Origin of the sequence: Dyella silvatica (assembly GCF_026283955.1) — a bacterium.
In the GTDB taxonomy this organism is placed as follows: domain Bacteria; phylum Pseudomonadota; class Gammaproteobacteria; order Xanthomonadales; family Rhodanobacteraceae; genus Dyella_C; species Dyella_C silvatica.
In genome coordinates this window covers 1-57,671 of record NZ_JAPDPE010000004.1, presented here as the reverse complement: position 1 = coordinate 57,671, position 57,671 = coordinate 1, and the positions used below count along the sequence as shown (strand labels likewise).

The following is a 57,671-nucleotide window of genomic DNA, read 5'->3' as shown; positions in this document are numbered from 1 at the left end:
GCAGCACGGCCACCGCCGCGTGCAGCACCATGAACAAGCTAGCCTGCTCATGGCGGGCCAGCTCAGCCAGGCGCGCATAGGTATGGCAGTCCAGACTGAAATCGACATGTCCGCCGCGGAAGCTGGCCTGGATCGGGCGCGGCCGATCCGTCGGCAGGCTGAGTTGCTCGGGAAGGCCGGCCAGGGCTTGCTTCCAGTAACTGATTTGCGTGCTGAACGCGCTATCCGGATCGGACTCGTGACCCAGCCATTGACGTTGCCACAGCGCATAGTCGGCGTACTGCACGGGCAGTGGCGCCCATGCGGGTGTCTGGCCTTGAAGCCGCGCGGTGTAAGCCGTGCTCAGGTCGCGCGACAGCGGCGCCAGCGAGCCGTCGTCGGTGGCAATGTGATGCACCAGCAGCAACAGCACATGCTGTGATGGGCTGATCGTAAACAGCCAGGCGCGTATCGGTATTTCGTAGGCCAGGTCAAAACAGTAGGCGGCGGCCTGGCTGAGTTTGCGGCCCAGCTCGGCTTCGCTGCTGGAAAACCGTTCGAGCTGGAGTTGGCTGGCATCGTCGGCGAGAACGATTTGCTCGGCATCGCCCTCGCTGCCCTCGTCGCCGAAAACCGTGCGCAGGCTTTCATGACGCCGGACCAGATCATTCAAGGCCGCCTGCAATGCGGCCTTGTCGAGATGCCCTTCCAGGCGCAGGGCCAGCGGTATGTTGTAGGTCGCGCTGGGGCCCTCGAATTGATGCAGAAACCATAGCCGCTGTTGTGCAAAAGACAAGGCCGTATGCGCCGTGCGCGGCATCCGAGCCAAGGCCAGTCGAGCGCTGTGGCCGTAATCCAGCTGCGCGGCAAGCGCGGCCACCGTCGGCGCTTCGAACAGCGTGCGGATGGGCAGCTCGATGCCCAGCGTCGAACGGATGCGACTGACCAGGCGGGTCGCCAACAAGGAGTGACCACCCAGATCGAAGAAGCTGTCGTCGATGCCGACCGAAGGCTGCCCGAGCACCTGGGCGAACAGCCCGGCGAGCATGTCCTCTTGCGGTGTACCCGGGGCGCGGTATGGGGTGGACGAGAAGTTGGGCGCCGGCAGGGCATTGCGATCGAGCTTGCCGCTGGCGGTCAGCGGCAATGCGTCCAGCACCATCAGCGCGGCAGGCAGCATATAGGCGGGCAGGTGTTCGGATAGGCTGCGTCGCAGTGCCGCTGCATCCACGCTTTGCCCGTGGGCGGGCACGACATAGCCGATCAGTTGTTTCTGCCCGGCATGATCGTCGCGTGCGATGACCACGGCCTGGGCCACCGCGGCCTGCTGGCTCAGGCAGGCTTCGATTTCGCCCAGTTCGATGCGGAAGCCACGGATCTTCACCTGATGATCGACGCGGCCCAGGTAGTCGAGCTGGCCATCGCTGCGCCAACGCACCAGATCGCCGGTGCGATACATCCGCTGGCCGGCCGCGAAGGGATGCGCGACGAAGCGTTCGGCAGTCAGCGCCGGGCGATGCAGATAACCGCGTGTTACACCCTCGCCAGCGAGGTAAAGCTCACCGGCGACACCGCTCGGCAAGGGCTGCAATTGCGCATCCAGCACCAAGGCCTGGGTATTGCTGAGGGGGCGGCCAATCGGCGGGCATGCTTCGCTGCCGCTCTCGGCGATGCCGGCCAGTGCATAGACCGTGGTCTCGGTCGGGCCATAGATATTCGCCAAGCGGGTGCTGGGGGCACGTGCGCGTATCGTCTTGAACAAGGCCGGGGGCAACGCCTCACCGGCGAACACGATGGTATCGGCGGCGATATCCAGCGACGACTGATCCAGCAGGCAGGAGAAAACCGACGGTACGCCGCTGACCAGGCTGCCGGCCCAGGAGTCGCGCTCATTCAAGGCCAGCGCATTGCGTAGCAGTTCGATCCGGCCACCAACCACCAGCGGAGCGAAGATCTCAAATACTGAGACGTCGAAGTTCAACGAGGTGGTGGCGAGCACCCGTGACAGTCCGCGCAGTCCGATATCGGTGGCCGCCCAGCTCATGAAGTCGGTAAGGTTTTGCTGGGTAACCACCACGCCTTTGGGCTTGCCGGTGGAGCCCGAGGTGTAAATCACATAGGCCGGATGTTGCGCCAGCAAGGGGCGCACACGTTGCGCTTGGGTCGGTGCGTCGCCGCTGGCGGACGCCGATGTCGCACGCAGCTCTTCGCTGTCGATCAACAGCGGCGGAATGCTGCTTGGCAAGGCGGCAATGGTTGAGCTGTCGGCGATGATCCGGACCGGCCGGGCATCGTCGATCATCATGATCAAGCGCTCGCTGGGATAGTCCGGGTCCAGCGGCAGATAAGCCGCGCCAGCCTTGAGCACCGCCAGCAGCGCGACCATCATCTCGTGCTTGCGCGGCAAGGCGATGGCGACGATATCTTCGGCGCCGATGCCGTCCTGGATCAAACAATGAGCCAGCTGATTGGCGCGCCGGTCGAGCTGCCGATAGCTGAGTTCATCGCCGTCGCACAGCACGGCGATGGCTTCGGGTGTGCGGGCAACTTGTTGTTCGAACAGCTGCGACAGGGTCAGCGCCGGTACGGCACGTACCGGGCCGTTGCCATCAGGCAGCGATGGTGGTTGCTCAGGCTGATCGAGCAGTGCGGTCGCTGCGCCGGAGATGTCATTGCGATCGTCCGGCAGTGGGAGCGCAGGCATGATCCCGGCGGCAACGGCGACGGGTTGCTCAAACCGCGAATGCTGTGGCTTGGCGATGGGTCTGGGCAGATCAGTGATGGCGATATGGCCGTGATGGCCAGGCAGGCGCGCCGCTTCGTCGCGCCTGCTAATCAGGCGTACCGGGCGCGCATCCTCAAGCATGAAAGCCAGGCGGTCGGACGGATAATCCGGGTCCAGCGGCAGGTAGGCGGCGCCCGCCTTGAGCACCGCCAGTACGGCTATCACCAAGTCCATCGAACGCGGCAAGGCAATGGCGACAATCTGCTCCGGCCCGATGCCGTCCTGGATCAACCGGTGAGCCAACTGATTGGCGCGGCGGTTAAGCTGTCGATAGCTGAGCTCGCTGTCTTCGCATACCAGTGCGATGGCCTCGGGCGTCTGGCTGGCCTGATCTTCGAACTGCTGCACCACGGTGGCATCGGCGACCGGTGCGGCAGCGGGGTTCCATTCGCTAAGCAAGGTCAGCCGTTCGGCCGGCGTCAACAGGCTGATCTGACCCAGCGGCCGGGCGGCTTCCTCGGCGAAAGCTTCGAACCAATGCAACAGCCGCTGGGCGAATGATTCGATCGCGCTGCGCTCGAACAGGTCGGGCCGGTAACCCAATTGCAGATGCAGCTGCTTGCCGGGAACCGCCCACAAACCCAGCGGATAATGCGAGCGCGCACCGCCCTGGCCGCCGTTGAATTCGACCTGCAGCCCTTCTTCACGTGTTGCCACGGCCTCGGGGTCGAACGGGTAGTTTTCGAACACGATATGGCTGTCGAACAATTCGCCGAGTCCGGCGATCTGCTGAATCTCGATCAATCCGATGTGGTTGTGTTCGAGCAGGCGTACTTGCTGCTCTTGCACCCGCGTGACCAGGGCGGGCAGCGTTTCGCCGGGCGTCCATTGCAAGCGCAGGGGCAGCGCGTTGATCATCAAGCCGACCATTTGTTCGGCGGCGTGCAATTCGGCGGGGCGCTCGGCCACGATGATGCCGAACACCACATCGTTGCGTCCGGTCAGGCTGCCCAGACCCAGGCCCCAAATGGTTTGCACCAAGGTGTTCAAGGTGACGCCGAGACGGCGCACTTTCTGCTGGATGGCGGCGGTCAACGCCTCGGGCAAAGTCAGCGTCAGCGCCTCTTGCATGGCACCGATGGCGGATGCGCCCGGGGCCACCCGGGTCGGCTCTTCCAGCCCGGCAAAGTGTTGCGCCCATGCAGCCTGTGCGGCGCCGCGGTCTTGTTGCTTGATCCAGGCCAGGTAATCACGGAACGGAGTTACCGGCCGCAGAGAGCTGGCGTCGCCTTGCGTCTTGTACAGCTCCAGCAAATCGCCGAGCAGGATCAGCCATGTCCAACCGTCGATCAGTACATGGTGGTTGGTGCAGACAAAGACATGCCGTTGCGCCTCCATGCGTACCAGGGTGAAACGCATCAAGGGCGGCTGCGCCGGATCGAAACGGCGTGCGTGATCGTCGCTGAGGATGCCTTGCAGTTCGCGCTCGCGCTGCTCTTGCGCCAGTGCCGACAAGTCGAGGTATTGCCACGGCAAGGTGACCTCGTGCGGAATGATCTGCACCGGCTGGTCGAGGCCTTCGTGGACAAAGCCCGCACGCAGGTTCGCGTGACGCTGGAACACCCCGTGCGCAGCCGTGTGCAACCGTGCCGGGTCCAGTGCTCCATGCAACTGCAGCACACGCTGCACGATGTAGCTGCCGGTATCCTGTTCGTCGTATAGCGCACGGAACAAAAAGCCTTGCTGCATCGGTGACAGCGGCAGGATGTCGGCGATCGCGGGGTAGCGCGCTTCCAGCTGTTCGATCTGCGTTTGAGTCAACGCGACCAGCGGCACGTCCGAAGGCGTGAGGCCACCCGCGTTGGGCTGTTTCGCGCAGTTGGCCAATGCTTCCAGGGCGCGGAACCAGGTTTGCGCCAGCTCGCGCATATCGGTTTCGGAAAACAACTCGCCAGCCCACGACCAGTGCGCGGTCAGTTCGGCACCCTGGCTGCGGTCGTAGGTAATCGCATTCAGCGAGATGGCATAAGGCAGTGGCCGCTCCAGGTCGGTGCCGCTGTTGAGGCCACCGGTCGCGATAGCGGTTTCATCGCTGCGATGTTCCGAGGCACTGAAACGGCCCAGGTAGTTGAAGCCGATCTGCGCCGGCGCCGCGCTGGCCAGGATCTTGGCCGAGGCCGGATTGAGGTAACGCAGCAAGCCGTAACCCATGCCGTTGTCAGGCAACTGGCGCAGTTGTTCCTTGATGCGTTTAAGCGCGCGGCTCAGCAGCTGGCCGCTGCCAATGGCTTGCTCCAGGTTATGCGTGCCTGCATCCAGGCTTACCGGCACATGGGTAGCGAACCAGCCGACACTGCGCGACAGATCGATACCGTCAAAAATATCCTCGCGGCCGTGGCCTTCCACATCCACGCGCACCGCCGATTCGCTGCCGCGCCCGCGCTGATGACGCCAATGCGCCAACGCCAGGGTAAAGGCGGTCAGCAAGACATCGTTGATGCGCACATGGAAGGCTGCCGGTACGCGGGTCAGCAGTTCCGCCGTGATGGCCGAGGGTAAGGTCACGCTGTAGCTGGCCGCTGTTCTGACGGTATCGCGCGTGGTATCCAGGCGGCGCGGCGATAGTAGTGGGTCCGCGCGTTCGACGATGGCCTGCCACAAGGGCAGCTCGGCCCAGCGGGTTGGCGTCGACGCTTCGGCGGCCAGCCGCTGCGCCCAGCGTCGATACGAGGTGCTGGCCGCATCGAGTACCAGACGCTGGCCGGAAAGGCTGGCCTCACAAGCGCTCAGCAGATCCGGCGCCAGGATGCGCCAGGAGACACCGTCCACCACCAAGTGATGCAGCATCAGCAGCAACAGGCCAGGGGTGCCCACGGCGCGTTCGAAGAACACCGCTTGCACGACGCGACCGGCTTCCGGGTCCAGGCGTGTTTGGGCGAGATCGCGCTCGGCATCGATACGCTGGCGCAGTTCGTCGAGGCTTAGGGCGGAGACGTCGATGGCCTTGATGCCATCGGCGGCGCGGAAGGCCTCGCGAGGCTGGATATCGATCATTGCCCCCGCTTGATCGGCCTGTTCGGCAGCGCGCTGCAATCGCAGTCGCAGCACATCGTGATGTTCGACCAGCGCTTGCAATGCCGTGGCCAGCTGAGCCGCATCGAGGCCAGCTGGCAGTGCCAGCAACATCGACTGATTGAAGCGCTGGATCGGGCCGCCGGTATCGAGCAGGCGGTGCATCACTGGGGTCAGCGGTGCCATGCCGATGGCGACATCGTCGCTGACCGTTGCCGTTACCAGCGGCTGGATCATCGCGGCCAGGGCAGCGACGTTTTGATGCAGGAAGATATCTTTGGGCTTGAGCAGCAAGCCGGCCTTGCGCGCGCGGCTGACTAGCTGGATCGAGCTGATGCTGTCGCCGCCGAGGTCGAAGAAGCTGTCGTCGATGCCGACCGCGTCCAGCCGCAACACCTGCGCGAACAAGCCGGCAAGGACTTCCTCCTGCGGTGTGCGCGGGGCGCGCCGATCCGCCGAGGAAAAATCCGGCGCCGGCAGCGCCTTGCGATCCAGCTTGCCGTTGGGCGTCAACGGCAGCGCCGCCAGCACGACGATGGCGCTGGGCACCATGTAATCGGGCAGCTGTTCGGCCAGTTCGCGACGCAGCGCGGCCGGGTCCAGGGTGTGCCCGGCGGCGGCGACGGCATAGCCGACCAGCTGCTTCTGGCCCGGATGATCCTCGCGGGCGATGATCACGGCATGCTCGACCGCCGGCCGCTGTTGCAGGCGCGCCTCGACCTCGCCCAGTTCGATGCGGAAGCCACGGATCTTGACCTGATGATCGATGCGTCCGAGGTAATCGATCACCCCGCTGGGCAACCAGCGCACCAGATCGCCGGTGCGATACATGCGGCTACCCGGCTCACCGAACGGGTTGGCGACAAAGCGCTCGGCGGTCAGCTCGGGCCGCTGCCGATAGCCACGGGCCAAGCCGGCACCGGCGATATACAACTCGCCGGGCACGCCCTCCGGTACCGGCTGCAAGGACGCATCCAGCACATACAGCTGGGCGTTCCAGATCGGACGGCCAATCGGAATGCTGTGCGCGGTGCTGACGTCGTCGGTGATCTCAAAGGTGGCGCAGCCGACGGTGGTCTCGGTGGGGCCAAAGTGATTGATTAACCGCACGTCGGGAAAGCGCTGCTGCCAGAAGGCGATATCGGCCGGGACCATCGCCTCGCCACCGGTCATCAGCGTCTGCGTCGGGCTGGCCGCCAGACTGCTTTGCAGGTTTTGATTGATCAGCTTCAGATGCGAAGGCGTAACCTTGACCAGGGTGTACGGCACGGCCTCACCGGGACCGTTGCCCAGTCGCTCGACCTCGTCGCCGGCCGGCAAGGCGGTCAGCGGCTGGCCGGCGATCAAGGCACCGAAGACGGTGGTGATGCCGGCATCGAAGCTGATCGAGAAGACCGTGGGCGAACCGCCCTGAGATAGTTCGGGGTGCTGGTAATAAGCCTGCCGATCCCAGCGCAGATAATTGGCGATGGCGTGGTGCGCGATGACCACGCCCTTGGGGCGTCCGGTGGAGCCGGAGGTGTAGATGAGATAGGCCGGGTGCGCCGGCTGCAGCGGCTGCAGCCGTTCGGCCTGGGTGGGATTTGTCGAGGGCATCGCGGCAAGCGCTGTCTGCACCTCGGCGGCATCCAGCAGGCAGCGCGTCAGCGACGACGGCAAGCTATGGGCCTGTTCGGCAAAGCTGAGGGCAACAGCCGGCTGGGCGTCCTCGATCATCAAGGCCAGGCGCTCGGCCGGATAATCCGGGTCCAGCGGCAGATAGGCGGCACCGGCCTTGAGCACGGCGAGCAAGGCGACAATAAGTTCCAGCGAGCGCGGCAAGGCGATGGCGACGATGTGCTCGGGGCCGATGCCTTGCTGGATCAGGTAATGGGCAAGCCGGTTGGCTTGTTCGTGCAAGGCCTGATAACTAAGCGACTGGCCTTCGAAGATCAGCGCGGTGGACGGCGACGCGGCATGCGCTTCGAACAGTTCCGGCAGGGTCGCGGCGGGCAGCGGCTGGGCGGTGTCGTTCCAGTGGTACAGCAGGCGGGTGCGCTCGTCAGGGCGCAGCACGCTGACCTGGCCGACGGTGTGATCCAGATCGTCGGCCAGGGTTTCGAACAGACCTTGCAGACGCTCAGCGATGAGCTCGACGGCGGCGCGGTCGAAGGCATCGGGGCGATAGCCCAGGCGCAGTTCCAGCGAGGCACGCGGAATCGCGCACAGGCCCAGCGGGTAATGGGTGCGGTCGCCGCCTTCGCGGCCGACATAGTCAACCTGCAGCTCATCGGCCGAGCGTGCATCGGGCGAGATCTCGCTGATCGGCGCGTTCTCGAAAACCACATGGGTATCGAACAGCTCACCCAGGCCGGCGATGCGCTGAATATCGCTGAGGCTTAGATGCTGATGCTCGATCAGGCTGGCTTGCTGCTCTTGCAACAGCCGCAGCAGTTGCAGCAGCGTTTGCGCCGGGCGCAACTGCAGGCGCATGGGCTGCGTATTAAGCAGCATGCCGACCATGTTTTCCACGCCGGCCAATTCGGCTGGCCGGCCTGAAACGGTGACGCCAAAGACTACATCGCTACGGCCGCTTAGGCGGCCAATCAATAGACCCCAGGCCGCCTGCACCAGGGTGTTGACGGTAAGCCGGTGGCGGCGGGCCTGGCGGGTCAATGCCTCGGTCAGGGTTTCCGACAGATGCAGGCTAAAGGTCGCGGTAGGTGGCGCGGTAGCCGGCAGATGACTGACCAGGCGACTGGGATCTTCCAGGCCTTCGAGATAATCGCGCCAGGCGTTGCGCGAGGTCTCCGGATCTTGTTGCTTGACCCAGGCCAGGTAATCCCGATAGGGCGTGACTGGTGCCAGCGCCGAGGCGTCGCCGCGGCTTTTTTGCAGGGCAAACAGCTCTTTCAGCAGAATCGGGATCGACCAGCCATCGAGCAGGATGTGATGGTGGGTAAAGACCAGCCGGTGGCGACCGGCATCCAGCCGAATCAGGATAAAACGCAGCAGCGGCGGACGCGCCGGGTTGAAACGTTGCTGGTTGTCTTTATCGAGCACGTTTTGCAGCTCGCGCTGCTGCGCGGCCTGGTCCAGCGCGGACAGATCGACGAACTGCCACGGCACCGTGATGTCGCGTGGAATGATTTGCCGTGGTTGCTCAAGCCCTTCGTGCACGAATGCCGCGCGCAGATTGGGGTGCCGTTGCAACAGCGCGTGTATGGCCGCCTGCAGCGCTTCCGGCTCCAGTGGTCCGGTCAGCTCGAACACCAACTGGATCTGATAAGCATCGGCGGCTTGCTCGTCATACAGCGCGTGAAACAGTAAACCCTGCTGCAGTGGTGCCAACGGCAGAATTTCGGCAATTTTCGACATGATTTTCTCTTTCAATAATTCGATGGAATGCTTGTTCGAATGAGCAACCTAAAATCACATTTGCGAAAACATCGATTCCAAAAGCTCGATCTCCGACTGCGGAAGCGCTTCCGCCAAGGGGTGATCCGACGAGGTCGAGCCGCCCACGCCAGGCTGTTCGGCATACGCGACCAGGGCGTGCAGCGCATCGAACCAAAGCTGGCCGAGCTGACGGATCTCGGTCTCGCTGAACAACGCCTGCGCCCACGACCAGCTGGCGCTCAGCACAGGGCCGTGTTCGCGCTCATGAGTGATGGCGTTGAGGGTGATGGCATGGGGCAGCGGCAACTGCGGATCGGTGCTGCCACCGAGATCGTCGGCCTCGGCCAGCGGCATCCAGGCGTGTGTACTGGATGCGTCGAAGCGTCCCAGGTAGTTGAAGCACAGCTGCGCCGAAGGCAAGCCTGCCAGGGTCTTGGCGGTACTGGGATTAAGCTGTTGCAGCAAGCCGAAACCGATGCCGTTGTCGGGCAGGGCACGCAGTTGCTCCTTGATGCTTTTAAGAGCCTGACCCAGATCGGCATGGCCGGCCATCGCCTGCGCCAGATCGATGGCGCCAGGGTCCAACCACAGCGGAAAGACGCTGGTGAACCAGCCGACAGTGCGCGACAGATCGAGCCCCTCGGCGATGTCTTCGCGGCCATGGCCTTTCAGATCCAGCCGCACGCCCAGCGAACTGGTCTGGCCGCGCTGTTGACGCCAGGCGGCGACCGCCAGGGCGAAGCCGGTCAGCAATACATCGTTGATGTGGGCATGAAACAGCGCCGGGACGCGCGTCAATAACGCGCTGGTAAGACTGCTGGGCAAACTCAGGCTGAGCTGTGCGCTGGTGGCTACGGTATCGAGCGCGGCGCTCAGCGGGCGCGACGACAGCAGGGGGTCGGGCTGTTGCAGGATTTGCAGCCACGACGGCAACTCGGCCAGTCGCCGTGCGCTGCTGGCTTCATGTTGAAGACGCTGTGCCCAATGCCGGAACGAGGTGCCGACCGGATCGAGCTGGACGGCTTGTCCGGCCCGTATCGCCTGCCAGGCAGAGACCAGGTCAGGCAGCAGGATGCGCCATGACACGCCGTCCACCACCAGGTGATGCAGGATCAGCAATAGACGTCCGGCGTGCCGGCGCCCGGCATCGAACCAGACCGCTTGCAGCATCACCCCATCGGCCGGTGCGAGGCGTTGATCGGCGGCGTGGCCGGCCGCGGCGATGCACGACGCTAGGGCGGTGGCATCCAGGCCGTCGATATCGATGCGCTGCAGGCACGAGGTGGTGCTGAGGCTGCCTGCGGGCGGTATATGCAGCTGCCATGCCGAGTCGGGGGCGTTGCGTTGTACCTGCAGGCGCAGGATGTCGTGATGATCGAGCAGTGCCTGCAGCGCATCGCTCAGCTGCTCGGCGCTCAGCTCGGCCGGTACCTGTAGTAGTCGATGCTTGCCGCTGGAGGCGTTAGCCGCAACCGCCTGCGATGGCAGCCAGCGCTGCATCGCCGGTGTGGCCGGCAAGCTGCCGATGGCGACATCGTTGGCGCGGCTCCACGAGCTATCGGCCATGACGGCGACGCTGGCCAAAGCCTCGACGCTTTGACGTTCGAAGACTTGTCGCGGGGTGATGGTCAAACCCGCTTTGCGCGCGCGGGTGACCAATTGGATCGAGTGGATGCTGTCGCCGCCGAGGTCGAAGAAATTGTCGTCGATGCCGACCCGTTCCAGCCCCAATACATCGGCGAACAGGCTGGCAAGCATTTCTTCTTGCGGGGTGCGTGGCGCGCGATAACCGACAGCGACGAAATCCGGCGCGGGTAGTGCCTTGCGGTCGAGCTTGCCGTTGGTAGTCAGCGGCAAGGCATCGAGCATGACCAGGGCGGCAGGCACCATATGCTCGGGCAGGTGTTCGGACAGCGTGCGCCGTAGCGTGGCGGCGTCCAGGGTCTGTCCAGTGGCGGCGACCAGATAACCGACCAGTTGCTTATGCCCGGGCTGATCTTCGCGAACGATGACCGTGGCCTGAGCCACCGACGGCTGCTGCATCAGGCAAGCTTCGATCTCGCCCAGCTCGATGCGGAAGCCACGAATCTTGACCTGGCTGTCGGCGCGGCCGACAAAGTCCAGCTCGCCCTGCGGCAACCAGCGCGCGACGTCGCTGGTGCGATACATGCGGCGACCGTGCGGATCGAACGGATTGGCGATAAAGCGCTCGGCGCTCAGCGCCGGACGGTTTAAATAACCACGGGCCAGACCCTCACCGGCGATATACAACTCGCCGGCCACGCCAACCGGCAACGGCTGCAGTGCCGCGTCCAGTACATAAGCCTGCAGATCGGGAATGTGTTTGCCGATCAGGCTATTGCTGCGAGCGGCAATCCGTTCACGGTCCAAAGCGACAAACGTCACATGCACCGTGGTCTCGGTGATGCCGTACATATTCACCAGTCGCGGACTGTCTTCGGCATGTCGCTCGTACCAGTCATGCAGGCGCGCCAGTTCCAGCGCTTCGCCACCGAAGATCACCCAGCGCAACGACAATTGCTGACCCAGCTGCGGTTGCTCCCTATCAGCCTGCATCAATTGATAAAACGCCGACGGCGTCTGGTTGAGTACGGTGACGCGTTGTTCGACCAACAGCTTGAGGAAGTCGGCCGGCGAGCGGCTGGTGAGATACGGCACCACCACCAGACGACCGCCATGCAACAACGGCCCCCATAGTTCCCACACGGAGAAATCGAAAGCGTAGGAATGAAACAGCGTCCAGACATCGTTCGCGCCAAAGTGGAACCAGTCCTGGGTACTGGCCATCAGGCGGGTGACATTCTGGTGTGGAATGACCACGCCCTTGGGCTTGCCGGTGGAGCCGGAGGTGTAAATGACATAGGCCGGATGCCGGCTATGCAGCGGCTGCACGCGGTCGCGGTCGGTCGGATTACTCACGGGGCAAGCGGCGATGGCTTCGCGAACCGCGACCTCATCCAGCCATAGCGCGGTGCTCGGCGGCAAGTGGGCGGCCAGCTCGCGCAGGGTCAGCATGCGTAGCGGCTTGGCGTCCTCGACCATAAAGCTGAGGCGGTCGATCGGATAGTCGGGGTCCAGCGGCAAATACGCCGCACCGGCCTTGAGCACGGCCAGCAGGGCGATCACCATCTCGAGCGAACGCGGCAAGGCGATGGCGACGATCTGCTCGGGGCCAATGCCTTGCCGGATCAGATGATGCGCAAGCTGATTGGCGCGCTCGTTGAGCTGCCGATAGCTGAGCTCGCTGTCTTCGAACACCAGCGCAACCGCTTCGGGCGATTGCAGCACCTGCTGCTCGAACTGCTGCACCACGGTGGCTTCGGCGACCGGTGCCGATAGCGGATTCCAATCAGCCAGCAGCTGTTGCCGTTCGGCGGGTGTAAGCAGGTCGATCTGGCCAATCGGCTGCGTCGCATCGGTGGCAACCGCTTCGAACAGCTGCAACAACCGCTGGACAAAACCCTCGATGGTGGCGCGATCGAAAATATCGCTGGCATATTCGATAAAGCCATCCATGCCACGCAGCACGCCGTCGCTGGCACGGCTTTCGAAAAAGCCGAAGGTCAGGTCGAATTTGGCGATGCCATGGCCCAGCGATTCCGGCGTCAGCGTCAGGCCGGGCAGGCTCATCTCGGCGGCGGCATTGTTCTGCAGCACCAGCATGACTTGAAACAGCGGATGGTGATTCAGCGAGCGCGGCGGGTTGAGTATGTCGACCAGCCGTTCGAACGGCAGATCCTGATAGGTATAGGCGCTCAGGTCGTGACTGCGCACGCGCGCCAGCAAGGCCTCGAAGCTGGGGTTGCCCGAGGTGTCGGCGCGCAAAACCAGGGTGTTGATGAAGAAGCCGACCAAGTCGTCGAGCGCATCGTCGGTGCGTCCGGCAATCGGCGTGCCCACGGCAATATCGTCACCGGCGCCGAGCTTGGACAGCAGCACCGCGATCGCTGCGTGCAGCACCATGAACAGACTGGCTTGATGGTCGCGCGCCAGTTTGGACAGTCGTGCATGCAGGCGTGCATCGATATGCAGCGCTACCCGATGCCCCTGAAAGCTGGGCTGCGCCGGGCGCGCTCGGTCAAGCGGCAGGTTGAGCTGTTCGGGCAGGTCAGCGAGTGCCTGCTTCCAGTAAGCGATCTGCGTGGCGATGGCGCTGTCCGGGTCGGATTCATGCCCCAGCCATTGCCGTTGCCACAACGCATAGTCGGCGTACTGCACCGGCAGTGGCGCCCAGCCAGGCGCCTGCCCATGAAGGCGTGCGGAGTAAGCGATATTCAGATCGCGGAACAACGGCGTCCACGACCAGCCATCGCTGGCGATGTGATGCACCAGCAACAGCAGCACGTGCCGGCTCGGGCCGAGCCGGAACAGCCAGCCGCGGATCGGCATCTCATGCGCCAGATCGAAGCTATAGCCAGCCGTCTGCCGCAGCGCTTCATCGAGACCGGCTTCGCTGACGGTGATGGTCTCTAGGCTCAAGCGCGCCGCGGCTGGGTCGAGAATGCTTTGCCAGGCGCCGCCGTTGTCTTCATCGTCGTTGAAAATGGTGCGCAGGCTTTCGTGGCGCAGCAGCACGTCGTTCAATGCCGCGTGCAGTGCGCCGGTATCGAGCTGCCCGTCCAGTCGCAGGCTTAGCGGGATGTTGTAGGTCGCGCTGGGGCCTTCGAACTGATGCAGAAACCACAGGCGCTGTTGGGCGAACGACAGTGGGATACGCTCGGGTCGCGGCATCGGCCGCAGCGCCGAGCGGGCGGTGTGCCCCATCCCCAATTGCTCGGCCAGGCCGGCGACGGTGGGGGTTTCGAACAGGGCGCGGATCGGCAGTTCGACGTCCAGGGTCGAGCGGATACGGCTGACCAGGCGCGTGGCCAGCAGCGAATGGCCACCCAGGTCGAAGAAGCTGTCGTCGATGCCCACCGTTTCCAGGCCCAAGACTTCACCGAACAGGCCGGCCAGGATCTCTTCTTGCGGGGTACGCGGAGCGCGCTTGCTGGTGGAGGCAAAGTCCGGTGCCGGCAACGCCTTGCGGTCCAGCTTGCCGTTGATGGTCAACGGCAGCGCATCGAGCACGACCAGGGCGGCAGGCACCATGTAGTCGGGTAGTTGTTCGGATAGCTGATGGCGCAATTCGAGCATGAAGGCGCGGGTGTCGCTGCCTGCATCTGGATTATTGGCGTAAGCCAGCAACGGAGTGTTCGCCGTGTCGTTAGCCGTATAAAGCCCGGCCATGCTGCCGTTGCCGCTGATTTCGGCAAGCATCAAGACCGCGTCGAACTGTCGTCCATCCGGCTTGCCCGACCAGGTCAGCCAGCTGCGGTAGCCCAGCGAGGCGGCGACGTCGCACAGATGTTCCGGGTCGATACCCTGGGTGGTCGCGGCATCGATATCGAACTGCTGCTTGGCTTGCGCCACGCTGCCATCTTGCAAGCGCAGCATGGCATGCACGTCGCCGATGATGCGGCCATTGGGTACACCGTTGATACGCAGGCTGGATGGCCGCTCGGCCGACAGATACTCACGCAGCGATGCAAGGCTGGCGAGGTCGTGGCTCCATTGCAGCTGCACCGACGGGGTTGCCGGGCTCACCGCGGCGGGATGCTTATGCAGCACCACGTCATAGCGGTAACGGGTCAGCTCGTTGTGCGCGCGGCCGCGTTTCAACTGAATGTCGATCGCGCCGATATCGTCGCTGCTGGTTTGCAGCGCGGTGAAAAAACGCGGGTCGAGCAACAGCTCCCGTTCCATGCTCAGGTTTTGCGCAATCATCCGTTGCAGCTGCGCGGTGTCATCGCCGGCATCGGCCTTGTGCAACGCCACCGCCGTCGCAAAGCAGCGCAGTAGCTGCAGGTTGCGGATATCGCCGAGGAACAGGCGGCCGCCAGGCGCCAGCAAACGCATGGCCTGCCGGATGACATCCAGCAGATAGGTCGCGTTCGGAAAGTACTGGATGACTGAGTTGATAATGACGGTGTCGAAGAAGCCCGTCGGCAGCCCGCTGAAATCGTTGGCGGGCTGATTGCGCAGCTCGACGATGCTCGGCAGGGTGGCGCTGGCGGCGACCTTTTCCCTGATCGTCTGCACTGCCGCCGCCGACAAATCAGTACCCCAGTAGGCGACGCTGTGCGGGGCGATTTTCCACAGAATCAGGCCCGAGCCGATGCCGATTTCCAGCACGCGCCTGGGCTGCAATGACTGAATCCGTGCGATGGTGGCTTCGCGCCACTCGCGCATGTCTGCTTCGGCAATCGGCTGTTCGTCATAGCTGCTAAGCCAGCCACGGAAATCCTCTTCGGAGGCGACAAAGGTTTTATCGCTATAGACCTTGTCGTAGAGAAACTGCCATTCGTTGACTTGCTCGACTTCGCGCTGGGCATTTCGCTCGATGACTTCGGCGCCCGCACGAACCAGGTAACCGACTAGCTGCTTATGCCCGGGCTGATCTTCGCGAACGATGACCGTGGCCTGGGCCACCGACGGCTGCTGCATCAAACAGGCTTCGATCTCGCCCAACTCGATGCGGAAGCCACGAATCTTGACCTGGCTATCGGCGCGGCCGACAAAGTCCAGCTCGCCCTGCGGCAACCAGCGCGCGACGTCGCCGGTGCGATACATGCGGCGGCCGTTCGGATCGAACGGGTTGGCGATAAAGCGCTCGGCGCTCAGCGCCGGACGGTTTAGATAACCACGGGCCAGACCCTCACCGGCGATATACAACTCACCGGCCACGCCGACCGGCAGCGGTTGCAGTGCTGAGTCCAATACATAAGCCTGCAGATCGGGGATGTGTTTGCCGATCAGGCTATTGCTGCGCGCGGCAATCCTTTCGCGATCCAGTGCGACAAACGTGACGTGTACGGTGGTCTCGGTGATGCCGTACATATTCACCAGTCGCGGGCTGTCTTCGGCATGCCGCTCGTACCAGTCATGCAGGCGCGCCAGTTCCAGCGCTTCGCCACCGAAGATCACCCAGCGCAGCGACAATTGCTGACCGAGCTGCGGTTGTTCTCGGTCGGCCTGCATCAACTGATAGAACGCCGAGGGCGTCTGGTTGAGCACGGTGACGCGTTGTTCGACCAGCAGCTTGAGGAAGTCGGTCGGTGAGCGGCTGGTGAGATACGGCACCACCACCAGACGTCCGCCATGCAATAGCGGGCCCCACAATTCCCACACGGAGAAATCGAAAGCGTAGGAATGGAACAGGGTCCAGACATCGTTCGCGCTGAAGTGGAACCAGTCCTGCGTGCTGGCCATCAGGCGGGTGACGTTCTGGTGTGGAATGACCACGCCCTTGGGCTTGCCGGTAGAGCCGGAGGTGTAAATGACATACGCCGGATGCCGGCTATGCAGCGGCTGCAGGCGGTCGCGGTCGGTCGGGTTGCTGGTCGGACACGCAGTGACGGCTACGCGAACCGCGACATCGTCCAGCAACAGCGCGGTGCTCGGCGGCAAGTGGGCGGCAAGCTCGCGCAGGGTCAGCATGCGTAGCGGCTTGGCGTCCTCGACCATAAAGCTGAGGCGGTCGATCGGGTAGTCGGGGTCCAGCGGCAAATACGCCGCACCGGCCTTGAGCACGGCCAGCAGGGCGACCACCATCTCGAGCGAACGCGGCAAGGCGATGGCGACGATCTGCTCGGGGCCGATGCCTTGCCGGATCAGGTGATGTGCAAGTTGATTGGCGCGCTCGTTGAGCTGCCGATAGCTGAGCTCGGTCTGCTCGAATACCAGCGCTATAGCGTCGGGCGATTGCAGCACCTGCTGCTCGAACTGCTGCACCACGGTGGCTTCGGCGACCGGTGCGGCCAACGGATTCCAATCGCCCAGCAGCTGTTGGCGTTCGACCGGCGTGAGCAGGCCGATGTGCCCCAGCGGTCGTGCGGTCTCTTCGACAAAGGCTTCAAACCATTGCCATAGACGCTGGCTGAAATGTTCGATCGTGCGGCGCTCGAACAGGTCCGGCCGGTAACCCAATTGCAGCTGTAGTTGCTTGCCGGAGCTGGCCCACAGACCCAGCGGGTAGTGCGAGCGGGTGCCGCCCTGGCCGCCGTTGAACTCCACCCGCAGGCCTTGCTCGCGGGTGGCCAGTTCTTCGGGGTCAAACGGATAGTTGTCGAACACGATATGGCTGTCGAACAACTCGCCGAGTCCGGCGATCTGCTGAATCTCGATCAGCCCGATATGGTTGTGCTCAAGCAGGCGTACTTGCTGCTCCTGCACCCGCGTGACCAGCTCCGGCAGCGTTTCGCCGGGTGTCCACTGCAAGCGCAGCGGCAAGGCGTTAATCATCAGGCCGACCATTTGTTCGGCGGCCTGCAACTCGGCTGGACGCTCGGCCACGATGATGCCGAACAGCACATCGTGGCGCCCGGTGAGACTGCCCAGGCCCAGGCCCCAAACGGTTTGCACCAAGGTGTTCAAAGTGACGCCAAGGCGGCGCGCTTTCTGCTGAATCGCCGCGGTCAACTGCTCCGACAAGCTCAGCGTCAACGATTCCTGCATGGCTCCGATGCTGGATGCGCCGGGAGCGACCAGGGTTGGCTCTTCCAGGCCATCGAAGTACTGCGTCCACGCGGCGCGCGCGGCGGCGCGATCCTGCTGCTTGATCCAGGCGAGGTAATCGCGGAACGGCGTGACCGGGCGCAGCTTGGAAGCATCGCCGCGGCTCTTGTACAGATCGATCAGATCGCCGAGCAGGATCAACCATGTCCAGCCGTCGATCAGTACATGGTGGGCGGAATGGATGAGCTGGTATTGCGTCGCTTCCAGCCGCACCAGGGTGAAGCGCATCAACGGCGGTTGCGCCGGATCGAAACGGCGCGCGTGATCCGCGCTGAGTATGTCTTGCCGTTCGCGTTCGCGCTGCTCTGGCGGCAGTGCCGATAAGTCGATGTATTGCCACGGCAGCGTGACATCGCGCGGGATGAACTGCACCGGCTGCTCAAGGCCTTCATGGGCAAAGCCGGCACGCAGGTTCGGGTGACGTTCGAGCAGCGCCCAGGCCGCTGCGCGCAGGGCCTCCGGGTCCAGGGGGCCGCTTAGATTGAAAACGCGCTGGGTGGTATAGGTGCCTTGTTCGCGTTCGTCGTACAGCGTGCGGAACAAAAAGCCTTGCTGCATCGGCGACAGCGGCAGGATGTCATTCAATGCAGGGTGTTGCGCCTCCAGTCGTTCGATCTGGGCCTGATTAAGCGTGACCAACGGCAGGTCCGATGGCGTGAAGCCGCCGGCTTGCGGCAGCCTGGCATGCGTAACCAAAGCCTCCAGCGCTACAAACCAGGTTTGTGCCAGCTCGCGGATGTCGGCTTCGGCGAATTGTTCTTCCGTCCATTGCCAGATGGCATTGAGTTCGGGGCCATCGGCTTGGTCGAAGGTGACCGCGTTCAAGCTCAGGTCATGCGCGACCAGCAGGTCGAGGTCTGCCGCGCTGGAGCGGGTAATCGCCAGTGCTTCGTCGTCGAGCAGCGGGCCGGCCTCTTCTGCCGAGGCCGCCGTCAGCCGACCCAGATAGGCGAAGCCATAAGGCGTCGCGATCGAGTCGGGCAGGGCTGCCGCGGTTGCCGGATTGAGGTAACGCAGCAAGCCATAGCCGAGGCCGCGACCGGGTATGCCACGCAGTTGTTCCTTGATGTCCTTGAGCGCGCTGCCGATAGCGGCGCCACCGCTGAAGGCTTGCTCCAGGTCGATCAGGCCGGGATGGATGGCTACCGGAAACTGGCTGGTAAACCAGCCGATCGTGCGCGATAGATCGACGCCTTCAAAAATATCCTCACGACCGTGACCCTCCAGGCCGATGCGTATGGCTGTCTGCCCGTGGCCGCCGCGTTGTTGGCGCCAGTGCGACAAGGCCAGGGCGAAAGCGGTCAACAGCACTTCATTGATACGCGCGTTGAATAGCGTGGGTACGCGGGTCAGCAAATCGCTGGTGATGGCACTGGGCAGCTTCAGCTGGAAGCTGTTGATGGCGCGTGTGGCAACGGCTGAGGCAGCCGCTGTGCCTGCCACGTTTAGTCCACCGGGCGCAGCGAGCATGTGTTGCCACAACGGCAGTTCGGCCACCCGTTGTGCCGAGCCGGCCTCGGCGGCCAGCTGTTGGGTCCAGCGCCGGAACGAGGTGCCGCATGGATCGAGTGCCGGCCGTTGGCCCGCGCGAATGGCCTGCAAGGCGGCGGTGAGATCCGGAATCAGGATGCGCCAGGAGACGCCGTCCACCACCAGCCGATGCAGCGACAGCAGTAGCTGGCCATCCTGCTCGCTGCCCGCATCGAACCACACGGCGTGCAGCATGATGCCTTGCTCGGGATGCAGTTGCGTTGCGGATGCCTGACTGGCCTCCAGCATGCGTTGACGGCATTGCTGCGGATCGAGATTGGCGATGTCGACACGCTGCAGGCATGCGGATGCTTGAATCGCTCCGGCGGCGGGGATGTCGAGTTGCCAGTCACGGCCAGCGGCCAGCGTGCTTACGCGAAGCCGCAGCATCGGGTGATGATCGAGTACGGCTTGCAGCGCGGCGGTCAATGGCTCCGCGGTGATATCCGCCGGCAGCTTAAGCAGTCGCTTGATGCTGGGCTGGCTCGGGCCGGCGACCGCGCCGCGTTCGAGAAACCACCGCATCACCGGAGTGGGCGCGATGGTGCCGATGGCGACATCGTCACTCACCGTTGCCGTTGCCAGCGGCTGGATCATCGCCGCCAGGGCGGCGACGTTTTGATGCAGGAAGATATCTTTGGGCTTGAGCAGCAAGCCGGCCTTGCGCGCGCGACTGACCAGCTGGATCGAGCTGATGCTGTCGCCGCCGAGATCAAAGAAGCTGTCGTCGATACCGATCGCGTCCAGCCGCAACACCTGCGCGAACAAGCCGGCGAGGATGTCTTCGTGCGGGGTGCGCGGGGCGCGCCGATCCGCCGAGGAAAAATCCGGCGCCGGCAGCGCCTTGCGATCCAGCTTGCCGTTGGGCGTCAGCGGCAGCGCCGCCAGTACGACGATGGCGCTGGGCACCATGTAGTCGGGCAGTTGCTCGGCCAGTTCGCGTCGCAGGGCGGCCGGGTCCAGGGTGTGCCCGGCGGCGGCGACGGCATAGCCGACCAGCTGCTTCTGCCCCGGATGATCCTCGCGGGCGATGATCACGGCATGCTCGACCGCCGGCCGCTGTTTCAGGCGCGCCTCGACCTCGCCCAGCTCGATGCGGAAGCCACGGATCTTGACCTGATGATCGATGCGCCCGAGGTAATCGATCACCCCGCTGGGCAACCATCGCACCAGGTCGCCGGTGCGATACATGCGGCTGCCGGGCTCGCCGAACGGGTTGGCGACAAAGCGCTCGGCGGTCAGCTCAGGCCGCTGCCGATAACCCCGGGCCAGGCCGGCACCGGCGATATACAACTCGCCGGGCACGCCCTCCGGTACCGGCTGCAAGGACGCATCCAGCACATACAACTGGGCGTTCCAGATCGGACGGCCAATCGGAATGCTGTGCGCGGTGCTGACGTCGTCGGTGATCTCAAAGGTGGCGCAGCCGACGGTGGTTTCGGTGGGGCCAAAGTGATTGACCAGCCGCACGCCAGGAAAGCGTTGCTGCCAGAAGGCGATATCGGCCGGAACCATCGCCTCGCCACCGGTCATCAGCGTCTGCGTCGGGCTGGCCGCCAGGCTGCTTTGCAGGTTTTGATTGATCAGCTTCAGATGCGAAGGCGTGACCTTGACCAGGGTATACGGCACGGCCTCAGCGGGGCCGTTGCCCAGCCGCTCGACCTCGTCGCCGGCCGGCAAGACGGTCAGCGGCTGACCGGCGATCAAAGCACCGAAAACGGTGGTGATACCGGCATCGAAGCTGATCGAGAAGACCGTGGGCGAACCGCCCTGGGCCGTTTCGCCGTGCTGGTAATAAGCTTGACGATCCCAGCGCAGATAGTTGGCGATGGCGTGGTGCGCGATGACCACGCCCTTGGGGCGTCCGGTGGAGCCGGAGGTGTAGATGAGATAGGCCGGGTGCGCCGGCTGTAGCGGCTGCAGCCGTTCGGCCTGGGTCGGGTTTGTCGACGGCATCGCGGCAAGCGCTGTCTGCACCTCGGCGGCATCCAGCAGGCAGCGCGTCAGCGACGACGGCAAGCTATGGGCTGGTTCGGCAAAGCTGAGGACAACAGCCGGCTGGGCGTCCTCGATCATCAGGGCCAGGCGCTCGGCCGGGTAGTCCGGGTCCAGCGGCAGATAAGCGGCACCGGCCTTGAGCACGGCGAGCAAGGCGACGATAAGTTCCAGCGAACGCGGCAAGGCGATGGCGACGATGTGCTCAGGGCCGATGCCTTGCTGGATCAGGTAATGGGCAAGCCGGTTGGCCTGTTGATGCAAGGCCTGATAGCTAAGCGACTGGCCTTCGAAGATCAGCGCGGTGCTCGGCGAAGCGGCATGCGCTTCGAACAGTTCGGGCAAGGTGGCGGCGGGCAGCGGCTGGGCGGTGTCGTTCCAGGTGCTGAGCAGGCGGCTGCGCTCGTCGGGGCGCAGCACGCTGATCTGGCCGACGGGGTGATCCAGATCGTCGGCCAGGGTTTCGAACAGGCCTTGCAGGCGCTGGGCGATCACTTCGACGGCAGCGCGGTCGAAGGCATCGGGGCGATAGCCCAGGCGCAGTTCCAGCGCGGCGCGCGGAATGGCGCACAGGCCCAGCGGGTAGTGGGTGCGGTCGCCGCCTTCGCCACCGAGGTCTTCCACCTGCAAACGGCTAGCGGAGGCTGCATGTGCCTGGCTTGCATCGGTCGAGCTTGGGTCAATCGTCAGCTGGCCGACCGGCATGTTTTCGAAAACGACATGGGTGTCGAACAACTCGCCCAGGCCAATAGCCCGCTGGATGTCGCTGAGGCTGAGGTGTTGATGCTCGATCAGGTTGGACTGTTGTTCTTGCAGCTGCTGCAACAGGCTGAGCAAGGTCTGCCCGGGCTGTAAGCGCAAGCGCATCGGCAGCGTATTGATAAGCATGCCGACCATGTTCTCCACCCCGGGAAGCTCGGCGGGGCGATGGGAAACGGTGACGCCAAAGACTACATCGCTGCGGCCGCTTAGGCGGCCAATCAACAGACCCCAGGCCGCCTGCACCAAGGTGTTGACGGTAAGCCGATGGCGGCGCGCCTGCCGGGTCAATCTATCGGTCAGTGCCTCGGAGAGGTGAAGGCTGAAAATTTTCGTGGGCGGCGCGCTGGCCGCCAGGTTGCTGACCAGGCGGCAGGGATCTTCCAGGCCGTCGAGATAGTCGCGCCAGGCCTGGCGCGAGGTTAGCGGATCTTGTCGTTTGATCCAGGCCAGGTACTCCCGATACGGCGTAACCGGTGCCAGCACCGAGGCGTCGCCGCCGCTTCGATGCAGGGTGAACAACTCTTCCAGCAAGATCGGAATCGACCAGCCGTCGAGCAGGATGTGATGATGGGTAAAGACCAGCCGGTGCCGCTGGGCGTCCAGCCGGATCAAGGTAAAGCGCAGCAGCGGCGGACGCGCCGGGTTGAAGCGTTGCTGGTTGTCTTTGTCCAGCACGCGCTGCAATTTATCTTGTTGCGCGACCTGGTCCAGCGCGGACAGATCGACGAACTGCCACGGCACCGTGATATCGCGCGGAATGATCTGGACCGGTTGATCCTGTCCTTGATGGATAAAGCCCGCACGCAGATTGGCATGCCGTTGCAGCAGCGCATGTACCGCCGCCTGCAAGGCTTCCGGCTCGAGCGCTCCGACCAGCTCGAAGATCATTTGAACGTGATAAGCATCCACAGCCTGTTCGTCGTACAGCGCGTGGAACAGCAATCCTTGCTGCAGGGGCGCCAGTGGCAGAATTTCGGCGATCTTCGACATGGCTGGCTTCCGTTAGGGACTAAGGTCCGGCTCGCTGAAATCCAGCGCGTCCAGGCTTAAGGAAAATTCCGCTTCAAGACTTTCGATGTCGGTCTGGTTGAGCTCGATCAGGTCCAGGTCCGAAGGCGTGAACCCGCCGACGCCAGGCTGCTCGGCATAAGTGACCAGGGCGTGCAGCGCATCGAACCAAAGCTGGCCGAGCTCCCGGATCTCGGTCTCGCTAAACAACGCCTGCGCCCATGACCAGCTGGCGCTCAGCTCGGGGCCGTGCGCGCGCTCATGGGTGATGGCGTTGAGGGTGATGGCATGGGTCAGTGGCAGCTGTGGATCGGTGCTGCCGCCGAAATCGTCAGCCTCGGCCACCGGCGCCCAGGCCTGTGCGCTCGATGCGTCGAAGCGCCCCAGGTAGTTGAAGCACAGCTGCGCCGAGGGCAAGCCTGCCAGGGTCTTGGCGGTGCTGGGATTGAGTTGTTGCAGCAAGCCAAAACCGATGCCGTTGTCGGGCAGGGCGCGCAGTTGCTCCTTGATGCTTTTAAGAGCCTGACCCAGGTCGGCATGCCCAGCCAAAGCCTGCGCCAGATCGATGGCGCCGGGGTCCAGCCAGATCGGAAAGACGCTGGTGAACCAGCCGACGGTGCGCGACAGATCGAGCCCCTCGGCGATGTCTTCGCGGCCATGGCCTTCCAGATCCAGCCGCACGCCCAGCGAACTGGTCTGGCCGCGCTGTTGACGCCACGCGGCAACCGCCAGGGCAAAGCCGGTCAGCAACACATCGTTGATACGGGCATGAAACAGCGCCGGCACGCGCGTCAATAACGCGCTGGTGAGAGGGCTGGGCAAGCTCAGGCTGAGCTGTGCGCTGGTGGCTACGGTGTCGAGCGTGGCGCTCAACGGACGCGACGACAGCAAGGGATCGGCGTGTTGCAGGATCTGCAGCCAGGATGGCAACTCGGCCAGCCGCCGTGCGCTGCTGGCTTCATGTTGAAGACGCTGTGCCCAGTGCCGGAACGAGGTGCCGACCGGATCGAGCTGGACGGTTTGGCCGGCCCGTATCGCCTGCCAGGCAGCGACCAGATCAGGCGGCAGGATGCGCCAGGACACGCCATCCACCACCAGGTGATGCAGGATCAGCAATAGACGTCCGGCGTGCCGGCGCCCGGCATCGAACCAGACCGCTTGCAGCATCACCCCATCGGCCGGTGCCAGGCGTTGATCGGCGGCATGGCCGGCCGCGGCGATGCACGACGCCAGCGAGGCGGCATCCAGGCCGTCGATATCGATGCGTTGCAGGCACGAGGCGGCGCTGAGGCTGCCTGCGGGCGGTATATGCAGCTGCCACGCCGAGTCGGGGTCGCTGCGCTGCACCTGCAGGCGCAGCATGTCGTGATGATCGAGCAGTGCTTGCAGCGCGGCGCTCAGCTGCTCGGTGGTCAGCTCGGCCGGTACGTGCAGCGACAGACTTTGCGTGAATACCGCGGCTGCGCCGTTGTGCTCAAGAAAACCGCGAATGATCGGTGTCGCCGGCAACGTACCGGTGGCTATGTCGAGGTGCTCAGGGGCCAGCGAGGCGGTGCTCAGCGCCCGGGCAACCGCCGCCAGTCCGGCGACATGCTGATACTTGAAGACATCCTTGGGGGTGAGTACCCAGCCCGCTTTGCGGGCACGGCTGATCAACTGGATCGAGCTGATGCTGTCTCCACCGAGGTCGAAAAAGCTGTCGTCGATACCGACCGAGGCCAGGCCCAATACGTCGGCAAACAGCTTGGCGAGAATCTCCTCCTGCGGGGTGCGCGGCGCGCGGTAATGGGCCGAAGTGAAATCCGGTGCAGGCAGCGCCTTGCGGTCGAGCTTGCCATTGGTGGTCAGCGGCAAGGCGTCGAGCACGACCAGGGCGGCAGGCACCATGTACTCAGGCAGATGCTCGGACAGGGTGCGGCGCAGCGACAACGCATCTACTTGATGACCCGCCGCCGGCACCAGATAACCGACCAGCTGTTTATGCCCGGGCTGATCTTCGCGAACGATGACCGTGGCCTGGGCGACCATCGGCTGCTGCAACAGCGAGGCTTCGATCTCGCCCAGCTCGATGCGGAAACCGCGGATCTTGACCTGGCCATCGGCACGGCCGACAAAGTCGATCTGGCCTTCGGGCAGCCAGCGCACCAGATCGCCGGAGCGGTACATTCGCCCGCCGTGCGCGTCGAACGGATTGGCGACGAAACGTTCGGCGGTCAAGCCAGCGCGATGCAGATAACCGCGTGCCAGACCTTCACCGGCGATATACAACTCACCGGCTACGCCGACCGGCAACGGCTGCAAGGCGGCATCGAGTACGTAGAGTTGGGTGTTATCCATCGGCGCGCCGATCGGCACGCTGGCCGCCACGGCATGCGGCGAACGCATGGGATAGTGGGTGGCGAACGTGGTGGTTTCGGTCGGGCCGTAGACGTGGACGACGCGGGTGTTCGGGCAGCGGTCGATGACTTTCTGGAACGCCGCCGGTGACGCGGCTTCGCCACCGGTCCACACCGCGCGTACCTGGCTAAAGCAGTGCGGCTGTTCTTCGGCCAGCAAGCGAAACAGCGCCGTGGTGAGGAACAGTGCGGTGACGTTTTGCTGCGTAATCACTCGTTCGAGTGCGCGTATATCGGTTTCACCCGCTGGGGCGATGACGATTTGCTGGCCCGACAACAGCGGCACCCAAAGCTCATAGGTCGAGGCATCGAAGGCCTGTGCCGAATGCATCAGCACGCGTTGCTGGGCACCGTCTTGCCAGCAGCGGTCCATCGCCAGTTCCAGCACGTTGCGATGCGTGATGCCGATGCCCTTGGGCGTACCGGTAGAGCCGGAGGTGTACATCACATAGGCCAGCTGGCCTTCGGGCACGCTGATCGCCGGTGGGGTCGTCGGATGCCGGGCAATCGCCGCGGCATCGCCATCCAGCTGCACCAGTTGCGCATGATGGACAGGCAGGCGTGCTGCCAGGGCCGACTGGATCACTAGCACCGGCGCCTGGATATCGTCGAGCATAAAGGCCAGGCGATCGGCCGGATAACGCGGGTCCAGCGGCACATAGGTGCCACCGGCCTTGAGAATGCCCAGCACGCCGACCAGCACATCGAGCGAGCGCTCCACGCACAGGCCGACCATGGTCTCCTGGCCCACCCCATGCGCTTGCAGATGATGGGCCAGCTGATTGGCGCGGCGGTCGAGTTGCGCATAAGTGATGGATTGATCGCCGGCGATGGCGGCGATGGCCGAAGGTTTTTTTTCGGCCTGTTGCTGGAACAAACCATGCAGGCATGAATGTTCGAAGGGCGGGGTCCTGGTTTGATTCCAGGCCTGCAGTAAGACGGCCCGTTCCTCGGGCGGCACGATGCTTAGTTGTCGCAGCGGGGTTTTAGGTGCTTGTTCCAGTGCCTGCAGCAAGCTTTCCAGCGCCTGCTGCATGTAGCCGAGCACGCGTTCCGGATCGAGCGAACGGACGACCTGGGTGGTCAGGCCGAGGGCATGTTCGAAGTCTTCCACCGACAGCGTCACCGGATAATTGGTGCGCTCTTCGCCACTGATCCATTCGACGCCGTCCAGCGGATGCGCGGCCAGCAGATGAGTCGCATCGGCCGGATCGCGGCTATGCGGAATGCCACTGGAGGCGTTGTGCCGATAATTGAGCAGGGCGCTGAACAGCGGTGCCGTGGCGGCGCTTCCGCTGCAGCGCTGGGCCAGTGCCAGCGAGGCGTGCTCATGGCGCAACAAATCGGCTAGCCGGATATGCGTATCGCGTGCGCGGGTTTCGACATCGGTGCCGTCCAGGTCCAGGCGCAAAGGCAAGGTATTGATGAACAGGCCCATGGCCTGGTCGGCGCCTGCGCCGGCATCCATGCGTCCGAACAACACCGTGCCGAAGACGACTTGTTCGCGCCCACTGGTCTTGGCCAGCAGCAGCCCAAAGGCCAGATGGCACAGGCTGGCCAGGCTTACGCCGAGTTGGCGCGCCTGTAGCCGCAAGCGCTGGTTCAATGCCTGCGGCAGCATCCGCTGCGCTTCGATAACGCCGCTACCGTCCCGATGCACGTCGCTTAGACCGAACGGCAGGGTCGGCTCGTCGATATCGGCGAGCTGGCCGCGGAAAAAACGCTCGTGCTCGGCGCGCGGTATGCCTAGCCGAGCCTGGGCAATCAGGTGGCGGAAGGGCTGCGGCGTGTCCAGCGTATGCGCCTGCCCATGCAGAAATAGCCGCACCTCAGCCTGCAGAATGTCGACGGTGGAGTGGTCGCCGATCAAATGATGCATAAGCTGCAACACGACCCAGCGGTGGTTCGCCGGGTCGTGTGCGATAACGAAACGCAGCAGTGGGGCCTGCGTCAGATCAATGCGGTGGTGGCGTGGATCAAAGCGCCGGGTCAACTGCTCGACGATGGCGCCTTCGGCTGGATCGAGTCGCAGTTCGCTGACTTGCAGCGGTGCCTGTCGCCAGACCACCTGGGCCGCGCTGGACAAGCCATCCCACACAAAGGCGGTGCGCAGAATGTCGTGGCGATCGATGACTTGCTGCACCGCTTCGAGATAACGCTGCAGCAAGGCCCGATCGGCGAAGGCCATCAGGTCGATCAACAGGTAGGGGTCACCCTCGGTATCGAGAATGTGATGAAACAGAATGCCTTCTTGCAGCGGCGACAGGGCGTAGATGTCCTGAAGATTGGCCAGCCCGCCAGGGACCAGGCCAATGACATGATCGATCTCACTTTGCGTGAGGTCGATCAGCGGCAGCATGTCCGGGGTCAGCGCGGTGCTCGCCGTGGTGATGGCATTGGGCGGCACCGCCACTTCGCGATAAGTGCCCAGGGTGGCGGCAAGCGCCGCCAAGGTGGGTGCCGTGAACAGTGCGCGGATCTCGGTGGCCAGGCCCAGCCGGCGCAAACGTTCCATCAGCTGGATGGCCAGCAGCGAATGGCCGCCCAATTCAAAGAAGTGGTCGTGTCGGCCGATGCGTTCCAGGCCAAGCAGCGCTTGCCAGATGCCGGCGAGGGTGGTTTCGATCTCACCCTGCGGCGGCTCATAGCCACGGCGGACAAAGGCCGAATCGGCAGGGGCGGGCAAGGCCTTGCGATCGAGCTTGCCGTTGCTGTTCAGCGGCAAGGCATCCAGCATGACCAGGGCGGCAGGCAGCATATGCTCGGGCAGGTGTTCGGATAGCGTGCGCCGTAGCGTGGCGGCGTCCAGGGTCTGCCCAGTGGCGGCGACCAGATAGCCGACCAATTGCTTATGCCCGGGCTGATCCTCGCGAACGATGACCGTGGCCTGGGCCACCGACGGCTGCTGCATCAAACAGGCTTCGATCTCGCCCAGCTCGATGCGGAAGCCACGGATCTTGACCTGGCTATCGGCGCGGCCGACAAAGTCCAGCTCGCCCTGCGGCAACCAGCGCGCGACGTCGCCGGTGCGATACATGCGGCGACCGTTCGGATCGAACGGATTGGCGATAAAGCGCTCGGCGCTCAGGGCCGGACGATTCAAGTACCCGCGGGCCAAACCCTCACCGGCGATATACAGCTCACCGGCCACGCCAACCGGCAACGGCTGCAAGGCGGCATCCAACACATAGGCTTGCAGATCGGGGATGTGTTTGCCGATCAGGCTATTGCTGCGAGCGGCAATCCGTTCACGATCCAGTGCGACAAAGGTGACGTGTACGGTGGTCTCGGTGATGCCGTACATATTCACCAGTCGCGGACTGTCTTCGGCATGCCGCTCGTACCAGTCATGCAGGCGCGCCAGTTCCAGCGCTTCGCCACCGAAGATCACCCAGCGCAGCGACAGTTGCTGGCCCAGCTGCGGTTGTTCGCGATCGGCCTGCATCAATTGATAAAACGCCGACGGTGTCTGGTTGAGCACGGTGACGCGTTGTTCGACCAACAGCTTGAGGAAGTCGGCCGGCGAGCGGCTGGTGAGATACGGCACCACCACCAGACGGCCACCGTGCAACAACGGGCCCCACAGCTCCCACACCGAGAAATCGAAAGCGTAGGAGTGGAACAGGGTCCAGACATCGTTCGCGCCGAAGTGGAACCAGTCCTGGGTGCTGGCCATCAGGCGGGTGACGTTCTGGTGTGGAATGACCACGCCCTTGGGCTTACCGGTAGAGCCAGAGGTGTAAATGACATACGCCGGATGCCGGCTATGCAACGGCTGCACGCGCTCCTGGTCGGTCGGGTTATGGGTCGGGCAGGCGGCGATGGCTTCGCGAACCGCGACGTCATCCAGCCATAGCGCGGTGCTTGGCGGCAAGTTGGCAGCAAGCTCGCGCAGGGTCAGCATGCATACCGGCTTGGCGTCCTCGACCATAAAGCTGAGGCGGTCGATCGGATAGTCGGGGTCCAGCGGCAAATACGCCGCACCAGCCTTGAGCACGGCCAGCAGAGCGATCACCATCTCGAGCGAACGCGGCAAGGCGACGGCGACGATCTGCTCGGGGCCAATGCCTTGCCGGATCAGATGATGCGCAAGCTGATTGGCGCGCTCGTTGAGCTGCCGATAGCTCAGTTCGCTGTCTTCGAACACCAGCGCAACCGCTTCGGGCGATTGCAGCACCTGCTGCTCGAACTGCTGCGCCACGGTGGCTTCGGCGACCGGTGCGGCCAACGGATTCCAGCTTTCCGTCAGCACCTGCTGTTCGCTGGGCGGCACGATGCTTAGCTGCCGCACCGGCGTTTGCGGGGCTTGCTCCAGCGCCTGCAGCAGGCTTTCCAGCGCTTGTTGCATATAAGCGCCGACCTGGCTGGGGTCGAGCGGCTGAACGACTTGAGAAATAAAGCCGAGGCTGTCACCAAAGTCTTCGATGGTGAAGGTGATCGGGTAGTTGGTGCGCTCCTGACCGCCTAGCCATTGAATGCCATCGATGCTGGCCGAGGCATCGCTATCGTCGTTGGCGATCGCTACGTTGTGAACATAGTTGAGCAATGCACTGAACAACGGCACCGCAGCGCTGCAGCCGCTGCAGCGCTGAGTCAGCGCCAGCGAGGCATGCTCATGACGCAATAGATCCGCCAGTCGAATATGCGTATCGCGCGCGCAAGTTTCGACATCGGTGCCGTCGAGGTCGAGGCGCAGCGGCAGCGTGTTGATAAACAGGCCCATGGCCTTGTCGGCGCCATCGCCGGCATTCATGCGTCCAAACAAAAGGGTGCCGAAAACAACGTGTTCGCGACCGCTGCTCTTGGCGATCAACTGGCCGAAAGCCAGATGGCAAAGACTGGCCATGCTGACACCGAGGCGGCGTGCCTGCAGGCGCAGCCGGTCATTCAAGGCTTGCGGGAACAGGCGCCGGGTTTCGAAGACGCCCGAGCCATCCCGGTGCACATCGCTCAGGCCAAACGGCAGGGTGGATTCGTCGATATCGGCCAGCTGGGCGCGGAAGAATCGCTCGTGCTCGGCTTGCGGCACGCCCAGGCGCGCTTGCGCCACCAGGTGGCGGAATGGCTGGGCCGCTTCCAGCGTATGTTGTCGGCCCTGCAAAAACACCCGCACTTCGGCTTGCAGAAACTCCACCGTGGAGTGATCGCCGATCAGGTGATGCATGAGCTGCAACAAGACCCAGCGCTGGTGCTCGGGATCGTGCGCGATGACAAAGCGCAGCAACGGCGCCTGGCTGAGATCGATGCGGTGATGGCGCGGATCGAAACGCTGGGTCAATTGCGCGGTGATGGCGCCATCCTGCGGATTCAGCGCCAACTCGGTGATATGCAGCGGGGCCTGTCGCCAAACCACTTGCGCGGCGTTGGAGAGGTTTTCCCATTGAATCGCCGTACGCAGGATGTCGTGCCGGTCGACCACCTGCCGCACGGCCGCGAGATAGCGCTCGACCAGGTCGCGGTCGGCAAAGGCCATCAAGTCGACCAGTAGATACGGGTCGCCCTGGGTATCCAGCAGATGATGAAAAAGAATGCCTTCCTGCAGCGGCGAAAGGGCGTAGATGTCCTGGATATTGGCCAGTCCGCCCGGCACCCGTTCGACGATGTGATCGATCTCGGCCTGCGTGAGGTCGATCAGCGGCAGCATCGACGGGGTCAGTGCCATGCTGTCCGAGCTAATCGCATTCGGCGGCACGCATGAATCTCGGTGCTCAGCCCCAGCCGACGCAAACGCTCCATCAGCTGGATGGCGAGCAGCGAATGACCGCCGAGCTCGAAGAAGTGATCGTGTCGTCCCACTCGCTCGACACCGATAAGCTCCTGCCAGAGCGATGCCAGCGTGGTCTCTACATCACCTCGCGGCGCCTCGTAGTCGCGGCGGACAAAGGCCGCATCGACCGGTGCGGGCAGCGCCTTGCGATCGAGCTTGCCGTTGCTGTTCAGCGGCATCGCCGTCAGCACGACCAGGGCCGCCGGCACCATGTAATAAGGCAGCTTCGCAGATAACCCGTGACGTAGCGCAGGCAGGTCCAGTGAGTGGCCGGCAAGCGGCACGATATAAGCGACCAGTTGCTTGAGGCCGGCGCTGTCCTCGCGGGCGACAACGGTGGCTTGCGCTACCGCAGGCTGCCGCATCAGGCAGCTTTCGATTTCGCCAAGCTCACTGCGAAAGCCGCGAATCTTGACTTGGCTGTCGGCCCGGCCGAGGTAGTCGAGCTGGCCGTCTTTGCGCCAACGCACCAGATCGCCGGTGCGGTACATGCGCTGTCCCGGTTCGTACGGATGGGCGACAAAGCGCTCGGCCGTAAGCGCGGGGCGATGCAGATACCCGCGCGCCAATCCTTCGCCGGCAAGATAAAGCTCGCCGGCGACACCTGCCGGTAGCGGCTGCAAGCCCGCATCGAGCACATAGACACGGGTATTGCTCAGCGGACGTCCGATCGGCGGCGGCACATCGCTATCGCTGCCGGCCTCGGCGAACCAGCCCAGTGCGTAAACCGTAGCCTCCGTAGGCCCATAGAGATTCGCCAGCCGCGCTGCCGGCGCCCGCGTGCGCATGGCTTTGAACAGCGCGGGCGGCAACGCCTCGCCAGCCATCACGATGGTGTGGGCGGCGATGTCCAGCGAGGGGTGCTCGACCAGGCCGGAAAAAACCGATGGCACACCGCTGACCAGATGGCCCGACCATGAGCTGCGTTCGCCCAGTGCCAGCGCGTTGCGCAGCAGTTCGATGCAGCCGCCATTCGCCAGCGGGGTAAAGATCTCGAATATCGAGACATCGAAATTGAGCGAGGTCGTCGCCCATACATGCGACAGCTCGTGGGTATCAAAAGCGGCGGATGCCCAGGCCATGAAATCGGCGAGATTGCGCTGGGTGACCACCACGCCTTTGGGCTTGCCCGTTGAGCCAGAGGTATAAATCAGCGCCGCCGGATGCTGGGCCAGCAGTGGCCTTACGCGCTCGTGTTGGGCGGGATCATGGCTGGTCGCTTGCGCCGCCGCAGGGCGCGGCAGTTCGGCGTCGATCAACCAGTGCGGCGTATCTGCGGGCAGGCGCGCGATGGTCGATGCGTCGGCGATGATCCGGGTGGGCCGGGCATCGTCGATCATCGTGAGCAAGCGCTCGGTCGGGTAGTCCGGGTCCAGCGGCAGGTACGCCGCGCCGCATTTCAGTACCGCGATCAGATCATGCGCCAGGCGATTGGCCGCGGTGTTCAAGGCGCCATAGCTCAAGCGCGCTTCACCCGAGATGACGGCGATGGCGTCCGGGGTCTGCCTTGCCTGGCGCTCGAACAGTTCGGACAAGCTGGTGTCGGCTACCGGCTGTGAGGTGGCGTTCCAGTCGACAAGTATCTGCCGGCGCTCGTCGGCACTAAGCAGATCGATTTGTCCGATGGCGATATCCGGGTTGTCGGCCAGCGCCTGCAAGAACCGCACGAAACGCTGCGCCAAGGCAGCAGCGGTGTCGTGATCGAACAGGTCGCAGGCATAGGTCAGATGTCCGCTCAGCCTGGCGAGCGTCTGATCCGCCGAGCCTTGCTCGTTGAAGTTGAACGCCAGCTCGAAGCGGCGGTTATCCGTAGGCCCGGGCAACGGCGTGGCCGATGTTGCCGAGATCGATGCGCAAAAGGACGCCGCGACGTCGTCGCCGCCATGCACGGCAAGCATGACCTGGCTAAGCGAGTGGGGCAGGGCGGAGCTCGCAGGAGTCATGCATGCCGCGATCTGCGGCGCCGGAAGTTCGCGGCTGGCATAGGCGTCCAAGTCGGCCGCGCGCACTCGACCCAGCCATTCGATAAAACGCGGGTTGCCAGAAACATCCACACGCAAGATCAGGTGGTCGACGAAGGCATTGGTGCTGGCGTCGGTTAAGCCATGTTCCAGGCCGCTGGCCAGCGGTGTGCTCAGTGGAAGGTCGGTGCCCGCGCCCATGCGATACAGCCACGCCGTCAAGGCGGCATGCAGCACTATGAACAAGCTGCTTTCGGTGCGGCTGGCGAGATCCATCAGTTGGCCATGCAGGCTGGCCGCGATCGCCATGTCGACGCTGTCGCCGCGCTGGCTGATCGGCGCAAGGCGCGGGCGATCCGTGGGCAGCGTCAACCGCTCCGGCAGGTCGGCCAGGGTTTTCTGCCAGTAAGCGATCTGCCGCGCGACATCGACTGCCACCGGCGCACCGCCCTGCGGGCGTGTGGGTGCCTGAGCATCGACGCTATGGATCGACGATCCATGGTTCATTGACATGAAACCCCCAAAGACAACACGTGCACACCGGACATCTGCATGAACAGCCGCCGCCATGACCGACATGGCGCATCAGGTGAGATGACGGCGGATGTTTCAGTAACCGAGGTAGCCCACGGACGTTCGATTCAGCTTGGACATTCGAGCGCTGCCGGGCTCTGGGCCACGTACAAGCGCTTTCTGAATTCCGCACGAATAAAGGTCAGTCCCATGATCATCTCGGCGATGCTCGACGCGAGCATCAGTTCCCACATCCAGCTGGGATTGAAGTCGGGATGAAACGAAAGCGCCCATGCGGGCACGATCATCAAAATGGATGAAACGATGACGGTGATAAGACTGGCGCGGGTATTGCCCAGGCCCGTCAGGGTGCCGAAGCAGGAGAGAATCACCGTCAGCGGAAACAGGTTGAACGACATGATCCGCAAATAGGTCACGGTGTTGGCGACCACCTGGGGGTCGTCGGAGAAAGCTTTGCAGATACTTTGTGCAAAGAGCTGCGCGACGATAAACATCAGCGGCGTGGCGATAAACCCGATGGTGATCGAGGCGCGAAAACATTCGCGCACGCGATGGCCGAGCTTGGCGCCGAAGTTCTGCCCGGCAACGACGCTGGTTGCGCTGCTCAAGGCGACGATAGGCATGATGGCGGATTGAATCAGCCGTTGACCGATGCCCATGGCAGCCTGTTCGGAAGGGCCGAAGGGGCGCAGCAATTGAAGCACCAGCAACATGTAGCAGGCGAGTACGGCGCTTTGAATGCCGACCGGCAGACCGATCTTGAAGGCTCGCCATAACACCAGTGGCTTGGAAAACCAGCGCATCGGCTGAAACTTGAGATAGTCGGTCTTGCCAATAAAGTAGAAGCCGAGAATGGCCAGCGCGGCCAGGGTCGACGCGAAGCTCGCGGCGCCGGCGCCGACGATGCCTAGCTTGGGAAATCCGAGCCAGCCAAAAATAACCAAGGGTGAAACGATCAGGTTGACCATCACCGAAACCAGCTGGGCGAGCATGCTGGCGCGCATATTGCCGGTGCCGCCAAGCGCCGCGCCCATGACCGCCGAAGGCACCTGGATGGCAATCGACGGGATGTACCACAGCAGCAACTGAGTAATAAGTAAGGAGGTTTCGCCATCGGGTGTTAGCAGGGCGCCGAAGGTGCCGCGAAATATCCAGGCCAGGCATCCGGCCAGCGCCATCAAGATGACCGCCGCACCAAAGGTTTCGTTGAAGATGCGATTTGCCAGCGCTTGATCTTTGGCGCCGACGGCTTGCGATATCAGCACTCGGGCGCCAACCGTGATGATCGGCACCAGCGTCAGTACGATCATGATCGGGCTGCCGGCGAGGGCGACCGCGGCTTGCGCCTTGGGGCCGAGCTTTCCCAGCCAGAAGAAATTGACCAGCGTGTAAAGGGTGCCTGCGATCATGTTGACGATCATGGCGCTGGCCAGGTTCAACAGCTGCCTAATCATCGATCCCTGAGTAAGGTCTTTCATCGCTTATTCCTTGCCGCTCATCGTTTGCGAGGCTTGGTCAATAACCCTGCGCGGAAATAAGCGCGGCGATCAGTGCATGAATACAAATGGAGCAGTCGGGCGTTTCGCCTGGCGAAGTCATTTGATTCATTATGGAGTCCATGTATGACACTTTTTCACCCGACAGATAGAAGCGATTAAACAGTGGCGGTCGCAATAATTTTCCATCGATATTCTTTGACGTCGATCAGGCCGCATGTTCTTGATCATTTTGTGAATAAACCATTCACGCACAGCAATGGGTCAGCGCTTTGATTGCGATGATTTTGATTAATGACGCTGAGTTTAATAAGGCAGTTTTTGGCAAAGCCTTTCTATCGCTGCCATGCTTTCGACATGGCAGCGGCCGGCAGTAACTTTTTCTGTTCCGATATAGCCACCCCTGGGTAGGTATCGGAAACCTCCAGGGAGGCCGCGCCGCGATTAACCTTTAATGCGTGTTGATCGAGGTTTCGCGGCGGCAAATCCCTTGCTAGGCGACACCTGCTTCCATGGCGGCGACCAGGCTGTTGGGACGCATGTCCACCCAATGCTGCTCGATGTAGTCAGTACAGGCCTGACGAGCTTCCGGTCCAAACTTGACCGACCAACCGCCGGGCACCTGGGCGAAATTTGGCCACAGGGAGTATTGACCTTCCTGGTTCACCAGCACAAGAAACACTCCATCTTTGTCTTCAAAGGGATTGGTCATGTCGATCTCCGTGAATGTGCGGATAAATTATTTAGATGCCTGGATGACAGCGGTATGATTTATTTCTTACTAAGCCACATATCCACGCATAATGGATATGAAAAATCGATATTGCATGATTATTTATGGCAATAAGTCGCAAGTTTTCGATCATTTTCCCGCAAGGATGCGGCGCATCCTTGCCAGGTATCGCGCGCCAAAGCCCCGACCAGTAAGGCCTGACGATTATTGATTAATTTATTCCACTTTCGACCCGTCGCACGCGCCGATGCCGGCGCATGAGTGCGTCGATCTAAGCTTCACAATCTCCCCTCGCTGCATTGACTGGTGATCGACCGATACCGGTGATCCATAGTCAATTGGTTTAAAACGCCGGTCTAACACATGGCAGCTTGTTGATACTAGATGATCGATCCGTGAAGGCGTCGTGAATGATAAAAGTGCTGATTTAAGCCGAAATCGGCGCTTTCCGTCAGCTTGACTCGCACACGTTCACGAACTCATCTCGGTCAATGATGAATTGAGTTTCCGACATGCACGCCCCGGTGTACTCAGCCATTCGACGAATGGATGCCCACGCGCGATCAGCACAGACAGCAACATGCAGGTTGCTCGACGGAAGCGGCTAGTGGCAGCAACCTCGTCGTTTCATAGCAGCCCTGTTCAAAACGACAGCGCCTGGATAGCTGGATCTTCATTCGCATGGGCAAATTCGTGCTTTATGCTGGGCACCGGGGAAAGGACACGGGGGAGTTCGATGGGAGCCAAAGCGCATTACGCACTCGCATGCCGAGGTTCCGGCGGATCCGGTCGAGGTGGTGATTGCGCCCAGGCCCATGCAGCCAGCGACGGCCTTGCCCGCATCCCTGCTTACGGCGTCAGTTGCCGATACTGATCCGGGTTCAACGCAGACCGTTGATCTTCTCGATGCGCAGGAGGCGTTGAAGTCCGGCAAGGCTCGTTGCCTTGGCGGCCTGGTCTATCTTGTGCGGATCGAGCAAGGCACGACCATCATCGACAATTGGCCTCACCGCGTGCCGTGTCAGCACTAGCCGGCAAGCTGGAGTGGTGTCCGCCTGTTTTGCAGCCACGATTTGCGCTGATGCCCGGTTGGTCGACTGCACATAGCCGGGCTGAAGCAGATCAATCCGTTTTATCCCTCGACTTCCAATACACCCCAAAGACCAGCACGGGTTCCGCGGATGAAGCAGCAATGCTTTCGATATGGGTTTTACCTGGCAAGGCATGACCTAATGGGATGGAAGCACATGCGCATAACTCGTTGGCACCGGTGATCTTGCCCTTCATGTACAACACCTCCGCGCTTGCCGGACGGTCCAGCGATCTGCCATCACTGGTGCTCAGGTGCACCTGGATGTGTGCTCCCTGCAAAGCCTGGTCGAACATCGCGTCCATGTTATGTACGTCGATCGCGCCCGAGCGCAGCACGAAGCACACCGAGCTCTTTCGACCCAGTAATGTCAATGGACGATCAAACGGAAAAGCCGTGGGCTCGGCCCTCAACTGAAACTGGTCTTTGGCAAGGACCACGTTCTCGGCGTTAATCCCGAACACCTTGTCGAGTGATTCCTCGCTTGGCGACCGGCATCCGCCCAGGAGTAGGGCGAAGCATGCGACATATGCCCATGCAAGCCGGCTCCGTTCGACCGCGGCCATGGATTCGCGTATCGCCATGGCGTATCCGATAACTGCGCTCATGGCAGGGCCTCGGCCGACCAGCCTCGCGCGGCGCCGGCCCCGGATAAATAGACGTCCGGGGCCGGCGCGCACGCTCAGGGCGGTACCGTTCGCGCCAGATCATTCACCACCAGCAGTGGCTGGCGTGCGACGGTGGTGGCAAACACCGTGAGCGCGAAGTTGAGTTGTGGCTCGCCCGTTCTGGTCGGATCCTGGGTGGCCAGCCAATCGTCGATCAATGCAGCGAACGGTGGCACAAACGCGGGCGGAGGCGTGGGGACGACGGGCACGTCGGCCGGCGGCAGCATGCCGATGGGCAGGACCGTGCGCGGCACGCCGGGGATCAAGTGATACGAGTAGGCACTGGTCATCGTCACGCTGCTATCGATCTTGCCATCGCCACCGCTGAACAAGGCGGCATAGAACGCGGCAAGCACGTCGGCGACGCCGGCCCCGACCGGCGCGACGGCATCGAGCGAGAACGTCGTGTAGTCCAGCCGCGGCACCAAGGGATTGGCGAAGCGCACCGTCGGTGTCTGGAAAACGAAGTCGTCGCGAGTCTTGATGCGGGTGATGTCGGCCACTGGCGTGAGGATGCGATTGCGCTCCACCAGCAACGACGACCAGGCGTGCTGATGCATCAGCACGTTGAGCCCCTGCATCGAGACGCTTCGCGACGGGATCGCCTGGGCGGCATCGAATGACAGGTAGTTGCCCTCTGTATCGCGATAGCGGTAGGCGATCACGACATTGGCGGGCGGCGGCGACACCGGTTCGGCCTGATAGACGTCCGGCGCGATCTCGATCCAGGTAGCCGGCAGTACGATCGTGCCATTGGAGATGGTGCCGGCGGCCGCGTTCCAGGTCGCGGCGATGCCATTGATCTGCAGGTCGAGGATTTCAGCCATCGCCTGGTCGCCGTCCGCGCGGTCGAGTCGTGTATTCATGCTGATCTCGATCCGTGCCGGTGCATCGCCCGAGGCCAGCATCTGCGCTTTCGGTGTGCCAGCGGCAAGCGCGGCGGCGACCGCGCTGACCTGTTCCTGGAAGGCAGCGACGGCTCGATGAGCCAGCTCGATGGTTGCCTCGTCGGCACTGCCGGCGCCGATCGCCGGCAGGCTTAGGGCGAGGTCGGTGGACACCGCCGGGTAGCTGGACACGAACTGCGCCAGCGCGGTGAACAGGTCGGGCGCGTTGGAGCGCGGTGCGAATAGATTGTCGAGCGGCGCATTGAGCTCGATGGTGACGTGCACCAGATCCTGCGCGGCCTGGTCGCCGGAGTAGCTGAAACGGTAGGTCCACAGCGGCAGCTGGTCGGCGCTGGCCGGTTGCGGGTACCGTTTTTCGCCGGTCTGCAAGGTCATCGAGGGTGGCACCGGCAGGGCGCGGTTGAGCACCGGGACGTTCGAGGTAGCGCTGCCGAGCGCGACCTCGATCGGGCCACTGACGAAGGCCAGCCATTGACTCTGCAGATAGCCGTCGATCCCCGGCACGGCGCTGCGGCCGAATTCCATATGACTGATCTGGTAATCCAGGTTGAGCGGGATATAGGCCTGACCGCTGACGTTCTTGGTGGTCAGCGCGAACGCCAGCCGCGGTGCATAGGTGTTCTGCTCTACCGTGGTCGGCCCCAGCGGCAGGCGCGCGGGCGACAGCGTGTAGTTCTCGTTGGCGGAGTTGGCTGCCAGGGTCGCACGCGGCTGGCCGTACAGGCGCGGCGGCAAGGGGCCGCTGCCGCCGGTGACGTTATTCAGCCCGAACACCAGGGTGGCGCCGGCGGCATAAGCCGGCCCCAGCTGGGCCAGCAACTGTTGCCGCAAGGTGGTCTGGGCGGCCCATAGCGAGGATGCATCGTCCGCGCTGGTGGAGAGAATCGGCGCCATCGTCGCGCTGATCGAATCGGCCAGCGACTGCTTGGCCGCCAGCACCTTGCCGAGGTAGCCATCGACCAGCGGGTCGCTGGCGCCGAGCAGTTCGTCGAGCACGTATACCGAGGTCGAGGTCGGTCCCGACAGGAAGGTGTCGACCGCATCGAGCACGGCCTGGAACCACAGGTTCTGATCCACGCCGGTAAACGCCGAGCTGATGCTTTCCCCGCTCGGGTACTGGGTCAGCGTCGCCGAGCGATTGACCAGCGCCCGCGCGATCGGCCGTGGCGCGTAGTAGCTCGCCGCGTCGCCGATATCGAAGGCGATGCCGTTGGCGCCGAAGCGCACGGCCCACAGTTGCCGGCTGTTGCCGCCGCCGGCATTGCTTTGCGCGCGCAGGCCTTCGCCGACACGCAGGCGCCAGGTCGCGGTCTGGAACACCGTCTCAAAACGTTTGGCGAAGTCGGTGTAGGCGATGCTTTCGCCGCCATCCGGCTTGGGCAGCAGCGGACAGTCGACGCTGACACCGCCCGGCAGTGCGGCGATATCCGGATCGACCAGCAGCGACTGGCGGGCGAGGCTTAGCGTGAGATCGAGTTCGATCAGGTCACCGGCGGCCAGGCCGGCCGGATCGATCGGCACGCTCAACGTCGCTTTCGGCGCCGCCGGCAGCTGGGTATTGCCGGCGACGGCCGCCAGATAGGCCACGCAATCGGCGACGAAGCCGCGGATCATGCCGGCCTCGGTGTCGCTTAGCGTGCGCAACGGCTGGGCCAGCAGCGAGTTGGTCAGCTGCATGCCGACCGCGTTGCCGCTGAGGTTCGGCACGTTCTGCTTGGTGTAGTCCTGATGCAGCTGGTAGTAAACCAACTGGTAGAGCGCGAGGTCGCGCTGCGCCTGGTCGCGCTGGCCCACGTAGTTCTGGGTACTGAGCTGCAGTTCGATATCGAGCTTGGCGTTGGCGGCATCGCCCGAGTAGCTGTAGTACAGCAACGCCTGCGGCCAGCCTGACGGGTTGACCAGGGTGTCACGGTAGCGCACCGGAATCGCCTCGCCGTTGATCGCGCCGGTATAGCCGGGCGGTACCGCGGTGAACGGCGTAACGGTGGTATTGCCGAACAAGTCCTGCCATTGCATGGCGATCTGTGCCGGCGTGCCCACGCCGATATAGGGATTGTCCGCCGCCGGCGCGTAGGCGAAATCGATCGCCGGATTGACCTTGGCGAAGGTGCCCAGGCCCAGCATCTGGCGATAACGGTAATCGTCGTCGAGCGCGGCGGTGAGCCGGTCGCGTCGGTGCGCGGCCGCGCGCAACGGATGCTGCGGCGCCGCCGCGGCGGCATCGCTCTGCGGGCCGAACGGCAGGCCGAGTGGACTGGCGGTGAAATAGGCGTTGGCGGCAAAGCCGGCCGAGAGCGTGTTGTACAACGCATACATCGAGACGCGCGCGAACGCTTCCTTGTCGCCCGGCGTCGGGTTGGGCGGCAGCGTTGGCTGGCCGAGGTTGGCGCGCTCGAGCGAGATGCCGACGTTGGCCGGTCCGATCGTGGTGCGCGGTTCCAGCACCTGGGTATCCAGCTGCAGCACCGTGCCGGCAGCCAGCAGCCTGGGTGTGGCGGCGACCAGCACGGCGAGCGCGGTGGGCGAGAGCCGGTAGTAGCGTGAGATCGAATCCAGTGTCTGTCCGGGTGCCGCATTCGCCGCAACCACATACTCCACCGTCGGGATATAGAACACCGCGCCGAGCGCGACGGCGACGCCGGGATTGAGCGTGGCGATATCCGCCGCGGTGATCGGCTTGGCCGCACCTTGCGAGTAATACGTCGCCAGCGTCGCCAGCGTAGTGGCGGGATTGACCACGTCGGCCGGGCCAAGCTGGCGCTCGATGCCGGCGATGGTCAGCCGCGAACCCGCGTTCACCACGGCGGTGGGATTGGCCGTCGCGATACGCCCTGGCGAGGTGCCGTAGGTCGCCGCCAGCGCGGCCAGCGAAGCCTGGCCGTCGAGCGGTTTGCTGGTGCTGCTGCCGACTTGCGCGACCAGTTCGACGATATCGCGCTGGCGGTCGATGTCGTCGGTAGTGACGAAGCCGTTGACGAAGTCCAGCGGGGTCTCGCCGATGGAGGCCGCGCCCTGGGTGGCCAGACTGAAAACAAAGCTCAGCGTGGCGGTGCCGTTGGCGTCGAACAGTGCGGCGGGCAGGCCGGCATCGCCGTCGAGCACGCGGTAATACAGGTAGTAACCACCGTTGCGCACCACCGACAGTTCCCACAGCAGGCGAGCCAGCTCGGCCGGCGCATTGGCGATGCCGTGCGGCTGCTCGGCACCCAGCCGCGCGGCCAGGGCCGCCGTGACTGGATTGGCTTCGGTGGAGAGGTTGGTCTGGGTCACAAAGGACAGGAACTCGGCGGCGCCGAGCGAGATCAGCTCGAGCGCATCGCCAGACGCGGCGGCGGCTCCCGTGGCCTGGCTGTAAAGCAGCGACACGCTTGATGTCAGCGACGGCCCGAACACGGCCAAGGCGCGCATCATGCCGGCCAGCTGCGCACCGCTTTCGCTAGCCGGTGCGACCAGTTCGTAGACATTGGGCAACGAGGGTGCCAGCGCCGGGCCGGAAGGCACCGAGCCTTCGCCCTGCGGCTGCGCATCGGCCAGCGATTGCGCCGGCATCCGCTTGATCTGCACATCGATGCGAGTGGCCCAGGCGAAGCTGGTCAGCGCCGTAGCGGCGCTTTCGGTGCCGGATGCCGAGTTGGCCACGCGCATCGGCGCGTAGCGCGGCATACGCGACATCAGCTCGCGCAGGTCAGGGAACAGCGGCACCAGCGCCGACTCGCGCGCCGCCGTCTCGGCGACGAAACCGCTGGGCAGCGACCACCAGGTAGGCTGGGCCAGCGGGTTGCCTGGACCCTGGCCGCGGTCGGTAACGCGACCCAGCGCGGCACGATCCGAGGTAGACCACAGCGCGGGATTGCCCAGCGCGATGGCACGTGCCGCCACGTCGGCCAATGGCAAGGCCTGAAAGCTCGGCGCCGGCTGAAAGGCGCCGGTCTTGGCCCAGCTCACCACGATGTCGAGCAGGCTCCACGCCGAGGTCAGCTCCACTTCAGCCTGTTTGCCGGGCGCACCATTGAACTGCACGAAGTCCAGCGGCACCTTGTGCGACTGATCCGCGCGCGCGATCTCGATCGCGTAGCCAGCGTCGGCGCCCAGCGACGACGGCGTCGGAAACTGCTGGCCGGTCAGCTGGTACAGGCCGTAGCCGGCTTGCTTGGTCGGATAGAGGAAGCGGTCCGACAGGCTCAGGCCGTCGCCGCTGGGCAGGCGCAGGCCGAACATCAGGAAGCGCGACACCATGCCGGCGGTCATCGCCACCTGGTCGGTGGCCTGGATCGCCGACCACAGATCGCTGGCCGGCAACATGCTGAGGTTGGCCAGCGAGAGGGTGCCGCCATTGGCATCGAGCGCGAACAGCCCGGCGACTTGCAGGTTGCTGTCGGCGAGTGCCGGCACGCTGGTGGCGAACCGTGCCGCGATACCGGCCAGCGTATCGCCGCTGGCGCAGGTGTAGGCGAACGAGGGAATCGCCAGCGCCGCGGCGGGTGCCAGCAGGTCGGCGGCATCCAGCAGGTTGGACTGCGTGGACAGCGCATCGAGGGTAATGCCCAGCGCCTTGGCGATCGCCGCGAAGGAATCGCCAGGCGTAGTGACATAGTCCACGGTGGTCTGGCTGGCATCGGTCAGCTTCAGCAGCACGCCGGCGCGCAGCACGCGCGCATCGCCATTGCCGGTCACCAGCGACGACGGCGACGTGTTCCAACGCGGCGGATTGGCGGCATCGGAATAACGCCCGGCGACCGTGCGCAGCGTATCGCCGGCCTGGATGGTGCTGCTCAAGCCCGCCAGCGTGAGCTTGGTGGCGACCGTCAGCGGATGGTCCTGGTTGGGCAGGGCGATATCGTCGGGTAGCAGTGCGTTGCCGCGCTGGTTCGCCCAGCCGACGATCCAGCCGATCGAATCGGGCGAGGCGGCGCTGTTGCTCAGTTTGTAGACATAGGCATCGAGCGCGTCGAGCGCGGCCTGCAGCAACTGGCGGCCGATGATCGAGAAGGCGTCGCCAAAGACCAGCGAGGCGAGCGACTCGGCGGTCTCGCCGGTGGCGCGCAACTGCGGCGCATCGGCTTCTTCGCTGATCCGCACCGCGACTTCGGCGAAGGTGCGCGATACCTGTGCCCGGTAGCTCGGCGTCGCGGTGGTATAGGTTTCGAACGGGATCGGCTTGGTGCCGGTGCCGCCGCTCGGGTCGGGCACGGTCAGCGACAGGCCGTCGAATACCGGGAACAGCATCGCGCCGGCCGCCATCGCGTCGCGCGTGCGCTGGTCGCTGGCCTGGGTGGTGGCGATGTCCAGGGTGAAGTGGTCGGCAAGAAAGCCGAGCAGATCGCCGGTAGACAGCGCCGGGGTTTCCAGGTCGGCCAGCCGGGCCACAAAGGTTTCCAGGTCGGCGCGGCTGAGTTTGGCCGGATCGCCGCCAAGGGCATCGACCAGCCAGGGGAAGTAGGCATTGCACAGGATATCGAACGAGGTCTGGCCGGAGGCGGCACCATCGACCGAGGGCGCATCCATGGCGAACAGGAAGACGAAGGCGCCTTGCTGGGTCGACGGATCGGTCGCTTTCTCCGCGGCGAGCACGGTGTACTGCGGCGCCGTGACCAGGTGCAGCGTCGGCTTGTCCAGCGCCGCGGCCAGATGGGCGGCCAAACGGCGCGGCTGCAGCCGTAGCTGGCGGGCGCGGGCACGGATCGCGGCCGGGCCCTCGGTCAGCAGCTGCCGCCGACGCGCGTGCGAGGCCGCGGCCAGTTTGGGGCTATCCCATGGCGCGGTGCCGTCAGAGCCGATCACGAAACTGGCCGTGACGGTCATGGCGAACGACAACGAAATCGAGATGGAGAACAGGCCGAGGTTGATCTTCACCTTCAGGCTGATGTCCACCCGTGCGGTGGCGACAAGCGGGATCGCGCGGTAGGACTCGTAGGTGATCTTCAGCGACAGCGTGATGTTGACGTTGACCGAGGCCTGGATGATGGCGAAGTCGACCTTGCCGTACAGCAGGCCGATGATGCCGACCGTGCCGCTGAGCTTGAAGTAGTACTCGTCCTGCAGGCTGCCCTGGCCGGCAAGGGCGAGGTCGCGGCCGGCGGATCGCGCTGGTTGGTACGGATGCCAGGCCGCGATCACGCCTTCGATGATGCCGAACACGGTCAGCGCGAAACCCGCCTGCAGCGGACCCTTGACGAAGTTGTAGCCAAGACCGAGCTGCAGCCCGAGGCCGAACACGATCACCGGATTGAACGTGCCCAGTTCGGTGCGTGGGACCTGGGTTGCGGTGGCGCCGCTGAGTTTGCCGAAGTACAGGCCACCGGCACCAAGCACCGGCACGCCGTAGACGATTGCGGAGATCGAGAACGAACGCCGGAAATCCAGGTTGTACGGAAAGCCGATATCGATCAGGAAATCGCCGTTGGTATAGATCTGGATACCGATCTGCGGCAGCACCACCGAGACCGCGCCAAAGTTGAGGTTGCGGATCGAATCGGGGAAGGTGAATTCGAGCTGGAACAGACCGATATCGTCGGTGATCTTTTTGTACAGGATGTCGATGATGAGGCCGGCCAGTCCGCCGGCGCGCGCGCCGGCGAGCGCCAGGCGCAAGCCGTAGAGATTCGGATCGTTGAAGACCAGCTTGACGTCTACCGTCCACACGCCGGCGATCTTCAGCACCCCCAGATGACCGGCGATCAGCCAGTGGTTGGCCGGCTCGTAATAGGGCACGCCGTTCTGGGCCGAGCCCTTATTGGCGGTGGGGTTGACCGGATTCTGCTTGCTGATCGTGTTGGGCACGCCTTCGAGCGCGAGGATCGCCTCTTGCGTGGTCGCAAACGTCTGGTAGCCGGTAATGCCGATGCGCTGGCCCAGCGCAAGCAGATACAGCTTGAAGTATTCCTCGCCGGTGCCGGGCACCGACGGCATGTTCTGCACGTCCTGGCCCTTGGCCGGATCGAGCAGGTCGCCCATCGTCCCTTGCAGCGGTCCCGGCACGGTGCCGTCGATCGCCAGCGTGACCTTGCCGTCGGTGTCGCGGCGGAAGATCAGGCCCTTGATCACGATAAAGCCGAGATTGAGCGGACTGGACAGTGTGTATGAAGCCGACAGCCGGTTCTTGACGCCGGACTTCAGCGACACGATCAGGCTCAGGCCGTCTAGCGATATCTGGTTAAGCAGATCCCAGGGCGAGGACAGGGTGAAGTACGGGTCGCCGAGCGTGCGCACCAGCGCCTGGATCAGCGTGCCGACGGTCCAGCCCTTGAGCGAAAAGGTGAGCTGTTCCTTGCCGGTCTCGTAGGTGGCGCGGAAGCCTTCCCATTCGACATACAAGCTTTCGTTGGGGCCTTGCGCGGTCGGCTGGAACTGATAGCCCATCTTCAGTTCGAGGTTGATCGCGGTATAGACCCAGGTGCCTTCGGCCAGGCCGGAGAACTGCTGGTTCGCCGGCTTGGCGCCGTCGTAGGCGATCATCAGATGCGCCGGATCGATGCCGACCTTCTGCTCGCCGAGATCGAACAGCCAGGAGAACGTGGTGTCGATCGCATACGTCGTCGGCGGCTTGCCGCCCTTGCTGGCCAGCCGCGCGGTGATATCGAAGGTCTTCAGCAGCAAGGTGCCGGGCAGGAAGTTGGGGAAGTCGTAGCTGCCGTAGGGGTCGAAGAACTGCTGGATCACCGCGCCGATATCGACCGGCTGCGCGAGCTGAGCCTTCAGCAGCCAGTTCGCCGGATCCGCGAAACCGTCATAGGCCACCAGCACGTTAGCGCCCAGCGGGCCGACCGCCAGCGTGCCGCCGATGCTGGCTTGCCACTGCGTCTTGTCGCCGTTGTTGTTCTGCGCATCGCCTTGCGTCGGCGTCATCGCGGCCAGGGCGACGCGGCCATTGGATATCGCCAGAATGGGCTTGCCGCCGACTTCGAGGAAGCTGACCTGGACATCAAAACCACTGCCGAAGCTGAAACTGCGCTCGGGGTAGTCCACCGTGGCGGTGATGTCCGACACGCTGGCGTCGACGCCATCGGGCAGGGTGATCGCGCCACCTGACAGCACATCGACGAAGTCGCGCAGCGCGGCGGTGCCGACGAAGCTGGCATCGAATTGCAGGTCGGAGCCGAAGCTCACGGTGAACAGGCCGTTGCTGGCCGGCGTCTTACCTTTAAAGATTTTCGGCGCCAGCGTGAACTGGGTGGAAAACTGGAAGGCTTGCTGGCGGGTGGCCGCATTGAACGGATCGATCAACGACCAGTCGAGCGCAAACGAAGTGAAGGTGAAATCGAGCCCGGGCGGCGCGTCGGGCAGCGGTGTCCAGGTCATGCCCGGCACGCTGCCGATCTGCAGCCCGATGCGCGACATTTTCGGTGGTGTGCCGACGATGCCGGCCAGCGCCAGTCCGCGCAGGCTTACCGAGGTCATGAATTGCTGCAGCACCGGCGGTACCGAAGAGAGATAGCTGCGGCCGCCGCTCTGCGCGCCACCCGCCAGCGCCAGCATGCTCGACGGCGTGAGCTGCGGACCGCCGGTGATCGCGCGCAGCGAGATATGAAACGGCACCCGGCCATCGGCCTGCTGCGGCAGCGCCACTTCGAGCAGGAAGGCCGAGGGCTGGCCGTCCAGTGCAAGCTCCGCCGAAATGGATAGCTGCGCTGTCTGCTGGGTATCGGCGATCTCCTTACCCTGCGGGTTCGCCGGCGGCGGCAGGGCGAGGGCGATCGCCGGCTTGCTCACCTGCAGGTAGATCAGCGAAAAGCTGTTGTCGCTCACCGAGCCGCGCAGATTGCCGCTGGGGAATAGCACGGTCCGATTGTTATACGTAGACAGGTCCAGGTCGCCACGCAGGGTGACCAGGGCCGGCGGTTTGATGATGGGATCGAACAGGGTGAACAGCGGTGTCGCCGAGGGCGGCACGCCGCAGGCGATGGCCGCGTTCTGGCGCGGGCCGTTCGAACTGAGAAAGGTGAAGGTGGCCGAGCTCACTGGCAGCACCTTGAACTGCCAGTCTGTCATCCGCGGGAACGAGGTAGTCCAGGTCCAGCCGGCCGGCTTGCTCTCGATCGCGACGACCAGTGTGGCGCCATCGGCGGACAGCGAGAAGGTGAGTTTGCCGGTACCGTCAAGGGCCACGCCGATAAAGGGCAGGCTGACACCCTGGACGAGAAAGCTGTCGTTGGCGACCGGGCCGACGCTGCCGGGCTTGGCCGAGACTTTGAAATCCGCCGCCGCCTTTACCTGGAAGGCCTTGGCGAGGTCGTCGTCATACGACTTGGGTACCTGCACGGCGGGGTCCGCCATGCCGGCGGTCAGGTAGGCGGCGTCGAGCGCGAACGCCGCCGCTGCGTCGACGCTGGCCTTCAAGGCCGCCTGTAAATTCTGGATCGCAGTGCTGGCCATCGAGATATCCCCTAAACGTCGGTGAACAGCGCAAAGTGATCACTGGTGCTGACGATATGACCGTAGCGTTGCCAGGCGAGCAGCATGGCAGCGTTGCCGGCATCGTAATCAGCGGCGTCCGGCGCCTGCGGCCATACGAACGGCACGATCGGCGCGATCTCGGCGGCGATCGGCACCGTGCCGGCCGAGGCGCCTGCCGGTACCGGAGCGACCGCCGAAAGCGGCGAGGAGAGCACCGTGTTCATGATCGTCGTCTGGTAATTGCGGCCGTTGTCCAGCGGCCACACCAGCACGTTGTCGATCGAGTAGTAAAGCGCGGACTGGTAGCGATACGGTGGGTAATACGAGGCCGTATCGCCATCGGACCACAAGAAGCGCGAGGTCTGCTGGTTGCGGACCAGCGGCGGATCGTCGAGCGGGTTGATATGGGTGCCGAAATAACCCTTCCATGCCTCGAGCGCTGCCCCCACCGGTGCGGCGGCACTGGGGCGTAGCAGCTGGCGATAGTTGTTGGTCACGGTCAGCGGATCGAACACCGTGCTGAGCGAGCCGTCGTCCTGCAGCAGGCTGGCGTTGAAGTCGCCGCCGACGAGGCGGGTTTCATGAGCACCCAGGGGGCCGACGATGTCGAAGGCGGTCGACATGTCGGTAATGAACGCTGCCGCGCCCGGTGCATTCGCCGGCGCATGCACGCCGAACACGGTGATGTCGCGCAGCGCGCCGCCGCTGGCCTGTTCGGTGAAGCTGACCATAAAGGGTGGCCGCGCTATGCCGAAGTCTAGATTGGCGCCGGCCGAGCCGGCCGTCAGTACGCGCAGCTGGATGCGCGCGGCCACTGTGTTTTCGGCGAGCGTGGCATTGTGCAGGGCGCCGGCGGGAATGGTGCGGGCGGCGGTGGTCGGCGGCACCAGGAAGGCGTTGAGATCTACGTTCTGGCCCAGCCGCTTGTTGGTGCCGTAGGCTGCCGCCGGGCGTGTGCCCGGCAGCACTGACGGACCATCGACACCACCCGGCCAGGTGTTCGGGCCGGTGAAGAAGCGCTGGGTGGTGCCGGTGGTGCCGCGATAGAACACGGCGATCGCTTCCTGGCCCACGTTGCCGGGCTGGCCGGCCAGCACCAGTGGCGGCACCATGCGCCACTCAGGGCTGATCACGGTCGGTGCTGTGGTGCGCAGCCAGTTGAGCAGCTGCACCGGGGCGGTGATGCGTTGCGCTATCCGGCTGCCCTTGGTCGATTGCGCTACGGTTTCGACGATCACGATGATGTCGGGATTGGTCGCCTCGATCACGCGGTAGAGCAACGCCGTGCGCTCGGCCGCTGACAGCGCCCAGGTCATGCCTGCGTCCGGATCGTTGTCGGTGGATGCGTTGTAGAAGCGTTTCTCGCCGAAATGCTCGACGTTCCAGAACAGGCAGCGGGTCATGGGCGCTCCTCGCCGATAGAGGTGATTGCCGCTGACTTGCGCTCGCTGGGCGACGCGGACAGGGACTTGATGTCGTCGGCGACATACGCCGCATACCAGCCCAGACTGCCGGCCCGGTCCGGGTCGCCGAACAAGAAGAAGCGGATGGTCGCGCTGGGCGGCAGCTTGGCGATGCCGAAGATCTTCAGCGCGATGTCGTTGAGGCTGAGGCAGTAGTAGTGACGCGGCGGCGGTGGCGGCTCCTGGTTGGTGGCCGGCACCTGCTGGCGCGACAGCGCGATCGCGCCGACCGCGATTTTGAACACGCCTTGCACGCTGAATAGCTTGGCGCCCGGTGCCGCGCCCGGCAGGCTCAGCCCGATGAATAGCGAACGGGTGCTGGCGCTGGCCGTGGACTTGGGCGACCACGCGATCAGCAGGTTCGAACTGAAGCCGGCACTCGATGCCAGCGCGCCCGGGCCACCAAGGGTGACCTCGTAGACCACGCCATACCACGGCGCAGCCAGCCGTTCGAGCGATAGCGGCGAGGACACCGGCAGAAAGCCGAGCTGCGCCGGCGTCTGCGCATCGGTGACCTGGACGAAGCTCTTGAGCTGCAGCGCGAAACCGCGATACAGGCAGTCGTCGCGCGACTCGCTGGCGGTGGCGTCGTAAGCGAGATTGGCGGTGCCCAGCACGAACGACACGGCGTTGGGCGTGATGGTCGGGAAGCTCATATCGATAGTGAGATTGGAGAACGCCAACCCCCTGCCGAGCTGCGGTGGCGGCGTGCCGGGCGCGGTGCCGAACGACAATACGTCGAGTAGCGAGCCGTCGCTGGCATTGAGCTGGACGAAGTCGAACATGCCCCAGATCAGGAAGCGGCTGGCGATGGTCGCACCATTGTCGCGCGGCCCCAGCGTGTTGAATTGCACACGGTTGAACGCTACCGCGCTCAGCACATTGCTGTCGGTGGTGAAGATGCTTGGCGTGGTTTGCTCGAACACATAAGCGCCACTGTCGCCCTGGGCGATATAGCTGCCCGTGAGCACCACCGCCGTCTCCGGCAGGCCCTCGCCATTGCGGTAGGCCGCGCTGACGCGCGAGCCGAATAGCCGCCGGCAGGTGAGCTGGATGCGACTCTCGAAACGGGTCAGCGCGCTGTTCTCGAACAAGCTGCGCAGCTCGAGCACGGTGAAGCCGAAGTCGTCATTGACAGGGAAGGGTATGGGTAAGTCGGGCGAGGCGCCGGACAGCACGTTCTGGCCATAGGCGAGGTTGCTGTAGTCGACCAGGCCGAACCAGCTCGATGGCCCGTCGAGGCTGAGCTGCTTGTTGTTGACCTTGACGCGGCTGGCATTGAAGCCGAAGTGATGCGAGGCAAACCGGGTGAGGTCGATACCAGCGGCCAGGCCCTGAATCTGCGGCGGCAGATCGCCCGCGACGAGATCGGCGGCCAGCACGATCACGCCATTCCAGTTGGGATCGGTAACGATCTGCTTGAAGCGCTGATAGAACGGCGCGGCCGAACTGTTGCCATCGGCCAGCGCGATGGCGTCGGCGATATAGTCCTGCAGCCATTGCGAGAGGCCGGTATAGGCCAGTGCATCGTTCTCCTTGCAAGAGCCGCCGGCGCGCCTGGAGCCCAGGCAGCGGGCCGTGTCCGGCGCGCGTCCGGAGACGGAGAAATTCGCCTCCGGCAACAGCGAGAACACTTCCGGATCGGTCCAGCGGTTGGGATTGGTCACCCGCTCAGCCAGGCTGCCGGCGCAGTACTTCATGATCATTACGTTCTTATAGGCCGTGGGCGTGGCGCCGCGACCGACATGCGCGGTCATGGTCCAGCCGGCGATATCGGCGACGTTGGCGAACACTGCTGGCGTAGGCCCGCCGGGGCGGTCGAAGGGCTCGGGATTGACCGCCACGATGAATAGTTGATTGGTCTGCAGTGCCTGCTGCACCTCGATGGTTGGATGCTCGAACGCAAACGGCAGGAGCTGACCACCGACCGGCTGCGACTGAGCCAGCAGAACTTGCTGATAGGCGCCCGAGGCGGGATCGATGACGACCAGCGAGCCCTGTGGCGTGGTGCTGGTCGTGGTCTGCTCCAGGTCGACCAGCTGGGCGGCAGCGCGCCGTTGCCAGGTGGGCGTGGCGCCTGCGTTGATCAGTGTGCGCCGAGTCGGCGAGATGATCTCGCTTTCCATGCCGGTGATCAGCTCGTGGGTGACGCCTGCGCTGGTACTCACGCCGGCATAGGGCACCAGTGGAAAGCTGTGCGCCGGGTCGCCGGAGATCTTGGCCGAGGGTGGCGTGGCGCTGAGCAGGCCATCGGCACTGGGCGAACCGTAGAGCGGTGAGCCCTCGGGCTCGGCGTGATATCCGGCCGGTGGTGTGCCGGCCAGGGTCATCCACGAAGTGAGATAGCGCGGATCGAGGCGCGGTTTGACGCAGCCGCTGGATGGATTGTCGAGATCGGCGGTAAGAAAAGGAAACACCGGTGCGTAGCCGGGCTGCGACGGCAGCCAGCGCATGGTGTTGCCGCGCGCCCCGCCGGCGACCGACGAGCGGAAGGTCAGCCGCTCGGAGCCGAACAGGCCGCAGAGCAGGTCCTCGGCGCTCTCGGCGTCACCCGCAATCAGGCCGAACTCGCCGGCGGGCGCGAGATAAGCAGCGCAATCCTTGGTGGCGGTATCGATCGGCGAGGCCGAGGCCAGCGCCAGCGCGCCCGCCGCCAGCGGCAAGGCAATCACCGTTGGGTCGCCGCCGAGCGGCAGCAGGTCGAGCGCATGGCCTTGCGCGGTACGGAACTGACTGGCGAGCGCCACCGACGGACGCAGGCCAAAGGCGGTGCGCAGCGCGCCGGCCGCCAGTGCGGTGGCGCCGATCGCTCGATTGAACGGGTCGCTGGGATCGACCACGCCGTTGGTCAACAGCTTGTCGGGCAGCTTGCCAAAGATCGGATAGTTAATGCGCGTATCGGCGCCGTCGCCTTGCGTAGCCCGCACGACATAAGTGCAGCCGACCGGAAGCACCGAGGACGCGAAAGCGATAGACGGCACGATCTCGGCGGCGAACAGAAAACTGCCGGCATTGGGCCCGGTCGTCGGGATACGGGCCTCCTGCTGGGTGCCGGGACTGACGGTGATGCCGACCGGGCGCAGGCCACTCTGGAAGCCGATCAGTTCCTGCGACCCGCGCTTGATCGAAATCACCAATGAGGCACTGGCTTCGTCGGCGCGGATGTACAGATTGCGCAGCGCGAAGAAAATGAGCGACGAGCCGAGCGCGGCGTTGAGGTTCGAGGTCAGCTGGTACAGCTTCAGGATGGGGTCCCACACGAAGGAGAACCCGAATTGGCCAAACCCGCCGAACACCGTGGGCGACGAGCTGGCCAGCCACGCCACGCCGCGTCCGTTGGGTGCGTTGTCGGCGAAATATTTCAGCGCGTTGTCGGCGAACGTTGCCGGATCGCTGTCCAGCGCCGCGGGCCGGGTGGCCGCGAAAAGAAAGCTTCCGGACTGGTTGTCGAAGGCGGCCTTGAAGCCGATCTCGGTAGGCAAGGCCTTGCCTTTCAGAACATAACCGGCCCAACCGGCGACCTGGCTTGCGGCGGGTATTTCGTACACCGCAGTGCCGCCGATTTGCTGGTATTCCACCGTGCTTGGCATGCTTATTCCTTCGTCGCGGTCAGGGGCGGTTGCGGTGGCGCGCTCCAGGTCGCCAGCGCGCCCTGGTAGTGAACCTTCGGAAGATTCGAGGAGGCGAAGTGCCCGTCGAGATAGACGGCGCCGCGTTGCAGCGGCGTGGCGATCTGGAAATCCAGTCGCAGGCCCGGATCGATGCGCGCAGTGCCCACGGCGGCACCGCGATCGACAATCGCGCTGTTGGCACCCTGCGACAGCGCAATCGTCAGCATGACCTGGCTGCCACTGACGAAGGTGACCTGGGCTGATTGGGTGTCTTCCTGGACATGCGTGTCGCTGCGTATTTCCGGGGTGATCCAGACCGTGTAGTCCAGGGTGTTGGTGTGTGGCGCGGCCGCAGCCGACTGCGACGTCGGCAGACAGGCCGGCGCCTCGCGCGTGCAACCCGCCAGGAGGAGGGCGAGCCCCGCGATCCTCCAGACGGTTTGCTTGCTCACTCGGCGGTTAGCGCTTCGCCGGCTTGCGACTCTTGAACGTGCCGAGCGTCTTGCCGGTCATGACGTAGGTGGTGCCGCTGTCCTTGATTTCGCCGTCAAGGACGACGGTGTAAAGGCCGCCGGACTGGGCCAGGTAAGAGACCGTCAGGCCCTTGAGGAAACGAACGACGGTGTTGCCACGGTCGCGATCGTTGATGGCATCACCGCTGCTCGAAGAAATAGCCGGGCTCCAGTACGTGATGTTGTTGTCATACTGGAAGGCCAGCTGGGTATCGTCATTATCGTCGCCGCTGGCGCTGGTGATGCAGTTGGAATTGGGCGTCAGCTTGGTATTGACGCTCTGGCCGGCTTCGAAATCGGTAACTTTAACTTGGGCGTTCATAGCAGCTCCTGTTGAATGAAGTAACGCTTCGGTGGGCCTGCATCCGTGGACTCGAACATGGCTGAAAAATAGTTACAGCACGTGTTACGAGTTATCGGATTCGGTTAAATCCGTCATTTACTTTAAATGCCAATTAATGGCCTTCGTATCTAGCCAGATGCCTAATGGAGCATTAATCTCCAACAGCGCCAACACGCCACCCTGCGGTATTCCGCAAGACGATAGGGCAGCCGCTGCGCTGCGTATGTGGTCCGTCCGCGAGCAAGATCGCGCGCACATGCAACCATGCCGCCCCTGCAGGGGCGGTCGGCATCACCTTGGGCGATGCGCCTTGCTCTAGGTCAACGGACTATGCGCGCCATGCATACGCATAGGCGCGGTACGAATTACTCATATCTAAGCATCTTGCCCCCTGTTGCGAACTGACAATCGTACATTCCATGACGAATGGCCAGCACTCCCGGGCTATTCTGCAAGCCAGGGACTTGCTTCTGCGTAGCTATAATTCGGTCGCTTGTCTGGAGAGATATCCAGGGATGTGGGCCAGAGATTACCTAACTACAAAATGCGTGGCTAGCCCCCAATCACCCGCCGACCATTACAGATTGAGCGTGAAGAAAATGAAAATTCTGTGTATTTATATTTTTTAATAATTAATGGATAGGTCGATTTTCAGAGTGCGCGCATCATATTGCGACATGATTACAGACGCTGCTTGCAATAATTATCTCGATCTATCCAGGGCGATTTTGCTCTATATAATTAACTGGCTAACGAACAAGGGCGCAATAGCTTAGGTTATTCGCAACCTTTTACGCCGTACTAGATATCACTGATTCCGGGCTAGACAGCACAGAGAATCCGCGATGAAGAATGGGGCGCCGGGGAAGGGGCTGGATCGATGTGCTTCAGTTGTGCGATGCGGAATACGCCGAGGTGCCAGCCTCGGTGAAGGCTGGCCTGCTTGGGTGGATTATTCGTCCGTCTGACGATTTTAAGCAGCCTGGAGGAGCTGCGGCAGCGATAACCTACGATATCTGGAGGGTTCAAGCGCAGGCGCGCTTACTTTAGGTCGCCCGCTACGCCTGGCTTTGCGCGGTCTACATTTTAATGAGACATCGAAAGGGGGAGGGCGTGATAGAAAAGAAATCCTTAGCCGACACCCTGAAGCGGCTTACCTATCTAGCCGAGCGGACCCCTGAGATGGCGTTCAATGGCGGGAGCGAGCTGGCGTTCCTGAAAGTTGCGCCGTACCGGAACGGAGCCATCTCTGTTGGCTACTATTCCGGCAATACCGAATGGGAACGTCACCCGGGAGGAGACGAGATCGTGATGTCCATCGAAGGCAGCACGACCCTTGTGTTTCTTGTAAACGGCGAACAGCAGCGGATCAGCCTCAACACGGGGGAGCTCGTCGTGGTGCCGCAAAACTGCTGGCATCGCTTCGAAGGCTCCAGGCACCTCAAGGTGCTGGGCGTTACGCCAGAGCCGACCGAGCACAGTCTTGAACTGCCTGGCGACTGACAACTCATTCCGGCGAATGCATGACATTAACCCACGGCAGAATGCCCGAGATTAATCGAGCATCCTGCCATAAGCCGTTGGCGTGCCTAGTTCGTCGTAGAAAACGAAACCTCGTTTAAAATCACGGCGGGCAGCGATGGGACGCTGGTTCCCGCGGTACATCCGTCATACGGCGCCACGTAGAGCGTGGACCTCTCGCCGCTTCCTACATTAGCCGTTGTCGTATAGAGAACGGACGGCGTACCCAGGCACCATATTTTGCCAGTATAAGGCGGCAAATTATTTACCCCATACCAGGAGACATTGGCAGCAGAGTAGGTTGATGACGGATTTTGCGAAATGGTTACTGTCGTAGATGGCGCCCCGGGAGGTATGGTTGCCGGGTTGGGGCTTATGCTTAAGTTGATGGGCCTTCTTGCGGCAACCGTTCCCGGCCTACTGTCAGTCTGCACAACGGTTCCCGGCGCCCCTTGATATACGTCGTCTTGCTCCATCGCATAGAAATAATAGGCGTTATCCACCGTTAGCGATGAATCCACTCCAATAAAATAATCAGCGGACCCCCATTCGGAGCAGCCGATGAACTGATCAGTGCGTGGATTGCGGATAAGGGTATTGACTGAAGCATAAAGGCATACATAAAAAAATGGATAAGCAGGCCGACTCGCGGTGATCTTTACTTCAACCGTGCCTGTGGGGCTACTGTATGGTATGTCAACAAAGTTTGAAGATGCTTGAACCGTTCCGGTTTGCGCGATCGCAGAAAATGTAGTCAAAGCCAGGAAAGCAAAACCCAGGGTTGCGACGAATCGTTTCATAAGCTCACTCCTGTTTGAGTTAAATTGCGCCTGACGCCACGGCTAATAGCCTATGACTTCCCCAATCTCCACTCCTTGAACATCGCGTATGGCTAAGTCGTTGCGACCCATCGCGCAAGGCATCTCCACTTCGGAAACCAGGCTATCCAGCCATGTCGCGTGGGAAATATGCCTTAGTGTTGAAGCACGCAAGTGACGATTACGTCACACACAAGTGCGGCGCGATGCACGATGAAGCTCAGCTCATGAGAGACGGCACACATCAATCAGCTCGCACTGAGTGCCGCGGATACCCGCCCGAGAGGCGCACCCCTGATCATCATGCGCTCTTCGACTGCAAGGTTCGCATGATCAAGATGCCCAGGAGCGGTACGGCGACTGCATAGGCGTACTGCGTAAGCGTTACGCCGATGCCAAACGGAAACCAGATGGTTGGGATGCCGACCGAGCCTAGCTCGCCGGCAAATTGCGCCACCAGGATCCATGCCATCGTGGTGAGCGCCATGATACGCATCGAGCCAGCGCGAGCCATTCGCACGGCAATCAGTGCGAATAGTACGAGTAAGCCGAACCGAAAGGCATGAGTCATCGCCATGATCTGCATTGCACCACCGACCACACCAATCACGGTAAGTAGCAGGGCGACCCCATCGATGGCTCGCGAGGAACGCGCACACCAACGGTTCCATGCAAGCGCCCAGGCGGCAAGGCTGAGCGGCATCCAGATTACTTTTGATAACCAGGCGTAGGTGGGCAGGCTCATCAGATCGGTCCACGAGACAATCGCATTGTCGACGCGCTTCAGCGCCGAAAGCGCAAGCGCCATGCAGGCCATCGCAATGAAGCTCGGGTGGCTGCTGCGCGGTCGAATGACCAGCGCCAAACCGATCAGCGCAAACATGGTGATGGGCTCGACCACTTCGACGATATAGCCAGCGATCGAGCGCCACCATTGCACCTGGTATAGCGCGTGACTCTCCGGGCGCGGCGCCAGTGTCGGCGCAACGTGGACACCGCCGCCATCGGCGCTGGCGTCGTTGCCCGGCTGCATGAAAGCGCGGATGGCGAGCACCGCACGGGTACCGGCCGCATCGGCGGGAAGCGCAAAGATCATCGGTCGCGTGCCGACAACTCTAGGGGATGCGCCAAGCCGGCCCGATCCACCCAGACGCCTGCCGTTCCAATACAACTCGTAACCATCGTCGACAGCGGTAGGCCCCAGAATATCCCATGCACGGTTTCCAGTCGGCACCGTCACTGTGCGCCGATACCATGCATACCCTTGATAACCGGGGTGGCCGTGCGCCATCCATCCCCCGACATAGTTCGGCAGGCCGACATCGCCATCATGGCTGCTTGCCGGTGCGCTCAAGTCCATCGTTTCCCAGCCGCTGTCGTCCACGCTCGCATCGGCCCAGTGCGGATCGTCACCCAGGTGGAATCGCCATG

The 57,671-nt window shown here is 63.4% G+C and carries 16 protein-coding genes (1 of these 16 running past the window's edge); 1 reads left to right on the top strand and 15 read right to left on the bottom strand.

What is annotated here, in order from left to right:
* The 13 genes from OUZ52_RS01695 to OUZ52_RS01635 form a co-directional block, all read right to left on the bottom strand.
* Positions 1–9,133, bottom strand: the beginning of a protein-coding gene (locus tag OUZ52_RS01695) for a non-ribosomal peptide synthase/polyketide synthase (RefSeq protein WP_266156574.1). The gene continues 21,905 nt to the left of window position 1, outside the view; the window shows 9,133 of its 31,038 coding nt (coding positions 1–9,133); it begins with the start codon at positions 9,131–9,133; its stop codon lies beyond the left edge, outside the window.
* A gap of 54 nt (positions 9,134–9,187) precedes the next feature.
* The gene (locus OUZ52_RS01690) at positions 9,188–23,008 is read right to left on the bottom strand and encodes a non-ribosomal peptide synthetase (RefSeq protein ID WP_266156573.1); all 13,821 of its coding nucleotides are present in this window, start codon (positions 23,006–23,008) and stop codon (positions 9,188–9,190) included.
* Between the two features lie 12 nt (positions 23,009–23,020).
* Positions 23,021–31,084 carry a non-ribosomal peptide synthetase gene (locus tag OUZ52_RS01685; protein ID WP_266156572.1) on the bottom strand — a complete coding sequence of 2,688 codons (8,064 nt, stop codon included), beginning with the start codon at positions 31,082–31,084 and terminating at the stop codon, positions 23,021–23,023.
* Positions 31,075–33,663, bottom strand: a complete 2,589-nt coding sequence (locus OUZ52_RS01680; RefSeq protein ID WP_266156571.1) for a non-ribosomal peptide synthetase — start codon at positions 33,661–33,663, stop codon at positions 31,075–31,077. The genes OUZ52_RS01685 and OUZ52_RS01680 overlap by 10 nt, the downstream gene beginning before the upstream one ends.
* Positions 33,664–33,791: 128 nt before the next feature.
* A complete protein-coding gene (locus OUZ52_RS01675) occupies positions 33,792–35,162 on the bottom strand; it encodes an MATE family efflux transporter (RefSeq protein ID WP_266156569.1) in 1,371 nt (456 codons plus the stop codon).
* 511 nt (positions 35,163–35,673) lie between these two features.
* Positions 35,674–35,892, bottom strand: coding sequence for an MbtH family protein (locus OUZ52_RS01670; protein ID WP_266156568.1), 219 nt, complete (start codon positions 35,890–35,892; stop codon positions 35,674–35,676).
* Positions 35,893–36,794: 902 nt separating this feature from the next.
* Entirely contained in the window at positions 36,795–37,016 is a 222-nt protein-coding gene (locus OUZ52_RS01665) for a hypothetical protein (RefSeq protein WP_266156567.1), read from the bottom strand.
* Between the two features lie 19 nt (positions 37,017–37,035).
* The gene (locus OUZ52_RS01660; RefSeq protein WP_266156566.1) at positions 37,036–37,611 is read right to left on the bottom strand and encodes a hypothetical protein; all 576 of its coding nucleotides are present in this window, start codon (positions 37,609–37,611) and stop codon (positions 37,036–37,038) included.
* Between the two features lie 74 nt (positions 37,612–37,685).
* Positions 37,686–47,951: a lytic transglycosylase gene (locus OUZ52_RS01655; RefSeq protein ID WP_266156565.1), complete on the bottom strand. Its 10,266-nt coding sequence runs from the start codon at positions 47,949–47,951 to the stop codon at positions 37,686–37,688.
* 11 nt (positions 47,952–47,962) lie between these two features.
* On the bottom strand, positions 47,963–49,375 hold the full coding sequence (locus OUZ52_RS01650; RefSeq protein ID WP_266156564.1) for a hypothetical protein: 1,413 nt from the start codon (positions 49,373–49,375) through the stop codon (positions 47,963–47,965).
* Positions 49,372–53,025 (bottom strand): hypothetical protein, encoded by a 3,654-nt coding sequence (locus OUZ52_RS01645; protein WP_266156563.1) that lies wholly within the window; start codon positions 53,023–53,025, stop codon positions 49,372–49,374. Before OUZ52_RS01645 ends, OUZ52_RS01650 begins: the two co-directional genes overlap by 4 nt.
* 2 nt (positions 53,026–53,027) lie before the next feature.
* Entirely contained in the window at positions 53,028–53,498 is a 471-nt protein-coding gene (locus tag OUZ52_RS01640) for a hypothetical protein (protein ID WP_266156562.1), read from the bottom strand.
* Positions 53,499–53,505: 7 nt separating this feature from the next.
* Positions 53,506–53,880, bottom strand: coding sequence for a hypothetical protein (locus tag OUZ52_RS01635; protein ID WP_266156561.1), 375 nt, complete (start codon positions 53,878–53,880; stop codon positions 53,506–53,508).
* Between the two features lie 1,134 nt (positions 53,881–55,014).
* Here OUZ52_RS01635 and OUZ52_RS01630 point away from each other — a divergent pair.
* Positions 55,015–55,404, top strand: a complete 390-nt coding sequence (locus OUZ52_RS01630; protein WP_266156560.1) for a cupin domain-containing protein — start codon at positions 55,015–55,017, stop codon at positions 55,402–55,404.
* Positions 55,405–55,490: 86 nt separating this feature from the next.
* Here OUZ52_RS01630 and OUZ52_RS01625 read toward each other — a convergent pair whose 3' ends face one another.
* Positions 55,491–56,222: a hypothetical protein gene (locus OUZ52_RS01625; protein WP_266156559.1), complete on the bottom strand. Its 732-nt coding sequence runs from the start codon at positions 56,220–56,222 to the stop codon at positions 55,491–55,493.
* Positions 56,223–56,541: 319 nt separating this feature from the next.
* Positions 56,542–57,671, bottom strand: a 1,130-nt coding sequence (locus OUZ52_RS01620; RefSeq protein ID WP_266156558.1) for a glycoside hydrolase family 2, incomplete at its 5' end; no start/stop codon positions are given.

Bases quoted from the DNA above. Each gene is read 5' to 3' on its own strand.
- OUZ52_RS01660 (WP_266156566.1), bottom strand. From the start codon at position 37,611: ATGAGCGCAGTTATCGGATACGCCATGGCGATACGCGAATCCATGGCC.
- OUZ52_RS01685 (WP_266156572.1), bottom strand. From the start codon at position 31,084: ATGGCACTGACCCCGTCGATGCTGCCGCTGATCGACCTCACGCAGGCC.
- OUZ52_RS01655 (WP_266156565.1), bottom strand. From the start codon at position 47,951: ATGGCCAGCACTGCGATCCAGAATTTACAGGCGGCCTTGAAGGCCAGC.
- OUZ52_RS01675 (WP_266156569.1), bottom strand. From the start codon at position 35,162: ATGAAAGACCTTACTCAGGGATCGATGATTAGGCAGCTGTTGAACCTG.
- OUZ52_RS01670 (WP_266156568.1), bottom strand. From the start codon at position 35,892: ATGACCAATCCCTTTGAAGACAAAGATGGAGTGTTTCTTGTGCTGGTG.
- OUZ52_RS01680 (WP_266156571.1), bottom strand. From the start codon at position 33,663: ATGTCAATGAACCATGGATCGTCGATCCATAGCGTCGATGCTCAGGCA.
- OUZ52_RS01645 (WP_266156563.1), bottom strand. From the start codon at position 53,025: ATGCCAAGCACGGTGGAATACCAGCAAATCGGCGGCACTGCGGTGTAC.
- OUZ52_RS01625 (WP_266156559.1), bottom strand. From the start codon at position 56,222: ATGAAACGATTCGTCGCAACCCTGGGTTTTGCTTTCCTGGCTTTGACT.
- OUZ52_RS01650 (WP_266156564.1), bottom strand. From the start codon at position 49,375: ATGACCCGCTGCCTGTTCTGGAACGTCGAGCATTTCGGCGAGAAACGC.
- OUZ52_RS01690 (WP_266156573.1), bottom strand. From the start codon at position 23,008: ATGTCGAAGATCGCCGAAATTCTGCCACTGGCGCCCCTGCAGCAAGGA.
- OUZ52_RS01635 (WP_266156561.1), bottom strand. From the start codon at position 53,880: ATGAACGCCCAAGTTAAAGTTACCGATTTCGAAGCCGGCCAGAGCGTC.